This window comes from Umezawaea tangerina (genome assembly GCF_003002815.1).
Classification (GTDB): Bacteria; Actinomycetota; Actinomycetes; order Mycobacteriales; family Pseudonocardiaceae; genus Umezawaea; species Umezawaea tangerina.
Window position 1 is genome coordinate 619,321 of the sequence record NZ_PVTF01000003.1, and the last position, 57,087, is coordinate 676,407.

Annotated in this window: 55 protein-coding genes (1 of these 55 only partly in view); 31 read left to right on the top strand and 24 right to left on the bottom strand. The window is 71.0% G+C overall.

Annotated features, from left to right (window positions below; all coding sequences use genetic code 11):
* Positions 1–341: 341 nt before the first annotated feature.
* Positions 342–1,262, top strand: coding sequence for a sigma-70 family RNA polymerase sigma factor (locus CLV43_RS13295; protein ID WP_106187394.1), 921 nt, complete (start codon positions 342–344; stop codon positions 1,260–1,262).
* Positions 1,259–1,792, top strand: a complete 534-nt coding sequence (locus CLV43_RS13300; protein WP_106187395.1) for a TIGR03086 family metal-binding protein — start codon at positions 1,259–1,261, stop codon at positions 1,790–1,792. The genes CLV43_RS13295 and CLV43_RS13300 overlap by 4 nt, the downstream gene beginning before the upstream one ends.
* A 32-nt stretch (positions 1,793–1,824) precedes the next feature.
* Here the strand turns inward: CLV43_RS13300 and rsgA are convergent, their stop codons facing one another.
* Both rsgA and aroA read right to left on the bottom strand, forming a co-directional pair.
* The gene (gene rsgA / locus CLV43_RS13305; protein WP_106187396.1) at positions 1,825–2,838 is read right to left on the bottom strand and encodes a ribosome small subunit-dependent GTPase A; all 1,014 of its coding nucleotides are present in this window, start codon (positions 2,836–2,838) and stop codon (positions 1,825–1,827) included.
* Between the two features lies 1 nt (position 2,839).
* Positions 2,840–4,105, bottom strand: coding sequence for a 3-phosphoshikimate 1-carboxyvinyltransferase (gene aroA, locus CLV43_RS13310; protein ID WP_106187397.1), 1,266 nt, complete (start codon positions 4,103–4,105; stop codon positions 2,840–2,842).
* An 86-nt stretch (positions 4,106–4,191) separates the two neighbouring features.
* On the opposite strand from aroA, the gene CLV43_RS13315 reads away from it, so the two are divergent.
* Both CLV43_RS13315 and CLV43_RS13320 read left to right on the top strand, forming a co-directional pair.
* Positions 4,192–4,956 carry an SOS response-associated peptidase gene (locus CLV43_RS13315; RefSeq protein ID WP_106187398.1) on the top strand — a complete coding sequence of 255 codons (765 nt, stop codon included), beginning with the start codon at positions 4,192–4,194 and terminating at the stop codon, positions 4,954–4,956.
* Positions 4,953–5,567, top strand: coding sequence for an alpha/beta hydrolase family protein (locus CLV43_RS13320; RefSeq protein ID WP_106187399.1), 615 nt, complete (start codon positions 4,953–4,955; stop codon positions 5,565–5,567). Before CLV43_RS13315 ends, CLV43_RS13320 begins: the two co-directional genes overlap by 4 nt.
* A 532-nt stretch (positions 5,568–6,099) precedes the next feature.
* On the opposite strand, the gene ybaK is transcribed toward CLV43_RS13320, so the two are convergent.
* The gene (ybaK, locus tag CLV43_RS13325) at positions 6,100–6,576 is read right to left on the bottom strand and encodes a Cys-tRNA(Pro) deacylase (protein ID WP_106187400.1); all 477 of its coding nucleotides are present in this window, start codon (positions 6,574–6,576) and stop codon (positions 6,100–6,102) included.
* Between the two features lie 55 nt (positions 6,577–6,631).
* On the opposite strand from ybaK, the gene CLV43_RS13330 reads away from it, so the two are divergent.
* Together CLV43_RS13330 and rsrA are read left to right on the top strand one after the other, a co-directional pair.
* Positions 6,632–7,402 (top strand): sigma-70 family RNA polymerase sigma factor, encoded by a 771-nt coding sequence (locus CLV43_RS13330; RefSeq protein WP_425445745.1) that lies wholly within the window; start codon positions 6,632–6,634, stop codon positions 7,400–7,402.
* Positions 7,399–7,704, top strand: a complete 306-nt coding sequence (gene rsrA, locus CLV43_RS13335) for a mycothiol system anti-sigma-R factor (RefSeq protein WP_106187402.1) — start codon at positions 7,399–7,401, stop codon at positions 7,702–7,704. The genes CLV43_RS13330 and rsrA overlap by 4 nt, the downstream gene beginning before the upstream one ends.
* Before the next feature lie 83 nt (positions 7,705–7,787).
* Here rsrA and CLV43_RS50445 read toward each other — a convergent pair whose 3' ends face one another.
* Complete coding sequence (locus CLV43_RS50445; protein WP_096498094.1) at positions 7,788–7,862, bottom strand: 50S ribosomal protein bL37; 75 nt, start codon at positions 7,860–7,862, stop codon at positions 7,788–7,790.
* 96 nt (positions 7,863–7,958) lie between these two features.
* Here CLV43_RS50445 and CLV43_RS13345 point away from each other — a divergent pair, with 96 nt between their 5' ends.
* A complete protein-coding gene (locus CLV43_RS13345) occupies positions 7,959–9,437 on the top strand; it encodes a sensor histidine kinase (protein ID WP_106187403.1) in 1,479 nt (492 codons plus the stop codon).
* 176 nt (positions 9,438–9,613) lie between these two features.
* Here the strand turns inward: CLV43_RS13345 and CLV43_RS13350 are convergent, their stop codons facing one another.
* Positions 9,614–9,868 carry a WhiB family transcriptional regulator gene (locus tag CLV43_RS13350; protein WP_015104912.1) on the bottom strand — a complete coding sequence of 85 codons (255 nt, stop codon included), beginning with the start codon at positions 9,866–9,868 and terminating at the stop codon, positions 9,614–9,616.
* Positions 9,869–10,093: 225 nt separating this feature from the next.
* A complete protein-coding gene (locus CLV43_RS13355) occupies positions 10,094–11,050 on the bottom strand; it encodes a diacylglycerol/lipid kinase family protein (RefSeq protein WP_106187404.1) in 957 nt (318 codons plus the stop codon).
* Between the two features lie 266 nt (positions 11,051–11,316).
* Here CLV43_RS13355 and CLV43_RS13360 point away from each other — a divergent pair, with 266 nt between their 5' ends.
* From CLV43_RS13360 to CLV43_RS13375, 4 genes are all read left to right on the top strand, one after another.
* Positions 11,317–11,718: a hypothetical protein gene (locus CLV43_RS13360; RefSeq protein WP_106187589.1), complete on the top strand. Its 402-nt coding sequence runs from the start codon at positions 11,317–11,319 to the stop codon at positions 11,716–11,718.
* A gap of 172 nt (positions 11,719–11,890) precedes the next feature.
* Entirely contained in the window at positions 11,891–12,634 is a 744-nt protein-coding gene (locus tag CLV43_RS13365; protein ID WP_106187405.1) for a S1 family peptidase, read from the top strand.
* 171 nt (positions 12,635–12,805) lie between these two features.
* Entirely contained in the window at positions 12,806–13,603 is a 798-nt protein-coding gene (locus tag CLV43_RS13370) for an SAM-dependent methyltransferase (protein WP_245886379.1), read from the top strand.
* Between the two features lie 68 nt (positions 13,604–13,671).
* On the top strand, positions 13,672–14,232 hold the full coding sequence (locus tag CLV43_RS13375) for a DUF4328 domain-containing protein (RefSeq protein ID WP_170155825.1): 561 nt from the start codon (positions 13,672–13,674) through the stop codon (positions 14,230–14,232).
* Between the two features lie 60 nt (positions 14,233–14,292).
* Here the strand turns inward: CLV43_RS13375 and CLV43_RS13380 are convergent, their stop codons facing one another.
* From CLV43_RS13380 to CLV43_RS13390, 3 genes are all read right to left on the bottom strand, one after another.
* A complete protein-coding gene (locus CLV43_RS13380; protein WP_211304342.1) occupies positions 14,293–14,676 on the bottom strand; it encodes a DUF5684 domain-containing protein in 384 nt (127 codons plus the stop codon).
* Positions 14,677–14,883: 207 nt separating this feature from the next.
* Entirely contained in the window at positions 14,884–15,369 is a 486-nt protein-coding gene (locus tag CLV43_RS13385) for a GNAT family N-acetyltransferase (protein WP_106187408.1), read from the bottom strand.
* Positions 15,369–15,980 carry a histidine phosphatase family protein gene (locus CLV43_RS13390; RefSeq protein ID WP_106187409.1) on the bottom strand — a complete coding sequence of 204 codons (612 nt, stop codon included), beginning with the start codon at positions 15,978–15,980 and terminating at the stop codon, positions 15,369–15,371. The genes CLV43_RS13385 and CLV43_RS13390 overlap by 1 nt, the downstream gene beginning before the upstream one ends.
* A gap of 138 nt (positions 15,981–16,118) precedes the next feature.
* Between CLV43_RS13390 and CLV43_RS47765 the strand changes: the two genes are divergently transcribed.
* Positions 16,119–16,259 (top strand): DUF6131 family protein, encoded by a 141-nt coding sequence (locus CLV43_RS47765; RefSeq protein ID WP_170155791.1) that lies wholly within the window; start codon positions 16,119–16,121, stop codon positions 16,257–16,259.
* Positions 16,260–16,702: 443 nt separating this feature from the next.
* On the opposite strand, the gene CLV43_RS13395 is transcribed toward CLV43_RS47765, so the two are convergent.
* Complete coding sequence (locus CLV43_RS13395) at positions 16,703–17,317, bottom strand: TetR/AcrR family transcriptional regulator (protein WP_245886384.1); 615 nt, start codon at positions 17,315–17,317, stop codon at positions 16,703–16,705.
* Positions 17,318–17,390: 73 nt separating this feature from the next.
* Here CLV43_RS13395 and CLV43_RS13400 point away from each other — a divergent pair, with 73 nt between their 5' ends.
* Positions 17,391–18,257 (top strand): phosphotransferase family protein, encoded by an 867-nt coding sequence (locus CLV43_RS13400; RefSeq protein ID WP_106187410.1) that lies wholly within the window; start codon positions 17,391–17,393, stop codon positions 18,255–18,257.
* A 536-nt stretch (positions 18,258–18,793) separates the two neighbouring features.
* Entirely contained in the window at positions 18,794–19,261 is a 468-nt protein-coding gene (locus CLV43_RS13405; RefSeq protein WP_106187411.1) for a hypothetical protein, read from the top strand.
* 269 nt (positions 19,262–19,530) lie between these two features.
* Here CLV43_RS13405 and sodN read toward each other — a convergent pair whose 3' ends face one another.
* A complete protein-coding gene (gene sodN, locus CLV43_RS13410) occupies positions 19,531–19,947 on the bottom strand; it encodes a superoxide dismutase, Ni (protein ID WP_106187412.1) in 417 nt (138 codons plus the stop codon).
* Between the two features lie 78 nt (positions 19,948–20,025).
* Here sodN and CLV43_RS13415 point away from each other — a divergent pair, with 78 nt between their 5' ends.
* Entirely contained in the window at positions 20,026–20,343 is a 318-nt protein-coding gene (locus CLV43_RS13415; protein WP_281262153.1) for a S24 family peptidase, read from the top strand.
* On the opposite strand, the gene CLV43_RS13420 is transcribed toward CLV43_RS13415, so the two are convergent.
* Positions 20,336–20,938, bottom strand: coding sequence for a dTDP-4-dehydrorhamnose 3,5-epimerase family protein (locus tag CLV43_RS13420; protein WP_106187413.1), 603 nt, complete (start codon positions 20,936–20,938; stop codon positions 20,336–20,338). The two genes, CLV43_RS13415 and CLV43_RS13420, sit on opposite strands and share 8 nt — an antisense overlap.
* 309 nt (positions 20,939–21,247) lie before the next feature.
* On the opposite strand from CLV43_RS13420, the gene CLV43_RS13425 reads away from it, so the two are divergent.
* Both CLV43_RS13425 and CLV43_RS13430 read left to right on the top strand, forming a co-directional pair.
* Positions 21,248–22,411: an NAD(P)-dependent malic enzyme gene (locus CLV43_RS13425; RefSeq protein ID WP_106187593.1), complete on the top strand. Its 1,164-nt coding sequence runs from the start codon at positions 21,248–21,250 to the stop codon at positions 22,409–22,411.
* Positions 22,412–22,662: 251 nt separating this feature from the next.
* Positions 22,663–25,839 carry a bifunctional diguanylate cyclase/phosphodiesterase gene (locus CLV43_RS13430; protein WP_146174755.1) on the top strand — a complete coding sequence of 1,059 codons (3,177 nt, stop codon included), beginning with the start codon at positions 22,663–22,665 and terminating at the stop codon, positions 25,837–25,839.
* Here the strand turns inward: CLV43_RS13430 and CLV43_RS13435 are convergent.
* Complete coding sequence (locus CLV43_RS13435) at positions 25,836–27,410, bottom strand: bis-aminopropyl spermidine synthase family protein (RefSeq protein WP_106187414.1); 1,575 nt, start codon at positions 27,408–27,410, stop codon at positions 25,836–25,838. The genes CLV43_RS13430 and CLV43_RS13435 overlap by 4 nt on opposite strands.
* Before the next feature lie 303 nt (positions 27,411–27,713).
* Here CLV43_RS13435 and CLV43_RS13440 point away from each other — a divergent pair, with 303 nt between their 5' ends.
* The 4 genes from CLV43_RS13440 to CLV43_RS13455 are packed head-to-tail and all read left to right on the top strand — an operon-like array spanning position 27,714 to position 31,099.
* On the top strand, positions 27,714–28,799 hold the full coding sequence (locus CLV43_RS13440; protein ID WP_106187415.1) for an ABC transporter ATP-binding protein: 1,086 nt from the start codon (positions 27,714–27,716) through the stop codon (positions 28,797–28,799).
* 4 nt (positions 28,800–28,803) lie between these two features.
* Positions 28,804–29,469 (top strand): ABC transporter permease, encoded by a 666-nt coding sequence (locus CLV43_RS13445; protein ID WP_106187416.1) that lies wholly within the window; start codon positions 28,804–28,806, stop codon positions 29,467–29,469.
* Positions 29,469–30,215, top strand: a complete 747-nt coding sequence (locus tag CLV43_RS13450; RefSeq protein ID WP_425445752.1) for an ABC transporter permease — start codon at positions 29,469–29,471, stop codon at positions 30,213–30,215. Before CLV43_RS13445 ends, CLV43_RS13450 begins: the two co-directional genes overlap by 1 nt.
* On the top strand, positions 30,212–31,099 hold the full coding sequence (locus CLV43_RS13455; protein WP_106187418.1) for an ABC transporter substrate-binding protein: 888 nt from the start codon (positions 30,212–30,214) through the stop codon (positions 31,097–31,099). Before CLV43_RS13450 ends, CLV43_RS13455 begins: the two co-directional genes overlap by 4 nt.
* 49 nt (positions 31,100–31,148) lie before the next feature.
* Here the strand turns inward: CLV43_RS13455 and CLV43_RS13460 are convergent, their stop codons facing one another.
* The 5 genes from CLV43_RS13460 to CLV43_RS50045 form a co-directional block, all read right to left on the bottom strand.
* A complete protein-coding gene (locus CLV43_RS13460) occupies positions 31,149–31,931 on the bottom strand; it encodes an IclR family transcriptional regulator (RefSeq protein ID WP_106187419.1) in 783 nt (260 codons plus the stop codon).
* Between the two features lie 373 nt (positions 31,932–32,304).
* Complete coding sequence (locus CLV43_RS13465; protein ID WP_106187595.1) at positions 32,305–33,219, bottom strand: NAD-dependent epimerase/dehydratase family protein; 915 nt, start codon at positions 33,217–33,219, stop codon at positions 32,305–32,307.
* 36 nt (positions 33,220–33,255) lie between these two features.
* Positions 33,256–35,682 (bottom strand): DUF4132 domain-containing protein, encoded by a 2,427-nt coding sequence (locus CLV43_RS13470; RefSeq protein ID WP_106187420.1) that lies wholly within the window; start codon positions 35,680–35,682, stop codon positions 33,256–33,258.
* Complete coding sequence (locus CLV43_RS13475) at positions 35,682–36,068, bottom strand: hypothetical protein (protein ID WP_106187421.1); 387 nt, start codon at positions 36,066–36,068, stop codon at positions 35,682–35,684. The genes CLV43_RS13470 and CLV43_RS13475 overlap by 1 nt, the downstream gene beginning before the upstream one ends.
* A 71-nt stretch (positions 36,069–36,139) precedes the next feature.
* Positions 36,140–36,268: a hypothetical protein gene (locus CLV43_RS50045; RefSeq protein ID WP_281262154.1), complete on the bottom strand. Its 129-nt coding sequence runs from the start codon at positions 36,266–36,268 to the stop codon at positions 36,140–36,142.
* 420 nt (positions 36,269–36,688) lie between these two features.
* Between CLV43_RS50045 and hutH the strand changes: the two genes are divergently transcribed.
* The 9 genes from hutH (at position 36,689) to hutI (ending at position 45,534) form a co-directional block, all read left to right on the top strand.
* Positions 36,689–38,197, top strand: coding sequence for a histidine ammonia-lyase (gene hutH, locus CLV43_RS13485; RefSeq protein WP_425445746.1), 1,509 nt, complete (start codon positions 36,689–36,691; stop codon positions 38,195–38,197).
* 5 nt (positions 38,198–38,202) lie between these two features.
* Complete coding sequence (gene hutU, locus CLV43_RS13490; protein ID WP_425445753.1) at positions 38,203–39,843, top strand: urocanate hydratase; 1,641 nt, start codon at positions 38,203–38,205, stop codon at positions 39,841–39,843.
* Positions 39,836–41,014 carry an allantoate amidohydrolase gene (locus CLV43_RS13495; protein WP_106187424.1) on the top strand — a complete coding sequence of 393 codons (1,179 nt, stop codon included), beginning with the start codon at positions 39,836–39,838 and terminating at the stop codon, positions 41,012–41,014. The genes hutU and CLV43_RS13495 overlap by 8 nt, the downstream gene beginning before the upstream one ends.
* Positions 41,011–42,243 carry a formimidoylglutamate deiminase gene (locus CLV43_RS13500; RefSeq protein WP_106187425.1) on the top strand — a complete coding sequence of 411 codons (1,233 nt, stop codon included), beginning with the start codon at positions 41,011–41,013 and terminating at the stop codon, positions 42,241–42,243. Before CLV43_RS13495 ends, CLV43_RS13500 begins: the two co-directional genes overlap by 4 nt.
* 43 nt (positions 42,244–42,286) lie before the next feature.
* Positions 42,287–43,111: a Scr1 family TA system antitoxin-like transcriptional regulator gene (locus CLV43_RS13505; RefSeq protein ID WP_281262155.1), complete on the top strand. Its 825-nt coding sequence runs from the start codon at positions 42,287–42,289 to the stop codon at positions 43,109–43,111.
* A gap of 12 nt (positions 43,112–43,123) precedes the next feature.
* Complete coding sequence (locus CLV43_RS13510; protein ID WP_106187427.1) at positions 43,124–43,285, top strand: DUF397 domain-containing protein; 162 nt, start codon at positions 43,124–43,126, stop codon at positions 43,283–43,285.
* A gap of 93 nt (positions 43,286–43,378) precedes the next feature.
* The gene (locus tag CLV43_RS13515; RefSeq protein WP_146174756.1) at positions 43,379–43,975 is read left to right on the top strand and encodes a DddA-like double-stranded DNA deaminase toxin; all 597 of its coding nucleotides are present in this window, start codon (positions 43,379–43,381) and stop codon (positions 43,973–43,975) included.
* Complete coding sequence (locus CLV43_RS13520) at positions 43,963–44,379, top strand: Imm1 family immunity protein (protein ID WP_170155827.1); 417 nt, start codon at positions 43,963–43,965, stop codon at positions 44,377–44,379. The genes CLV43_RS13515 and CLV43_RS13520 overlap by 13 nt, the downstream gene beginning before the upstream one ends.
* 12 nt (positions 44,380–44,391) lie before the next feature.
* A complete protein-coding gene (hutI, locus tag CLV43_RS13525) occupies positions 44,392–45,534 on the top strand; it encodes an imidazolonepropionase (RefSeq protein WP_106187430.1) in 1,143 nt (380 codons plus the stop codon).
* A 184-nt stretch (positions 45,535–45,718) separates the two neighbouring features.
* On the opposite strand, the gene CLV43_RS13530 is transcribed toward hutI, so the two are convergent.
* The 3 genes from CLV43_RS13530 to CLV43_RS13540 are packed head-to-tail and all read right to left on the bottom strand — an operon-like array spanning position 45,719 to position 49,187.
* A complete protein-coding gene (locus tag CLV43_RS13530) occupies positions 45,719–46,951 on the bottom strand; it encodes an MFS transporter (RefSeq protein ID WP_245886387.1) in 1,233 nt (410 codons plus the stop codon).
* Positions 46,948–48,171 (bottom strand): cytochrome P450, encoded by a 1,224-nt coding sequence (locus CLV43_RS13535; protein ID WP_106187431.1) that lies wholly within the window; start codon positions 48,169–48,171, stop codon positions 46,948–46,950. The genes CLV43_RS13530 and CLV43_RS13535 overlap by 4 nt, the downstream gene beginning before the upstream one ends.
* Positions 48,168–49,187, bottom strand: coding sequence for a hypothetical protein (locus CLV43_RS13540; protein WP_106187432.1), 1,020 nt, complete (start codon positions 49,185–49,187; stop codon positions 48,168–48,170). Before CLV43_RS13540 ends, CLV43_RS13535 begins: the two co-directional genes overlap by 4 nt.
* Positions 49,188–49,688: 501 nt before the next feature.
* On the opposite strand from CLV43_RS13540, the gene CLV43_RS13545 reads away from it, so the two are divergent.
* Positions 49,689–50,681: an aldo/keto reductase gene (locus tag CLV43_RS13545; protein WP_106187598.1), complete on the top strand. Its 993-nt coding sequence runs from the start codon at positions 49,689–49,691 to the stop codon at positions 50,679–50,681.
* A gap of 35 nt (positions 50,682–50,716) precedes the next feature.
* On the opposite strand, the gene CLV43_RS47770 is transcribed toward CLV43_RS13545, so the two are convergent.
* The 3 genes from CLV43_RS47770 to CLV43_RS13555 all read right to left on the bottom strand — a co-directional run.
* Complete coding sequence (locus CLV43_RS47770) at positions 50,717–50,893, bottom strand: DUF6104 family protein (RefSeq protein ID WP_170155828.1); 177 nt, start codon at positions 50,891–50,893, stop codon at positions 50,717–50,719.
* A gap of 70 nt (positions 50,894–50,963) precedes the next feature.
* Positions 50,964–54,668, bottom strand: a complete 3,705-nt coding sequence (locus CLV43_RS13550; protein ID WP_106187433.1) for a multifunctional oxoglutarate decarboxylase/oxoglutarate dehydrogenase thiamine pyrophosphate-binding subunit/dihydrolipoyllysine-residue succinyltransferase subunit — start codon at positions 54,666–54,668, stop codon at positions 50,964–50,966.
* Positions 54,669–55,106: 438 nt separating this feature from the next.
* Positions 55,107–57,087: the 3' portion of an ABC transporter ATP-binding protein gene (locus CLV43_RS13555; RefSeq protein WP_170155829.1), read on the bottom strand. 1,790 nt of this gene lie beyond the right edge of the window; only the last 1,981 of its 3,771 coding nucleotides appear in the window; its start codon lies beyond the right edge, outside the window — the gene reads right to left on this strand; the stop codon is at positions 55,107–55,109.

Below are 57,087 nucleotides of genomic sequence, written 5' to 3' on the forward strand. Positions count from 1 at the left end.
TCGTTTTGCGTCATGGCTTCAAGGGATTGCCGACCTCGTCCCGACCTCGCGATGCGTCCGGTCACGCGCCGATGGCACACGCGCACGGGTTTATCGGACCCGCCTTGTCGGCGTTCGGGGGTCCGAATCCCTGGAGTGAAGAGTTGGGCACATACGAGAACATCGCGGGACAAGGCGCAGACATTACGCCAGCCGAGTGACCGCGGCCCGGCGAACCCGCCAAGTTCGCGGCTGTGTCGCCCCAACAGGCGAACCTGGCCCGCTGGCACCACCCTCTCCGCCCCCCACCGATGAGTTTCGCCTCCCGCGACGGTCCACATCCAGAACAGGGAGGTGTGGGGATGGCGGACGACTTCATCCGGCTCTCGGACCCGTTCCGGCGGGAGCTGTTGGCGCACTGCTACCGGATGCTGGGCTCGGTGCACGACGCCGAGGACCTGGTGCAGGAGACGTACCTGAGGGCGTGGAAGGCGTACGACCGGTTCGAGGGGCGGTCGTCGTTGCGGACGTGGCTGTACCGGATCGCGACCAGCGCGTGCCTGACCGCGATCGAGAAGCGCACCCGCAGGCCGTTGCCGACGGGGCTGGGGTCCGACTGCGACCCGGCCGACGACCTGGTCGACGGCGGCGAGGTGCCCTGGTTGGAGCCGGTGCCGGACGAGGCGGTGGGGGCGGACCCGGCGTCGATCGTGACGGAGCGGGAGACGATCCGGCTGGCGCTGGTGGCCGCGTTGCAGTACCTGCCGCCGCGGCAGCGGGCCGTGCTGATCCTGCGCGACGTCCTGAGGTGGAGCGCCAAGGAGGTCGCCGAGCTGCTGGACACCTCGACCCCGGCGGTCAACAGCATCCTGCAACGAGCCCGCGCCCAGCTCACGGAGGTCACCGAGGACGCCGTGGTCGAGCCGTCGGACCACGACCAGCGCGAGCTGCTCGACCGGTACGCGACGGCGTTCGAGGCGAAGGACATCCCGGCGATCGTGGGCCTGTTCACCGCCGACGTGGTGTGGGAGATGCCGCCGTTCAAGTCCTGGTACCGCGGCCCCGACGCCGTCGCCACCCACCTCGCGATCCGCTGCCCCGGCGACATCCGCGTGGTCCCCACCCGCGCCAACGGCCAACCCGCCTTCGGCCTCTACATCGGGGGCGAGCCGTTCAACCTCCAGGTGCTCACGATCGGGGAGAAGGGCATCTCGCACGTCGTCAACTTCCTGGACACCACGCTGTTCGACGTGTTCGGCCTGCCGGCCTCGGTCGCGCCGTGAGCCACGTCGGCCTGCTCGAACGGGCCGTCACCTACACCCTGGGCTGCCTGCGGGCCGTCACCCCGGAGGCCCTGTCCCACCCGACCCCGTGCCACGATTGGGACCTGCGCGCCCTGCTGTGGCACCTGGTCGACTCCCTGACCGCGCTGCACGAGGCCGCGGCCGACGGGCACGTCCCGCTCGACAGCGACCTCGCCACCCACGACGACCCGGTCACCGCGGCCCGCGACCGGGCCCGCGACCTCCTCGGCGCCTGGACCGCCCAGGACGGCCGCGCGGTGTCCATCGGCGGCTGCCCGGTGACCACGGACATCGTGGCGCGCGCCGGGGCGTTGGAGGTCGCCGTGCACGGGTGGGACGTCGCCCGCGCGTGCCACGACACCCGGCCGATCCCCCGAGCCCTAGCCGACGAGCTCTACCCCGCGGCACTGCTGCTGGTCAGCGCCGCCGACCGCCCGGCCCGCTTCGCCCCACCGCTCACCCCGAAGACCCCGGACGACCGGCTGCTGGCCTACCTCGGCCGCGGCTAGGGCGTGCACCGAAGTCCCGTTCGACGCACGCCCTAGTCGGGGTGCTCCTCCAGCCCGGCCCGCGACGACAGCAGCCGCCGCAGCGAGTCCAACCGCCCCGCCGTGGCGGCGCCGGTCGTCACCAGCTCGTCCAGCATGCAGTCCGGGTCCTCGGGCGCCCCCAGGTGCCCGCAGCCCGACGGGCACTCCTCGGCCATCTCCCGCATGTCCGGGAACGCCGCCACGATGTCGTCCGGCGTGATGTGCGCCAGCCCGAACGACCGGATGCCCGGCGTGTCCACGGCCCACCCGCCCTCGGGCAGCGGCAGGGCGACGGTCTGCGTGGACGTGTGCCGCCCCTTGCCGACCCCGCTCACCACTCCCACCGCCCGGTTCGCCCCCGGCACGAGCTGGTTGATCAGCGTGGACTTGCCGACGCCGGAGTGCCCGATCAGCGCCGACACCTTCGTCGCCAGCCGCTCCCGCAGCGCCTTCGGGTCCTCGTCGGACCGCGTCACGACCACCACGAGGTCCAGCTCGGCGTACGCGGCGAGCAGCTCGTCCGGACTTGCCAGGTCCGCTTTCGTCAGGCACAGCACGGGAGTCAGCCCCCCCGCGTAGGACGCGACCAGGCAGCGGTCGATGAAACCGGTGCGCGGCAACGGGTCCGCGAGCGCCGTGACGATGACCAGCTGCTCGGCGTTGGCGACCACCACCCGTTCGAACGGGTCCGTGTCGTCGGCGGTGCGGCGCAGCACGGACGCGCGGTCGGCGACCTTCACGATGCGCGCCAACGTGTCCGGCTGCCCGGACGCGTCGCCGACCAGCCCGACGCGGTCGCCCACGACGACCGGCGTGCGCCCCAGCTCCCGCGCCCGCATGGCGGTCACCAGCCGCTTCGGGTCGTCGTCCAGCGCGCACGTCCACCGGCCGCGGTCGACGCCGACGACCATCGCGGGCACGGCGTCCGCGTGCTCGGGACGGCGCTTGCTGCGCGGCCGGGTCCCCTTCCCCGGCCGCACCCGCACGTCGGACTCGTCGAGCTTGTGCCAGTCGCCACGGCTCACGTCAGCTGACCTCGAGCATCGTTGCCCACATTCCTGGGAAGTCGGGGATCGTCTTGGTGGTGCAGCCGATGTCGTCGACCTCGACGCCCGGCACGACCAGGCCGATGATCGCACCCGCGGTCGCCATCCGGTGGTCGGCGTAGGCCCGCCACGGGCCGCCGCGCAGCGGCTTGGGGTCGATCACGAGACCGTCCTCGGTCTCCTCCGCCGCCCCGCCGAGACCGTTGATCTCGGCGACGAGCGCCGCGAGCCGGTCCGTCTCGTGGCCGCGGATGTGCGCGACGCCGCGGATGTGCGTCGGGCCGTCGGCCAGCGTCGCCAGCGCGGCGACGGTCGGGGTCAGCTCGCTCTCGTCGTGCAGGTCGATGTCCAGGCCCGCCAGGCGGTCCGGTCCGCGGACGGTCAGGCCGCGCTCGTCCAGCGACACCTCGCACCCCATCCTGGCCAGGATCTCGCCGACCGCGTCACCGGCCTGCGTCGTCTTCGTCGGCCACCCCGGCACGGTCACCTCGCCACCGGTCACGGCCGCCGCCGCGAGGAACACGGTGGCGTTGGACAGGTCCGGCTCCACGTGCCACTCGCGGCCGCGCACCGGGCCCGGCGCCACCCGCCAGGTGTCCGGCTCGGAGTCGTCCACCTCCACGCCCGCCTCGCGCAGCACCTCGACGGTCATCGCGATGTGGGGGAGCGAGGGGACGGGCTTGCCGTCGTGCAGCACCCGCACGCCGTGCTCGTAGCGCGCGCCGGACAGCAGCAGCCCGGAGACGAACTGCGACGAGCCCGAGGCGTCGATCGTGACGTCGCCGCCGCGCAGCCCGCCGGTGCCGTTGAGCGTGAACGGCAGCCCGTCGCCGGTGATGTCCGCGCCCAGCGCGCGCAGCGCCTGGAGCACCGTGCCCATGGGGCGGGTGCGGGCGTGCGGGTCGCCGTCGAACCGGATCTCGCCGCTCGCCAGCGCCGCGGCGGGCGGCAGGAACCGCATCACCGTCCCCGCGAGACCGCAGTCCACGTCCGCCGGTCCGCGCAGCTCACCGGGGCTGACCAGCCAGCTCCCGGCCGGGCCGTCGACGACGTCGACGCCGAGCGCCCGCAGCGCGTCGACCATCAGCGTGCTGTCCCGGCTGCGCAGCGGGGCGTGCAGGACCGACGGGCCGTCGGCCAGCGCCGCGAGCAGCAGCAGGCGGTTGGTGATCGACTTGGAGCCGGGCACGGGTACCGTCGAGCGCACGGGGCCGTTGGCGGTGGGAGCGGACCACTGCTGAGTCATGGGTCGAATGATTCCGCATGAGGTGGTGGACGGGTCGCACCGGTGCTGACGACGTGCGACTATGGCCACCCCGGAGGTGATCTGGAGTGTGCGGTAGGTACGCCTCCACCAAGGACCCGGCGCTGCTGGCGGCGGAGTTCGACGCGGTGGACGCCACCGAGGGCGACGCGCCCGTCCCGGACTACAACATCGCGCCCACGAAGTCGGTGCTCGCGGTCGTCGAACGGCACCCGCGCGACGAGGAGGGCACGCCCGACCCGACCGTGACCGAGCGCAGCGTCCGCGTCATGAAGTGGGGCCTCGTCCCGCACTGGGCCAAGGACCTGTCCGGCGCCGCGAAGATGATCAACGCCCGGTCCGAGAGCGTGCTGGAGAAGCCGTCCTACCGCGACTCCGCCGCCAAGCGCCGCTGCATCATCCCGGCCGACGGCTGGTACGAGTGGCAGCCGGGCGAGGGCCGCAAGCAGCCGTTCTTCATCAACCCCAACGACGGCACCAGCCTCGCCATGGCGGGCATCTGGTCGGTGTGGTGGCAGAACGACGAGGAGCTGGGCCGCAAACCGGTCATCACCTGCGCCGTCCTCACCACCGACGCCATCGGCGAGATGGCCACCGTCCACCACCGCATGCCGCTGGTGCTGCCCCGCGACCGCTGGTCGGCCTGGCTGGACCCCGACTCGTCCGACCCGTCGGCACTGCTCGCGCCGTCGCGGGAGGTCGTGGACGGGCTGGAGCTGCGCCCGGTGTCGATGGCGGTGAACAGCGTGAAGAACAACAGCCCCGAGCTGATGGACCCGATCCCGCTGACCACGGCCGAGATGCCCGAACCCACCCTGTTCGAGCTGTCATGACCAGCACCCTCGTCGACACACCGCACGGGCCCGCACGGGCCGAGCTGCACTGCGCCGCCGAGGGAAGAGCCGCCCTGCTGCTCGGCCACGGCGCCGGCGGCGGCATCGGCGCCCCCGACCTCGTCGCCGCCACCCGCGCGGCCGTCGAGGCGGGCGTCCACGTCGCCCTGGTCGAACAGCCCTACCGCGTCGCGGGCCGCCGCGCCCCCGCCCCCGCGCAGCAGCTGGACACCGCCTGGCTGGCCGTCGCCGAGGACCTGGGCGTGCGGTGGTTCGACGGGCTGCCACTGGTGTTCGGCGGCCGCTCCTCCGGCGCACGGGTCGCCTGCCGAACCTCCTCCGACGGCCAGGCCGTCGCCGTCCTCTGCCTCGCCTTCCCGGTCCACCCACCCGGCAAGCCGGAGAAGACCAGACAACCCGAACTGGCCGCCGTGGAAGTACCGACCCTCATCGTCCAAGGCCGCGCCGACCCGTTCGGCAGACCCGAGTCGGCCCACCACCGGGAGGTCGTCCTGCTCAAGGGCGACCACTCCCTCAAGGCCGACGTCGAAGGCCTGCACCGCACCGTCACCGACTGGCTCTCCCGCATCCTCCGCCCCCTCGAAGTCTGAGTACGACCGCCGGAGTCCTGGCACGACCGCCAGCGCCGGAAAAGCCCCGCCACCTGCGCCGATCCGGACCTACCAGAATTGTCGGACCCCCTGCGTACTGTTCTGTTCGGGAGGTTCTCACGACAGGGCGACCCCTGCGAAGCACGCTTTCCGAGCGCCGAGCGCCGAGCGCCGAGCGCCGCAGTGGCCTGGGTCCTTCGGTGCAGCGGCACTGGCCCACGGGAGCTGGCGATGCCGACCGGGACATGCGCCAAACGGCTCGCCGCACCCGCCCAAGCAACTGCGCTGGCTCCTGAGCACCGCACCGCACCGCGCTGCACCGCACCTGACCGGGCCGCGCAGCGCTGGACCTGTCCGCGCCGGACCAGACCGCACGTCATGCCCGCCCCGCGCCGAGTCCCTGCACCCAACCTCACCCCAGCGGCCCCAGGCACACACACCTCACCGCAGGCTCCGCAGGGGTAACCCGACCGTGAGGCCCCCCGAACCGAACACTACCCACGGGGTCCGACAATTCCGGGGTTCGTGCAGCTCAAGCCGAGATCGGTGCCACCACGGCCCCGGTCAGCCGCACCAGGTCAGCGGGTGCGATCTCCACCTCCAGCCCTCGCCGCCCCGCGCTGCAGAACACCGTGTCGAACTCCGCGGCGGAAGCGTCGATCACCACCGGCAGCCGTTTCTTCTGGCCGAGTGGCGAGATTCCGCCGGCGACGTACCCGGTGGCCCGCTCGGCGGCCGCGACCTCGGCCATCTTCGCCTTCTTGCCCTTCAACGCCGCCGCGAGCGCCTTCAGGTCCAGCTGCCCCGTGACCGGGACCACACCGACGGCGAGGCTGCCGTCGAGGTCGACCACGAGGGTCTTGAACACCCGGCCGGGCACGAGTCCGAGTGCGGTGGCGGCCTCCGTCCCGTACGACTCGTGGCGCGGGTCGTGGTCGTAGGAGTGCAGCTTGTGGGCCACGCGCTGCTTGTCCAGCAGGGCAGTGGCGGGGGTCCCGCGTCCGGCCATGGGGCGAACGATATCGGGGGGAATGTGCGGCGCGGGCACCGCGTTTGGACCGTACGTGGTTACTGAGGTGATGGAGCAGCAGCTCAACAGGCGGCCGGTGGGCGGCCTGGCGGACGGCGTCCGCGTATTCTGGGACGCGTCCCAGCCAGCAGTAGCCGTCGCGCCATCACCTGGTCGGCGGGAGAGGAGCGCGGTGCCCGCCACCCGTTCGCAGGCCAACCCGACGGATGAGACACCCGCGGACCGCGCCGCTCGGTTCGAGCGCGACGCGATGCCGTTGCTGGACCAGCTGTACGCGGCTGCGCTCCGGATGACGCGCAACCCGGCCGACGCCGAGGACCTGGTCCAGGAGACCTACCTCAAGGCGTACGCCGCCTTCGCCTCGTTCTCGCAGGGCACGAACCTGAAGGCGTGGCTGTACCGCATCCTGACCAACACCTACATCAACGGCTACCGCAAGAAGCAGCGCCAGCCGCTCCAGCAGCCGACCGACGAGATCACCGACTGGCAGCTGGCGAAGGCTGAGAGCCACACGTCGCGCGGTCTGCGGTCGGCTGAGGTCGAGGCGATGGACCTGCTGCCGGACAACGACGTGAAGGAAGCGCTGCAGCGGCTCCCCGAGGAGTTCCGCATCGCTGTGTACCTGGCCGACGTAGAGGGCTTCGCGTACAAGGAGATCGCCGAGATCATGGGCACCCCGATCGGCACCGTGATGTCCCGGCTGCACCGGGGCCGCCGACAGCTGCGCGACCAGCTGTCCGACGTCGCGCGCGAGCGCGGCTTCCTCCGCAACGGCCAGCCCGAAGAAGAGGTGGCGGGGCGATGAACTGCGGCGAACCCCACGACACGGACTGCTCCGAGGTCCTGTCCGAGGTGTGGCTCTTCCTGGACAAGGAGTGCGACGGGAAGCGCAAGGAGCTGCTCCAGCAGCACCTCGAGGAGTGCCACCCGTGCCTGGAGCAGTACGGCATCGAGGAGCACCTCAAGGCGCTGCTGGCCCGCAAGTGCGGCGGTGAGCACGCCCCCGAGCACCTCAAGGAGCGGCTGCGCGCCCGCATCCAGGAGACGCTGATCCAGCACGGCTCGGTCGAGGTGCGCACCACCACGGTGCAGATCGTCGAGGAGTAGCCCCAGCACCCGACGAAGGTCTTCCCACAGCGGAAGGGCCCCGGAGAGCACGTGCTCTCCGGGGCCCTTCCGCGTTGCCCTGATCAGGCGTTGGGGCGCTTCCCGTGGTTAGCGCCACCCTTCTTGCGATCGCGGCGCTTGCGGGCACGCTTCGACATGGGTGTCTCCTTGAGCATTGGTCATCAGGCTTCGCCCCAGTGTGACATGGTGGTGAGTGACGACTGCCGGCGGTCTGAACCGTGGTTGTATGACGCGTGTCCACACTCACCGACCTGCTCGCCGAGCACACCAGGCTGTCCGGTGCGGCCGTCGACCACCTCCAGCTGGTGGTCGCCGAGTGGCAGCTGCTGTCCGACCTGTCGTTCGCGGACTTCCTGCTCTGGGTGCCCCTCGACGACGCCGCGTTCATGTGCGTCGCCCAGGCCCGGCCCACGACGGCGCCGACCGCGCACCCCGAGGACGTGGTCGGCAGCTCCGTCCAGGTCGAGGAGCACCCGCAGCTGCGCCGGGCGATCATCGAGTCGCGCATCTGCCGCGAGGAGGACCCGCTGTGGCACCTCGGCGTGCCGGTCCGCCGCGAGACCATCCCGGTCCGCCTCGGCAAGCAGGTCATCGCCGTGATCAGCCGCAACACGAACCTCGCCGTGCCCCGCGTGCCCAGCCCGCTGGAGATCTCCTACCTCGGCAGCGCGGCCGACCTGTGCCAGATGATCGCCGACGGCACGTTCCCCACCACCGAGCCGTCGCCGGACGTGCACACCAGCCCGCGCGTCGGCGACGGGTTCATCCGCCTCGACGCGGCCGGTGCCGTGGTGTTCGCCAGCCCCAACGCCCTGTCGGCCTACCACCGCATGGGCCACGCCTCGGACCTGGTCGGCGTGCACCTGGCGCCGTTGACCCGCTCGCTCATCGACGACCCGTTCGACGCGACCGAGATCGCGCAGCGCTTCCGGGCGGCCGTGGACGGCAACCCGAGCATGCGGATGGAGGCCGAGTCCCGCCGCGGTGCGTCCGTGCTGTTCCGCGCCCTGCCGCTGCGGCCGCGCGGCAACCCGGCGGGCGCGCTGGTGCTGTGCCGGGACGTGACGGAGGTCCGCAGGCGCGACCGGGCGCTGATGTCGAAGGACGCCACGATCCGCGAGATCCACCACCGGGTGAAGAACAACCTGCAGACCGTGGCCGCCCTGCTGCGCCTCCAGTCCCGCCGGACGAGCAACGAGGAGGCGCGCGAGGCGCTGGCCGAGTCGGTGCGCCGGGTGACCTCCATCGCACTCGTGCACGAGACGCTGTCGATGTCGGTCGACGAGCGGGTGGACCTCGACGACGTCATCGACCGGGTGATCCCGATGATGTCCGACGTGGCCACCACGGAGACCCAGGTGTCGGTCCGCAGGGAGGGTCCGTTCGGGGTCGTGGCGGCCGAGCTGGCGACCCCGTTGGTGATGGTGCTGACCGAGCTCGTGCAGAACGCCTTCGAGCACGCGTACGCCCCTGGCCAGCGCGGGGAGGTCGTCGTGCACGCCGAGCGGTCGGCCCGCTGGCTCGACGTGGTGATCGCCGACGACGGCCGGGGACTGCCGCCCGGCTTCTCCCTGGAGCGCACCGAGCGGCTCGGTCTGCAGATCGTCCGGACGCTCGTGGAATCCGAACTGAGGGGGTCCTTGAGCTTGCGGAGACGGCCCCGAGGCGGTACTGAGGCGGTCCTGCGCGTGCCGCTCCGCGGGCGGCGTTAAACTACCCCGGTGCACACGTGGTGACCCGCCTCAGCGGCGCCTCGTGGTCATGCGGGAGGGTGTGCAAACAGTAGAAGACGTAGAGCCCGACACCTGGCACGGTGTCGGGCTCTACGTTCGAAATCCAGCGCTTGCGCTTTTGTCCTTGTTGCGGGGCTAACAGCCGGTCTTGCGACTCAGGCGTTGCTCCGGGCCCGCGTGCGGGCGTTGCGCCGCTTGAGTGCGCGGCGTTCGTCTTCGCTCATCCCGCCCCACACGCCGGCGTCCTGGCCGCTCTCGAGTGCCCACGCGAGGCAGTCGGAGACGACGGGGCAGCGGCGGCAGACGGTCTTCGCCTCGGCGATCTGCAGGAGCGCAGGACCGCTGTTCCCTACGGGGAAGAACAGCTCGGGGTCCTCGTCGCGGCAGATTGCGCGGTGGCGCCAGTCCATTGGAAATACTCCTCAGCTAGGCGCGCTCGAAGGCACGCCGATCGTCAGCGGTCGTTTTGGGGTGCTTGTGAATGCTTTCACGAACGGCGGGGATGTCAAGGGGTTAGCACTAACCCGGTGAGTGAACTCACCCGAAAGATCGACAGCGTTCACCAGCGGTTTCACTCTCCGAAGTTCGCATCCGATCGAACATCGCAGGTGGATCGCAAGATCATCACGCGCTGGTCACACCGCTACGGTGAGCGCCTCTCGCACGGACGTGAACTCGACTTCGGTGCAGTCACCGAGCAGGTCGCCGTCCACCTGGAGGTTGACCGGTTCCCTGCTCGTCACCCGAACATATTCAACGTCGTCGCGCCGCAGGAGGTTCCCGCCTTTGGGATTCCCCTCCCGCACGAGCAGGTGGCCGACGTACCGGAGCACCGTCGGCAGCCCGAGGTCGTGCAGCGCGAACAGCCCGAGGTCGTTGTCGAACGACGTGCTCGGGTTCAGCCGGATCGCCTTGCCGCCCAGGTAGGTCCACGGGTCGGTGTTCGACACGAACGCCATCCGCATGCCGGTCATGAGCTCCTCGCCGGGGATCTGCACCGTCAGCGAGGGCGGGCGCCTGCGTTGACCGACGTAGCTGGCCAGCGCGGTGCGCGCGTACAGGTAAGGGCTGGCCTCGCGCCCCTTGGCGCGCTGGCTCTCGACGTTCGCCACCACGTCGGCGTCCCAGCCGACCCCGGCGTTGAACGTGAACCAGCGGTCGTTGTCGGCCGTAGTGGAGGAAGGAGGGCCGCTGGAGGCGACCTTGCCGAGCCCGACCCGTCGGCTCGTCCCGTGCTCGATGGCCTGCAGGAGGCGGTAGGTGGCTTCGACCGGGTCGCGCGGCAACCCCAGCGCGCCCGCGAACACGTTGGCCGACCCGCCGGGCACGACCCCGAGCATGGGCAGGTCCGGCGACCGACCGGCGCGCAGCATCCCGTTGACGACCTCGTTCACGGTGCCGTCGCCACCGTGCGCGACGACCATGCCGTACCCGTCGGCGACGGCCTGCGCCGCCACGTCGCCCGCGTGGCCGCGGTACTCCGTCTCGACCACGTCCAGCTTGACGGCGCTCGCCAACGCGTGGGCCAGCACGTCACGGCCTCCGGCCGTGGTCGCTGTCGCCTGTGGGTTGACCACCAGAAGTGCGCGCACCCCTGAAGAGTAGGACAGCGCGTGACCAGGCGCGGCCCGCGTGTCCCTCGTCCGAGGAGGTCTGAGCGCACGGAAGTGGTCCAAATCTCCTTTCCGCCGCGTAGTAGCCCCGCCTACGACAAGTGCACCCCAGCAGACCGCCGGCTCGCCGAAGACCCCTTGATCTTCGCGCCTCCGGACGCCGGATGGGAGGTCCGACCGGGTGGCCTACGATCCGTGACGACCACAGTCCGTTATGCAGCGTTGTGAGGGGCCCGCACGTGGCCATGAAGACCCACGTCCCACCAGCCGCGCGCCTGGCAGGCGCGCTGACCGCGCTGCAGGGACTGGCGGGCATCGCCTTCGCCGTGGCACTGGTCTTCCGCGCCTTCGGCGGCGCCGAGTCCACCGGCAAGGTCCTGGGCGAGGCGGGCTACTTCACCGTGCTGTGCGCGGGCGTGCTCGCCGCCGGTGTCGGGCTCGTGCTCGGCAGGCGCTGGGCGCGCACGCCGTCGATCGTCGTGCAGCTCCTGCTGCTCGGGGTCGCCTGGTACATGTACGGGCCGTCCGGGCAGCAGCTCGTCGGGTCGCTGATCGGGCTGTACTGCGTCGTCGTCATCGTCCTGCTGTTCACGAACCCGGTGCGCGAGTGGACGCTCGGGCTGGGCGAACCGGATGCCGAGGAATAGGCCCTTCGCCCCATTTCGCCGCGCGTTCGCCCGATAAGGGCGATTGGCGCGTTTGGTAACCCTTCGAACGTCTGGTTCGCCGCCAACCAACGGCGGGTGTGGTGGGTCACTAGAAAGCGTGACGCTGAGAGTGGTGAATTCACCACTCCCTGCGTTCGTTAGGTGACCATCAATGCGATTCAAGCGCACCCTGTCCGCGCTGATCGGCGCGGCTACCGCCCTGGTGGCGTTCGCCTCCCTGGCGCCCGCCGCCTCGGCCGAGCCGGTCGACAACGGCGTGACCCCGTTCATCATCGGCGGCGGCAACGCCTCCAACGCCCCCTGGGCGGCCCGCCTCTTCGTCAACGGCCGCGAGAACTGCTCGGCCAGCATCATCGCGCCCACCTGGATCCTGACCGCGCAGCACTGCGTGGCCGGTGCGGGCACGTACACGTTCCGGGTCGGCAGCCTCGACCAGTCCTCCGGCGGCACCCTGGTCAACGCCGTCAGCATCACCCAGCACCCGTCGGTCGACCTGGCCCTGGTGAAGATCGACCGGTCGGTCTCCACCACCTACGCGCCGCTGGGCACCACCACGGCCGTGCGCAACGGCCAGACCGTGCAGCTCTACGGCTGGGGCGCCACCTGCACCGACCAGCCCGAGATCAACTGCCAGTCGCGGCTGCTGAAGGTCGCCGACACCACGGTGACCAACGTCAACGGGCGCGACTACCGCGGCGGCATCGCCGTGTCGGTGCGCCGGGTGAACGGCATCGCGGCCGGTGGTGACTCCGGCGGCCCGATGTTCGCCACGAGCCCGGTCGACGGCCGCTACTACCAGGTCGGCGTCGCCTCGACCAGCGACCGCGCGAACGTGTCCAACTACACGAACGTGACCCGCTACCGGCCCTGGATCCAGTCCCTGGCTGGCGTCTAGCCCGTTCCCGGCCGAGGGGACTCCCCTCGGCCGGGTTTGGCCGGAAGGCCGTCACCAGTAATAATCACCCTACGTGTTCACTTTTGGCGGATGGACACGAACGGAGTAGCCGGATACCGTGCGAACACGAGTTCGCGCTGCTCCGGGACTTTCCAGGGTGAGGTGTGTGCGGTGCAAGAACGCCCGATGTGGGTGTCGACCAACGGCCATGCCGAACGCCCGAACGTGGCCCGGCTCTTCGACTTCTACCTCGGTGGCGCGCACAACTTCGCCGTCGACCGCGAGTTCGCCGCCCTGTCCGTCAAGTCGTTCCCGGTGGACGAGGCCGCCCGCACCTCCCGCTCGTTCCTCCAGCGCGCGGTGCGGCACTGCGTCGCGCGGGGCATCACCCAGTTCCTCGACCTCGGTTCGGGCATCCCGACCGCGGGCAACGTCCACGAGGTCGCCGAACGGCTCCTCCCGTCGCCCCGCGTCGTCTACGTCGACAACGACCCGGTCACCGTCGCGCACGGCCGCACCATGCTGAAGGGCCACCGCTCGGTGGCGATCGTGGGCGCCGACGTCCGCGACCCCGACGCTGTGCTGGCCGCGCCGGAGACCGTGCGCCTGCTCGACCTCGACGAACCCGTCGCCCTGCTGATGGTCGGCATCCTCCCGTACCTGTCGGCCGAGGACCGGCCCGCCGACCTGGTCGCGAAGTACCGGGAGGCCATCGCGCCCGGCAGCCACCTGGTCGTCTCGCACCTCACCGCCGACCGCGAGCCCGCGCTCGTGGACGGCCTCGCCGAGATGGTCCGGCTCACCGGCACGTCCCTGACACCGCGCGACGCGGCCGAGGTCGCCGGGCTGTTCACCGGGTTCGACCTGGTCGATCCGGGTCTGGTCATGGCGGGCCAGTGGCACGCCGACACCGAGGACACCGGTCGCGCCTCCGCCCTGGCCTACGGCGCCGTGGGCATCAAGCACTGATCGGACTATTGGCCACTGCTCCTGGCGGACCTACGATCGCGCTGGTCGGCGCATCCGGGGAGGGCGGCTTGGACGCAGCGATTCCGCTGAGGGTGCACGTCGTGTCCACCCAGGCCGGGCTGCTGTCGGTGCTCCTCGGCCTCCAGGCCGCCGTGCAGGTCGTCTCGATCGCCGTGCCGGTGCTGCGCTTCTTCGTGGCCCTGCTGTTCCTGTGCACCGTGCCGGTGCTGCTCGTGTGGCTGCACCGCGTCCGGCTCAACGCCGAGGTGCCCGGCCGCGTCCACCGCTGGGGTCCCGGCTGGGTCGTCGGGATGTGGTTCGTGCCGGTGCTGAACCTGTGGGCGCCCTACCGGGCGGTCGCGGACATCGCGGCGGCCGGTGTGCCGCGGGCGCGGCGCGAGGAGGTGACCAGGCAGGTGCTCGCGTGGTGGCTCTCGTGGCTGGTGGGTCTGGTCACCACCGCCATGGCGACGCGCGTGTGGCTGTTCGGCCACCACGTCTGGGCGCCGCTGCTGCCCGCGTGGGTCGGCGCCGTGTTCTTCGCGTTGGCGAGCGCGCTGCTCATCGCGGTGGTGCGGCGGCTGTCCGCCCTGCACCCGGTCGACGAACGGCTCGTCGGGTACTCGTAGCCGGGCCGGGAGCGGGCGCCCCGCACGTGTTGCCCCCACGTGCGGGACGCCTTCCGGTGATCAGGCGCGCGCGGCGGCCGGGCCGTGGTAGTTCGCGTTGCCGAAGGCGAGCATGAGGTAGCCGATGATGCTGAACATCCACAGGCCGAAGAACCCGAAGACGCCGCTCTTGCCGAACGACTTCGCCAGGTCGATCGCCACGACGATCGAGATGATGATGTTCACGATCGGGATGATGTACAGGATCAGCCACCAGCCGGGACGGCCCGCGACCTTCAGCATCGTGTAGATGTTGTAGAACGGGATGATCGCCGCCCAACCGGGCTTGCCCGCCTTGGTGAAGATCTTCCACAGCGCCACGATGGCGAGGATGCCGAAGAGGCCGCCGACGATCGTCGGGAAGACGAAGGCCGAGCTGTCGACGCTGGTGTTGTCGTAGTTCACGAAAGTCCTTCCACCCTACGGCCGCGGGTCCGCGTGCGACTGCCGCACGCGATCGGGGTCCCGCCGCCGGAAGTCCGGGACGCTGCCAGAACGTCCCGGACTTCGCCGGGGAAACATGCTTTCGTGAGGATTTCGAGACATACGAGGGTCACCGGTCATCCGATGTTCACCCCACCGTGGTGTTCCGGTCCGGTGTGGACGGACCGGTCAGTCCTGCGCGCCGAGCTCGGCGAGGGCCCGGTCGTCGAGCCGGAACACCGTCCACCCGTCCATCGGCCGCGCGCCGAGCGACTTGTAGAACCCGATCGCGGGCTCGTTCCAGTCGAGCACGGACCACTCGAGGCGCCCGTACCCGTTCGCGACGCACTCGCGCGCGAGCGTCACCAGCAGCGCCTTGCCCAGACCGGACCCGCGCTGCGTCGGCCGCACGTAGAGGTCCTCCAGGTAGACGCCGTGCGTGCCGCGCCAGGTGGAGAAGTTGAGGAACCACAACGCCACCCCGACGACCTCACCGTCCACTTCGGCCACGTGGCCGAACAGCTTCGGTTCGGGGCGGAACAGCACGTCGTGCAGCTGCTCCCCGGTCAGGTGGCAGTCCTGCGGCGCCCGTTCGTACTCGGCCAGCTCGTGCACCAGCGCCACCATCGCGGGCACGTCGGTCTCGCGCGCCCGCCGGATCCGCTCGTCGCCCATCAGTCCCAGTCCCACGGCGGCACGTTGAGGTGGCGCACCTGCGCGTCCCCGCGCTCGTCGCCCAGCACCGACGTCCCCGCCGGGTCGAGTCCGAAGTGGACCCCGTCGCGCGGCCCCATGCCCAGCCAGGTCGCGATCAGCACGCGGCTGAAGTGCCCGTGGCCCACCAGCACCACGTCACCACCCAGCAGTGCCGTCCGCACCCGCGCCACCACGGACGCCGCGCGCTTGCCGATGTCGTCCGCCGACTCGCCGTTCGGGATCTCGTGCGTCCACACGGTCCAGCCCTCGGCGGTCTCCCGGATCTCCGGCGTGGTCTTGCCCTCGTAGTCGCCGTAGTCCCACTCGGCCAGGTCCTCGGTGATCTCGTCCACCGCCAGCCCGGCCAGCTCCGCGGTCCGCAGGGCCCGCTGCCGCGGACTCGTCAGCACCAGCGCCGGCGGCACCGACGTGCCGCGCAGCCTCGCCAGCACCGCCCCCGCCCGCCTGGCCTGCTGCTCGCCCTTGGCGGTCAGCGGAACATCGGTGCGGCCGGTGTGCTGCCCGCTCTCGGACCACGCGGTCTGCCCGTGGCGCAGCAGGTAGACGGAGTAGCGCCCGTTTGTACTCACCCCGTCGAGCGTAGTGGGCTCGGCATGACCTGCACCTATGGGAAAACCCACTGTGATGTCACTCGTTCGTGTTTGGCCCGTGGAGCGCTGGGTATCCACCTCTCGAGACACATGGAGGTTGTGATGATCGTTCTTGGTTTGATCCTGCTGGTGGTCGGCTGGTTGGCCGGGATTTCGATCCTGACGACCATCGGCGTAATCCTGCTGGTGATCGGCGCCATCCTCGCCGTGCTCGGCGCGGTCGGCCGTCCGGTCGGCGGCCGGAGCCACTTCTTCTAGAGCCCACCACACAAGCTTGCGAGGGGCGCCTCCCACCTGGGAGGCGCCCCTCGCGGGCGTCCACCCAAAAGTCGAAATTCCCGCGAAACGCGGATGCTCATCCAACGCGGAAGTGACACGGACCGCCAATGAGCGAAGCCCGCCAGCGCCCATCCGGCGCGGAGCGCCTGGGGCCTTGTCCGCCGCGCAGCAAGGATGCTCTGTCCGCAGCGCAGCAAGGATGCTTTGTCCAACGGCGAAGCCGAGGATGCCTTGTCGGGCGGAGCCCGATGCCCTGTCGAGCGCAGCTCGATGCTGGCGAAGCCAGATCCCCTCCCGCCCCCGATAAACAGCGCCCTCCTGCCCTGCCCTAGTTTGTCAAGACAGCTCTATCGTCTTGACAAACTAGGGCAGGGCATTGAGACAATCGCGCGCCGGGGGCCGGGCTTCGCGCAGTGGTCCCCTCACTCCAACGGCCCCCTCAACTGCCCCGCCACGTACCTCCGCAGGCTCCCCACCAGATCCACCCGCCCCCGGTCCGACAACCACTGCACCTGCAACCCGTCCATCAACGCCACCAGCGTCAACGCCGCGTACTCCGGATCAACCCCCTCCCGAAGCCGTCCCTCCGCCGCCAACGCCCGGAACGACTCCGCCGCGTACTCCCGCGCCATCCGGTAGTGCTGTTCGAAGTACTCGTGCGCCGGGTGGTCCGCCGCCACCGCTTCCGCCGCCAGCCGCGAGTACAGCTCCACGATCCCGGGGTGCCGCACGTTGTAGGCCGCCAACCCGATCAGCCTGAGCAGCGCTTCGAGTCCCGGCGGCCCGGTCAGGTGCTCCCGTTCGCCGTCTTCGGCGTCCCGCCGTTCCAGCACCGCCGCGAGCAGCGCTTCCTTGCTCGGGAAGTAGTACAGCAACCCGGCGTGCGTGATCCCGACCCGCCGCGCGATCTCCCGCAGCGACGACCCGTGGTACCCGGCTTCGGCGTACATCGCCACCGCCGCCCCGAGGATGTCCTCCCGCCGGATGCGCCCTTTCGAATACCCGCCGGTCGTCGGACTGCGTTCAGCGGCTCGCACGCCGCCCATCATGCCGCAGCGCACGTCAAGCAGGGGTTGCTTGGTACGTTGGCCGCGGGGAACGGGGGCGGGGATGCACGAGTCGGAGTCGGTCCGCGCGATGGCCGCGGCCACGCACGTCGCCACCTCACTGGGTCTGCCGGTCGACGACGTGGTCGTCCTCCACGACTCCAACAAGCTCACCGCCCGCCTGCTGCCCTGCGACGTCGTGGCCAGGGTGGCCCCCGCGGCGCACCGGGTGGCCCAGTTCGAGATCGACGTCGTCCGGCGGCTGGCCGGAAGCCCGGTCGTCCCCGTCGAGCCGCGGGTCGAGGCGCGCGTGCACGCGCACGACGGCTTCGAGATCACCTTCTGGACCTACCGCGAACCCGTGCCACCCCACGAGGTCCCACCGGCCGACTACGCCTCGGCCCTCGAACGGCTGCACGCCGGCATGCGGGGGCTCGACATCCCCGTGTCGCACTTCACCGACCGCGTCGAGCACGCCCGCCGCCTGGTCGCCGACCACTCCCTGACCCCGGCCCTCACCGGCGCCGACCGGACGCTCCTCGCCGACGCGCTGCGGGACCTCGGCCAGGCGATCGTCGCGCGCGGCGCCGCCGAGCAGGTCCTGCACGGCGAACCCCACCCCGGCAACCTGCTCGCCACCAGCGACGGCCCGCTCTTCGTCGACTTCGAGACCTGCTGCCGCGGCCCCGTCGAGTTCGACCTCGCCCACGCCCCCGATGAGGTCGCCCAGCACTACCCCGACCTCGACCAAGCCCTCCTCCGCACCTGCCGCCTCCTCGTCCTGACGATCATCACCACCTGGCGCTGGGACCGCGACGACCAGCTACCGAACGGCCGCGCACGCGGCCTGCAAGGCCTCGCAGACCTCCGCACCGCACTCACCGACCCGACCGTCCTACCTGCTGTCACACGGCCCCCGCAGCCCGCTTAGCGAGTCCGCCCGGACCACTCGCAAGCGCGGTCCACGGATACCAGGACTGGGCCGAACTACCACCGGACCGCGAGCACGCCGTCCACAGTGGACCTCCCCGAGCCGTCGAACGACACCCGCAGACGCGGAACGGCGCCGACCTGCGGAAGATCATCCGCTGGCCAGTGCCGTTCCCGGTGCCATACCGCCACGCAGCCCACAGCGGCCAGATCGCCTCACAGCGAGACTGCGTTACGACGTTCGGGACACTCAGCCAACCGCAACTTGCCCGGCGCGATCTACGACGAACCCGGTTGCCGCGACGAGTGGCGGCCGCGGTAACGCCTGCACAGGCTGTCGCGACAGGGCCGTTAGCCATCGACCGACGGAGCCGCCCCGTGTCGCACAGATCGTTCCTTGCCGCCTGCGTCCTGGTGGGCCTGACAGCATGTGGGGCCGGAGCCCGGCAAGCCGCATCCACCCCGTCGGCGACAACCGCCACGACCACGACAACCGCCACGACCACGACCACCACACCAACCACGGTCGCGCCAGACATGTCTTTCGATGCGTCGGCGAACGACGTGCTCACCGCCCTGAACGTGCAGTTGCCGATCCTTCACGACGGAGCGCAACCCCTCCCGACGAGCGTCCAGCCGGGAGGCGTGTTCGGCGGCCGCGTGTCGCCTGATGTCGAGATCTACGTTCTCCCGCAGACCAGTGCCCTCAGCAAGGTTCGAGCCGTCACCGTCCACGTGACCGGGTCCGGTGGCGCGTTCCAGACCCCGGCTCGTCTGCTCAGCGGTGTTGGAACCTCGCTCTACGGGCTTTCGGCTGATGTCGCGGACGGATTCCGTACGGACGCGTTGCCGAAGCTCTCGTCGATCACGCGGACGCGCACCACGCTGACGGTCAAGAACTTCTACGAGCTGACCGTGGTGGTCCGCGACTCTTCCTCGCTCGCGTTCGTGTTCACGCCGATCGGTGTGACATCGCAGGCCGCGTACGAGTCGCTGGGCAAATAGCGGTCGAACCGCCGCTTCGTGAGCGCTGGCCCGCGGCGCACCTTGACCATGTCGACCAGGTCGCTCTTGCTGCTGTCGGGCGCTTGCTTCACCTGGCCGTCAAGGCCGGTAGCGCGTTGCGCCTGGAGACCGGGCGGCGCTGCTGCAATCGTCCGAATAGGACGGACTTGGGCCATCTGGGGGCCGTCGGACACTGTCCGAAGACGCAAAACGACGCTGACCAACGGATGTTGTTTCCGCTGGTCAGCGTCGTTTCTAGCATCCTGGACTCAGGCTGCCTTCGTCTCCCAGAAGATCTTGTCGATCTGGGCGATCAGGTCGAGCAGTTCCTGTCCCTTGGCCGGGTCCATGGAACCCTTAGTGCCGCTGGCACCGGCTGCCTTGGTGGCGCGGTTGAACAGGTCGTGCAGCTCCGCGTACTTCTCGAAGTGCGGCGGCTTGAAGTAGTCCGTCCACAGCACCCACAGGTGGTGCTTGACGAGCTCGCTGCGCTGCTCCTTGATCAGGACGGCGCGTTCCCGGAACTCCGGGTCCTCGTTCGCCTGGTACTTCTCCTGGATGGCCTTGACGGACTCCGCTTCGATCCTGGCCTGGGCCGGGTCGTACACACCGCACGGAAGGTCGCAGTGAGCGGTGGCCTCCAGCAGTGGGCGGCGGAGTTCGCGGATGCGCGACAGCAGTCGCATCTTGCCTCCCTGACAGTGAATGCTCCGACGTGGAGGACCCTACTCCGGACACGATCGTGCGGCAGGTGGAGGTGATCGTTGGCACCGCGTGACGGGAACCCGTTGCCGCTGCTCCGGGTGCGCGGTCCGTCGATGGTCCCGGCGGTCCGGGACGGCGACGTGGTCGTGGTGAGGTACGGGGCCGTCCCGAAGGCGGGGGACGTGGTGCTGGTCCGGTGGGCGGCGCGGCCGGGTCAGCTGTCGGTCAAGCGCGCCCGTGAGCAGCGCGGAAGTGGCTTGTGGCAAGTACTTGGCGACAACCAGTTCGGGTCGACCGACTCGCGGACGCTGGGGCCCGCGGAGGTGCTGGGGGTGGTGCGGTGGCGGCTGTGGCCCAGGCCCGGACGGCTCAGGTAGCGCGGAGCCGCTCGTAGTGGGCGAGGCACTCGTCGTAGTCCGGCAGGATGCCCGCGGCGAGCGCCTCGGACAGGCCGGGGGCGGTGCGGTCCTTGGCGGACAGGACCGGGGTGAGGTCGGCGGGCCAGGGGATCGCGAGCTCGGGGCACAGCGGGTCGAGGCCGCGTTCGGCGGTGGGGTTGTAGGCCTCCGAGCACAGGTAGGCCATCGTCGTGTCGTCCTCGAGCGCGATGACCGCGTGCCCGATGCCCTCGGCCAGGTACACCGCGTTCAACGCGGTCGAGTCGAGCCGCACGACGTCGTGCTGCCCGAACGTGGGCGAGCCGACGCGCAGGTCGACGATCACGTCGAGCAGGGAGCCGCGCGGGCAGTAGACGTACTTGGCCTGGCCGGGCGGCACGTCGGCGAAGTGGACGCCGCGCAGGGTGCCGCGCCGGGAGGTGCTGTGGTTGGTCTGCGCGAGGCGCAGCGGGTGGCCGACCGCCTCGACGAACGCGGCCTCCTGGAACGGGGAGGCGAACACGCCGCGGTCGTCCGGGAACGCCTTTGGGGTGAATTCCCAACTCCCGGAAATCTTCGTCTCGCTGACTCGCATGCCCCCTATCGTAAAGCGCGAGGTGATCTTGACCGATTCTGCCTGCGGAAACAGACCAGGTGGTCTTGTAAACCGGACGGACGTCTTGGTAAACCCCCTCTGACCTGCGACGGAAGTGTGACGCGCGCCGCAGACACAATTGCCGAACACTGTCATGCTTGCCCGACCGCTTCACCCGGTCGACGCGCGAAACGCACTCGGCCGCACTATTCAGGCCCCGTGGATCGAGCGTGACAACGCTGGTCGCGGTGCGCCCCCAGGCCCGCACCGCAGGAGGACCACGCCGTGACCGCTTTGAACGACCAGCCCATGACCGATACCCAGCCGACCGACGAGGAGATCTTCGAGGCGCACGTCGGCGGCAAGCTCAGCCTCGGCGTGACGGCGTCGCTGGCGGACCCGCGCGCCCTGTCCATCGCCTACACCCCCGGCGTGGCCAAGGTCAGCAGCGCGATCGCCGAGGACCCCTCGCTGGCCGCGAAGTACACGTGGGCGCACCGCCTGGTCGCCGTGGTCAGCGACGGCACGGCCGTCCTCGGGCTCGGCGACATCGGCCCGTCGGCGTCGCTGCCGGTGATGGAGGGCAAGGCCGCGCTGTTCAAGACGTTCGGCGGCCTCGACTCCATCCCGCTGGTGCTGAACACGACCGACGTCGACGAGATCGTCGAGACGCTGGTCCGGCTGCGGCCGTCGTTCGGCGCGGTGAACCTGGAGGACATCTCGGCCCCGCGCTGCTTCGAGCTGGAGGCCAAGGTCATCGAGGCGCTGGACTGCCCGGTCATGCACGACGACCAGCACGGCACCGCCGTGGTGGCGCTGGCCGCGCTGCGCGGCGCGAACACCGTGCTGGGCAAGAACATCGCGAACCAGCGGGTCGTCGTCTCCGGTGCGGGCGCCGCGGGCATCGCGTGCGCGAAGATCCTGCTGGCCGCGGGCATCGGCGAGGTCACGCTGGTCGACTCGCGCGGCATCGTGCACGCCGGTCGCGAGGGCCTGAACCCCGTCAAGGAGGGCATGGCCGGGCTCACCAACGGCAGCGGCCTGCGCGGCGGCATCGCCGAGGCGCTGCGGGGTGCCGACGTCTTCCTGGGCGTCTCGTCGTCGCAGGTCGGCGAGGACCTGATCGCGAGCATGGCGTCCGACTCGATCGTGTTCGCCCTGTCCAACCCGCACCCCGAGGTGCACCCGGACGTCGCCAACCGGCACGCCGCGATCGTCGCCACGGGGCGCAGCGACTTCCCGAACCAGATCAACAACGTCCTCGCGTTCCCCGGCATCTTCCGCGGCGCGCTGGACGCGGGCGCGCGCCGGATCACCGAGGGCATGAAGCTCGCGGCGGCGGACGCCATCGCCGCCGTGGCCTCGGACGACCTGGCCGCGGACCGCATCGTGCCGAGCGCCCTCGACCCGCGGGTCGGTCCTGAAGTCGCGGCCGCCGTCGCCGCCGCGGCGAAGGCCGACGGCGTAGCCTGATCAGGCAGGAAACAGGACGAATCAGGCCTGGGTCTCGTCGTTCGACGCTTTCGGGGAAAACGAATCCACTTTCGTGGTGGGTCGTTACCTCGTCAGGGGGTGGGCGATGACGCTCCGAAGCGCTACCGTCCCTCTCCTCGGGTGAATGTCCGAGGAGAGGGACGCGTTTTGCCGCAAATCGGGTGCAGCCAGGTCCGCCGGACTGATCACCCCTGCGCCGCGACAGGCGTCGACGCGGGAAGGGTGGGGCCGTGCCCAAGCGGGACGGGAACGCTTCGGTGGCGCTGGAACCTGCCCTGCGACCGGCCGTCACACTGGACGGCGTGACGCTCCCCGACGCCCCCTCGCTGCTCTGCGACACCAAGGGTGTCGTGATGAAGGCGAACGCCGCCGCGGTCGAGCTCGCGCAGGCCGAGTCATCGGACGACCTGGTCGGCCGCAGCCTCAGCGAACTGCTCCTCGGTGACCAGTCCGACCTGCGCCTGCGTAGGTCCTCCGGCACCCCCTTACCCGTGCGCGTCGTGCGCAGCCCAGTACCCGGCACCGGCCTGCAGGCCGTGCTGCTGGTGGACGTGTCGGACCTGTCGGCCGTGGCGGACGAGCTGCGCGACGAGCAGCGCAGGCTGCGCACGGTGCAGCGGGTCGCGGAGATCGGCTCCTGGGAGTACGACCCGAGCACCGGGGTCACCGTCTGGTCGGACTCGCACTACGAGCTGCTCGGCCTCGCGCCCGGCTCGGTGGTGCCCGGCGCGCAGGCCGTGCTGGACGTCGTGCACCCGGACGACTACGAGATGGTCGCCAGCTACTGGACCAACCGGGAGCTGTCGGGCGACTCCATAGACATCGAGTACCGGGTCGTCCGGCCCGACGGGGAGCTGCGGCACATCCGCGGTGTGGCCGAGGCGAAGCTGGGCGCGGACGGCAGCGCGCAGCTGATCACCGGGTACATCCGCGACATCACCGCGCAGTGGCGGGCCGACCAGGAGCTGGCCCTCGAACGCGGCAGGCTGCTGGAGGCGCAGCGGATCGCCCGGATCGGCAGCTGGGCGTTCGAGCTGAACACCAAGTCGATGCACCGCAGCGAGGTCCTCGTCGAGATGTACGACGAGATCGAGTACGAGCCCGGCGCGAAGCTGCTCGACGGCGTCCACCCGGACGACATGTTCCTGCTGGACGAGATGCGCGACCAGCTGCTCAGCGCGGTCGACGAGACGACCGTCGAGGTCGAGGTCCGCAGCAAGCACAACGACAAGGTGTTCATCTGCCGCGCGCGCCCGGAGTTCGGGCCCGGCGGGAAGAGCATCGAACGCCTCCAGGGCACGGTGCAGGACGTCACCGAGGCCCGGCGGCTGGAGCGCCAGCTCAACGAGGACCGGCGCAGGCTCGTCGACGCCCAGCGCGCCGCCCGGCTCGGCGTGTGGGAGTGGGACCTCGGGTCCGACGACGTGGTGTGGTCGGAGATGCTGTCCGACCTGCTCGGCGTCCCCTACGACGAGCAGATCAGCTACCAGACGTTCCTGGACCTCGTGCACGTCGAGGACCGCCCGTGGGTGGACGAGCTGTGGCGGCAGCTGGTCACCGACCAGACGCCCGTGCAGTGCGAGCACCGGATGGTGCGGCGCGACGGCAAGGTCCGGGTGTTCCGCTCCTACGGCGTGCTCGTCGACGACGGCGCGGGCCTGCGCGCTGTCGGCACCGCGCAGGACATCACCGAGCAGCGGGCCGCCGAGACGCGGATGAAGCGGTCCAGCCAGCGCTTCGCCGACCTGGTGTCGCTGACCCCGGTCGGCATCGGCCTGTTCGACGAGGGCGAGCGGCTGGTCGACGCGAACGACGCCCTGTGCGACCTGCTCGGCATGGAGCTGGAGGAGCTGCGCGGGATGACCGCGGAGCAGCTGACGCACCCGGACGACAACCAGTCGCGGCTGCGGTCGGTCGACAAGATGACGGCGCTGGGCGCGGACCGCACGCACAAGATCCCGCAGCGCATCCTGATCCGCCCGGACGGCGAGCGGGTGTACTGCGAGCTGCACATCGCGCTTTCCGTGCAGGACGACGGCCGCCGGTTCTGGCTGATCGTGTTCCAGGACATCACCGAACGCCGCCGCACCGCCGAGGCGCTGCGCCACCAGGCCACCCACGACGAGCTGACCGGCCTGCCCAACCGCGCGCTGGTGAAGGAGATCCTCGGCGAGCTGCTGGACGGCCCCGACCGCGCCAAGGTCGGCGTGCTGTTCTGCGACATCGACAACTTCAAGCGGGTCAACGACTCCCTTGGCCACGACGCGGGCGACGAGCTGCTGGTGGCGCTCGCCCGGAGACTCGAGGACGGCCTGCCCGAGGGCTGCACGGCGGCCAGGCTCTCCGGCGACGAGTACGTGATCATCTGCGAGGACCTGGAGGTCGCGGGCGGCGTCGACGTGCTGGCCACCAAGGTCGCCGGCCTGCTCAAGACCGCCGTCCCCGTGCACGGGCAGCTGGTCCGGGTGTCCGCGTCGATCGGCGCGTCCATCCCGAACGGCACCCGCACGACCGGCGCGGATCTGCTGCGCTTCGCGGACGCGGCGATGTTCGAGGCCAAGAGGCGCGGCGCGGGCCGGGTGTCGCTGGCCAGCGCCGCGCTCATCGCGTCGGCCGACCGCCAGGTCCACCTGGAGGGCCAGCTGCGCGAGGCGCTGGCCAACGACGGCCTCCAGCTGCACTACCAGCCGGTCGTCGGCGTCGACGGCACGGTGCTGACCGCCGAGGCGCTGGTCCGCTGGCCGCACCCCGACCGCGGCCTGCTGCCGCCGGACGTGTTCCTGCCGGTCGCCGAGCAGGGCGACCTCATGCGCGACCTCGACCGCTGGGTGCTGCGCACCGCCCTGCGCGAGGCGTCGGGCTGGCCGTCGCCCAACGGCAAGCCGGTCTCGATCGCGGTGAACCTGTCCGGCCTGGTGCCGGGCGACTCCGAGTTCGTCGACATCGTGGCCGACACGATCGCCGAGGCCGGGATCCCGTGGAACCGGGTCGTGCTGGAGCTGGTCGAGACGGCACTGGTCGACCTGCCCTCACGGGTGCGGCAGTCGATGGACGAGCTGGTGCAGCGCGGTGTGCAGTTCGCCGTGGACGACTTCGGCACCGGCTACTCGTCGCTCGCGCGGCTCAAGGACCTGCCCGCGCAGATCATCAAGGTCGACCGCCGGTTCGTCTCCGGCGTGGGCAACGACTCGTCCGACTTCGCCGTCGCACGGGCCGTCGTCGACATGGCGCGGGCCATGGGCCGCAAGTGCGTCGCCGAGGGCGTCGAGACCGCGACCCAGTTCCACGTGCTGCGCGGCGTCGGCGTGGACGCCTACCAGGGCTGGCTGTTCTCCCGCCCGGTCCCGGCCAAGGAGTTCCGCGCCATCCTCGCCCTCGGCCCGCTGCACATCCCGCGCGCGGGCTAGTCGACCGAGCCCTCCACCAGCGGCAGCAGCGCGGCGATCCGGTGCCGCGGCAGGTCGACCAGCCGCAGGTCCAGGTCCGGGTGGTCGCCGACGGCCGCGTCGATGCGCTCCCGCGCCTCCCGCTTGGTCAGCTCACCGCGCGAGGCGGTGACCAGGGCTTCGCGCCACACGTTGCCGAGCTTCCCGTGGGCCCGCAGCAGCACCTCGCGGACGACCAGCTTGCCGGGTGGCAGCTCACCGGCCGGCACCTGCTCCGCGACGACGACGGTGTGCTTGTTGTCGGGGGTGCCGCGGAGGAACTTGAGCCGGAACCGGCTGTCCACCAACGAGGTCAGCTCCCGCTGCCCCTTCTCGCTGGACACGTTGGGGTGGTTGTTCGGCACCAGCGCCGCCAGCCGGGCTGGGACGCTCGCGAGGAGGGTGCGCAGCAGCCACGGGCCGGGGTCGCCGGTCAGGTCCACGGCCAGCGACGCGGCCCCCTTGCCGATCGGCTCGTACCAACCGGGTTTGCGGGGCTTCGGCGGCGGTGAGGACTCCGGGCGCGGGGCCAGGTCGGACAGCACCTCCAGCGCGTCCCGGCTCGGCCCGGACGACTCCAGCGACTGCGGGCCGTGGGTGTAGATGCCGGTCTTGCCGTGCGAGCCGCCGCCCTTGCGGGAGGTCGGACGGCACACGTACAGGTCCGCCGCGCTGCCGATCGCCTGGGCGCCGTCGAACCGGTTGAACGCGGGCAGGATCGCCTCGAACACCAGCCCGAGCCGCTGCAGCTCCTGCTGCACCTTCAGCCCGAGCGCGGGCGTCCGGTCGCTGAACCCGTAGGCCAGCAGCACCCGGCCGCGGGCGGGGTCGGCGAGGCAGTCGACCGCCCGGCCCGCGAACAGGCCCATGCCCTCCGGGGTGTAGGGCGGGTCGCTGAACACGAGGTCGGCGGACTCCAGCACCGACGGCGGCAGGCCGAAGCGGAAGTCGGCGTGCAGGCAGCGGATGCTCCAGCCGCGTTCGGCGGCCAGGGTGTCGATGAACTCCAGCAGCCGGTCGTCCAGGTCGACCACGGTCACCTCGACGTCCGGGTTGACCGCGCACACGGCCAGCGACGTGAGGTCGTGGTCGCCCAGGCAGAGCAGCTTGCGCCCGGTGAGGTCGTAGGTCGAGTCGAGCCACAGCGACCGCTTCAGCGCCGTGTCGGCGGTGGCCTGCACGTGGTCCAGCGCGGCCAGCGGCGGCGGGACGTTCGCGATGTCGGCGAGGATCGAGCGCAGCTGGTCGGTGTGCCGCGACACCAACGCGTTCACCGGATCGGTGAGCCCCTCGTCCACGCCGAACGCCTCGGCGTACGCCGCCGCCCGGTAGGGGGCGATCCGGTACCGCTCGCCCTGGGTCTCCAGGTCCTCCTCGGCCGCCGCCAGCAGCTCCTGCACGGTGCGCCGGGGCACTGCGGGAAGCCGCACCAGCTCGGCGAGTGTGTGCCAGTCCTGACCCAGCAGCGTCAGCACGGGCCGCAGCTTGCGCGCGTGCACCCCCCGTTCGGCCAGGAGGGCTCGTACGCGGTCGATCGGCTCGTTGGTGCCCACAAGGGGAGGAGAGTAGTGACCGGTCACAGCTGCTCTTCGCCCGCCTCGCCGGCTCCGCCCGCGAGGCCGCGTCGGTAGGTCGGCCCCGGTTTTCCGATGCCGGCGACGCTGTCCCCGGCGTCGGAAAACCGGGGCCGAACTGCCGACTCCCCGGCGGCCTCGCCCGGAGTCTCCGGAGGAGCGACCATCCACACAGTGGAACGACCTGCCGATGTCAACCGTTCGGGCTAGGGTCGTTTCTCCTGAACTTCGCTTTCTGTGAGAGCGGCCGACTGGCGGCCGTCCCTACCGGAGGGATCCCGTGTGATCGAGTTCCGAGCCGTGACCAAGCGGTTCGACGACGGGACGATCGCCGTGAACAACCTGGACCTCGTGGTCGAGGCGGGCACGATCACCGTCTTCGTCGGACCGTCCGGTTGCGGGAAGACCACGTCGTTGCGGATGGTCAACAGGATGATCGACCCGTCGTCGGGCACGATCCTGGTGGACGGCAAGGACATCCTGTCCGTCGACCCGCCGATGTTGCGCCGGGGGATCGGGTACGTGATCCAGCAGGCCGGGTTGTTCCCGCACCGGACGGTGCTGGACAACGTGGCGACGGTGCCGCTGTTGTCGGGCTGGAGCCGGAGCAAGGCCCGTGGGCGGGCCGCTGAGCTGCTGGAACTGGTCGGGCTGCCCGCCGAGCTCGGCAAGCGGTATCCGGTGCAGCTCTCCGGTGGCCAGCAGCAGCGGGTGGGGGTGGCGCGGGCGCTCGCCGCGGACCCGCCGGTGCTGCTGATGGACGAGCCGTTCAGCGCGGTCGACCCGGTCGTCCGGGAAGGACTCCAGGACGAGCTGCTGCGCCTCCAAGCCGAGCTGGACAAGACGATCGTGTTCGTCACGCACGACATCGACGAGGCCGTGCGGATCGGCGAGAAGGTCGCGGTGTTCCGCGAAGGCGGCATCCTGGCCCAGTACGACCGGCCCGCCGAGCTGCTCGCGCGTCCCGCGGACGACTTCGTCGCTCACTTCGTCGGCAAGGACCGCGGCTACCGCAGCCTGTCCTTTGTGGATGCCTCCGGCGTCGAGGTCGGCGCGGTGCCGCTGGTGCAGGTCAGCGAGGCCGTCGAGCCGTCGGGGGAGTGGCGGCTGGCCGTGGACGACCGCAGGCACCCGCGCGGCTGGCTCGCGCCGGGGACCACTGTGGACGGACCGCTGGTCGAGGACGTGCTGAAGCCCGGCGGGTCGCTGTTCGAGGTGGGGCAGTCGATCCGCGGCGCGCTGGACGCGGCGCTGTCCTCGCCGTCCGGGCTCGGGGTGGCCGTCGACGCCGAGGGCGCGGTGGTGGGAGCGGTGACCGCGACCCAGGTGCTCGCGGTGATCGAGGGCCTGCGCGAGAGCAGGGGCTGACCTCGTGGGAGACCTCGTCAAGTACCTCGGCGACGCGGGCACCCGCGGGCTGATCCTGGACATGCTGCTGGAGCACATCTACCTGTCGCTGCTGCCCCTGGTGATCTCCGTCGTGCTGGCCGTCGCGCTCGGCTGGGTGTGCCACCGGTTCGGCTGGTTCCGCGGCGCGCTGCTCGGCGCGGCCAACATCGTCTACACGGTGCCGTCGCTGGCGCTGTTCGCGATCATCCCGGCGGTGATCGGCACCCAGGTGCTGGACATCAACAACGTGGTCATCGCCCTCACCGTCTACACCACGGCGCTGCTGACCCGCCCGGTCAGCGACGCCCTGGACGCGGTGCCGGTGCAGATCACGGCGGCCGCGACGGCGATGGGCTTCCGGCCGCTGCGCCGGTTCCTGACCGTGGAGCTGCCGCTGGCGGTGCCGGTGCTGTTCGCCGGGCTGCGGGTCGGGTCGGTCAGCAACATCAGCCTGGTCAGCGTCGGCGCCCTGATCGGCACCGGCGGGCTGGGCGTGCTGTTCACCGACGGGTTCCGCAGCCGCTACCTCGCGCCGATCATCGTCGGCATCGTGCTGACCCTGCTGCTCGCGCTGGTGGTGGACGGCCTGCTGGTCGCGCTGCGCCAGTGGCTGACGCCGTGGAACCACATCCGGGGGGTGAAGTCGTGATCTTCGCCGACGCGTTCGCCTGGCTGTTCGACCCGGTCAACTGGAGCGGTGCCAAGGGGATCCCGCTGCGCACCGGCGTGCACCTGCTGTACTGCCTCGGCGCCGTGCTCGGCGCGAGCGCGATCGCGGTGCCGCTGGGCCTGTTCGTCGGGCACACCGGCCGCGGCGGCACGTTCCTGGTGGGCGGCAGCAACGCGTTGCGCGCGCTGCCGACGCTCGGCCTGGTCACGTTCCTGTACCTGATCGCGGGAGGTGGAACAGGCCCGGTGCTGATCGCGTTGGTCGTGCTGGCCATCCCGCCGATCCTGGCGGGGACCTACGCGGGCATCCAGGACGTCGACCGCGGCGTCGTGGACGCGGCCAAGGGCATGGGCATGACCGGCGGGCAGGTGCTGTGGCAGGTCGAGCTGCCCAACGCGCTGCCGCTGCTCATCGGCGGGCTGCGCAACGCGACCCTCCAGGTCGTGGCGACCGCGTCGGTCGCCGCGTACGTGGGGATCGAGACGCTCGGCCGTCCGCTGCTCGACGGCCTGCGGGTGCTGGACTACGGCCAGTTCGTCGGCGGCGCGGTGCTGATCGCACTGCTCGCCGTCGTGCTCGACCTGGTGCTGGCGGGCGCGCAGAAGGCCATCGTCCCGCGTGGACTGCGGCTGGTCGGTCAACCGACCGGTCCGAAGAAGGGCAAACGCTCGCAGAAGCTGGTGGCACTCGCCGCTCAGCCTGATTCAGGAGGAAGCACGGCATGAAGCGCTCCTTGGCCGTGGTCGTCGCGGCGGCCGCACTGCTGGTGTCGGCCTGCGGTTCGGCGGAAGACCTCAGCGGCAGCAACCAGCAGGCCGCGTCGGGTGAGGTCGTGGTCGGCTCGGCCGACTTCACCGAGAACAAGATCCTCGCGGAGATCTACGCGGGCGCGTTGAAGAACGCGGGCGCGAAGGTCACCGTCAAGTCCGGCATCGGCGCCCGCGAGCTCGTGGTGAAGGCGTTGCAGGACAAGTCGTTGGGCGTCGTGCCGGAGTACACCGGCAACCTGCTCAACTACTTCGACAAGACCAACGCCACCACGACGTCCGAGGACGTCTACACCGCCCTCAAGTCCAAGACCCCGTCCGGTCTGTCGGTGCTGGAGAAGTCCGCCGCCGAGGACAAGGACGTGCTCGTCGTCACGAAGGCGACCGCCGACTCCGGCGTCAAGTCCGTGGCCGACCTCGCGTCCAAGCCGGACTTCGTCCTCGGCGCGGCGGGCGAGTGGGCCCAGCGCTGGCAGGCGAAGATCAAGGAGGTCTACGGGGTGACCTTCAAGGAGATCAAGACCACCGACGCCGGCGGCCCGGTCACCGTCGACGCCCTCAAGGGCGGCACCGCCCAGGTCGTCAACCTCTACACGACCTCGTCCGACATCAAGGCGAACGACTTCGTCGAGCTGTCCGACCCGAAGAACCTGTACCCGGCGCAGAACATCGTGCCGCTGTTCCGCTCGGACGCGCTGGACGACAAGGGCAAGGCGGCGCTGAACAAGGTGTCCTCCGCGCTCACCACCGAGAAGCTGGCCGAGCTGGTCAAGCGGGTGGACGTCGACAAGGAGACGATCGCGAACGTCGCGGCCGACTTCCTGTCCACCGAGAAGATCTGACGCACCACCGGTTCGACGAGGGGCCGTCCCGGTTCGCCGGGGCGGCCCCTCATCTCGTGGCGCGCCCGCCGATCCGCCCGGTCAGCCCGTCCGCCGCGGCCCTGATGTCCTCGGCCAGGTCCGGCCACTTCTCGCCGCACTCGACCTCGCACACGTGCCGGAACGTCACCGTGATCGCCGCGATGGGCCGCTCGCCGTGGTCGAACACCGGCGCCGCCACCGACGCGAACCCCGCCGTCACGTACCCGTCCTCGACCGACCACCCCCGCCGCTTCTCGGTCCCCAGCAGCGCCCGCAGCGCGGGCAGGCTGTGCGGCCCCCGCCCGGTCCGGTCGACGAAGCTCCCCGCCGACGGGAACAACGCCCTGACCTGCGCCGCGGGCAGCCGCGCCAACATCGCCCGACCGGACGCGGTCAGGTGCGCGGGCAGGCGGACACCGACGTCGGACACGATCGACTGCGGCTGCCGGGGCTGCTCGCGCACCAGGTAAAGGGCCTCGGGTCCGTGCAGGACCCCCAGGTGCGCGGGCTGGTCGACCTTGTCGACGAGCCTGCGCAACAACGGCCTGGCGAGGCGTTCGAGCGGGTCGTGGCGGAGGTAGGCGGACCCCAGCTCGAAAGCGGCCACGCCGAGGCCGTAGCGGCGCTCCTCGGGGAAGTGGGTGGCGAAACCGGCCTCGGCGAGCTCGGCCAGGAGGTGGTAGGTGGTGGAGCGGGGGATGGCCAGTTCGCGGGCCACGGCGGTGGCGGAGACGGGGCCGGGTTTGCCCGCGAGGAACTGGAGGACGGCCAGGCCGCGGCGGAGGGCGGGGACGTCGCTGCTGGTGCCCATGGTTGAAGGCTAGGTGTTGGGTGGGGTTGGGTGTTCGAACTGCTGTGTGTGTCGGTGAGCTGGTCCCTCAAAACCGGGTATCGCTACAGCCGTCTCCGGGGGTGTCGCTACCACGGACTCCGGGTGCGGTCGGCTTGACTTGGGGCCCCTTTTTTGGGCTTCGTCGGGCGAAAAAGGGCAGGTGGTAGAGCCTGCCCGCCGACCAATTTTAAGCCCAAAAACCCCAAGTCAAGCCGACCGCACTAGCGGACGAGCACCGCTCGCTTCCAGCGTCGTTGGGTAGGGCGGCTTGGCTTGTCGCTTCCAGCGTTGTTGGGCCGTTGGCTTTGGCGCCGTCGTTGTTGGGCAGATCGGTGGTTCGGTTGGCGTGTGTTCAGGGGGATGGGGGGAATGTTTCGTGGATCGTGGTCTCGATCGAGCGTGGGGTCTCGATGTCCAGGAACAGGTTTTGGAGCATGAGGTCTGCGAGTTTCGAGGGCACCAGGCCTGATTGCTTTCCCTGGAGGCTGTGCGCGAGGCCGGTGATTTTCAGGGCTGTGCGGACCACGCCGGTCGGTAGTTTTCGGACTGGGCGGGGGTGGCCTGTGGCTGTGGCGATTCGGCTGATCATGGTGGCCCAGGTCATGTTCTCCTCGACGACCGGGATGTCCGCGCCGGACGCGTCCTCCAGTGCTTGGACCGCGGTCTCGGCTACTCGGCGGGCTGTTGTGGTGGCGCTGCCGCCGGTCGGGGCGAGTAGGGGTGATCGTGAGCGGACCCATTTGTCGAGGGGGCCGGACCAGTTGGGGAGGCGGTTGGCGGCGCGGCCGAAGACGAACGGTAGTTCCAGGACCGCTACGGGGAGGTTGGGGCCCGCGGCTTCGCGGCCGGCGCGGGCTTGTTCGACGCGGCTGCGGATGTAGGGGTGGGTGACCGCCAGGTCCCAGTCGGGGTGGAGGCGGTTGAAGTGGGTGTAGTACGAGCCCAGCACGACGGCGCGGGTGGCGCCGGCGGTGCGGGCGGCGGTGAGCAGGCGGACCACCGGGCGCACGTTGCCCTGGTGGAAGAGCGGGTAGACGGGTTTCCGGGGGATGTCGCGGTCGTCGGCCCCGGCCGCGAACACGACGCCGTCGTGGCCCGCGACGAGGTCGCGCCAGTCGGCCTCGGTGGCCGTGACTGCGTCCACGGCGTGGTCGACGCCGGCGCGCGCGGTCCTGGCGACCGCGGTCGCGGAGTGCTCCCGTTCGCGCAGCACCTCGACGATGTGCTGCCCCACCAACCCGCTAGCGCCCACCACCAGGATCCTCATGGGCATGATCATGCCGGACTGCGCGCCCGCGGGGGCTCAGAGCTGGCTCAGGATCGTGGGGTCGGTGATCTTCGTGTCGTCGGCCAGCAGCATCGCCTTGCTCAGGATCACCGTCAGCGTCCGGTCGCCGTCGAACGGCAGGTAGGACTCCGTGCCGGGGCCCGCTTTCGGGACGATGCAGAGGTAGCGGTTGTCCGGGGCGATCATGATGTTGCCGGAGCCGAGGTGGATCCGGTAGGTGTGGCGGGTCCCCTTCACCTGGAGGAACCGGTCCTCGACGGTGCACCGGCCGCCGATCGCCAGTCGGGGCAGCAGGCGGGTGAGCAGGTCGCGGCGGGTGCGGGCGGTCTCGGTCAGCTCGCCGAAGCCGTAGGACTGCCAGTACGTCGCGAACCGGCCGCCCGGACCGCCGTCCTGCCACGTCGGGTCGTTGCCGACGCTGGCGACGCCGACGAACAGGTCGACGTCGCGCAGCACCTCGCTGAGCACCAGGTCCGGGACCTCGGTCAACGGCAGCGGCTCGGCCTGGCGACCGCGCACCGGCGCGTACCCGCCGCCGGAGGCGTGGGCGTGGTTGGGGGCGGCGTCGACCGGGTAGAAGCGGACCTGGTCGGTGCGCAGCCGCAGGTAGCTGCCGGACGGGGCGGTGTCGACGCCGTACTCGTGGCCGTCGCCCTCGATCCAGTACTCGGCGCGCAACCCCCACAGCGGCAGGTCGCGGACGGCGGGCTCGTAGGTGTCGTCCACGGCCAAGCGGAGCTTGTTGCGCCAGCCGCGGACCGCGGCGAGCGAGTGGAACTGGTGCTGGCGCAGGACGTGCGCGGCGAAGCGGTTGGAGTAGGTGCCGGTGTCGCGTTCCGCGTCGGTCAGCAGGTACACCTCGCGGTGCGCCTGCTTGAACGGCTGGGTGATCCCGTGCTCCTCCAACCGGTCGCGCCACGCCAGGACCTCCGCGGTCGGGTGGCCGATCGGGTGCCACAGCGCGACTTCGCCACCGGTGACGGGTTCGCCCGCGAGGTCGCGCAGCTCCCCGTCGGTGAACGCGCACGCCACGCCGTCGACCGTCCACAGCAGACGCCGGGCGATGGTGCCGACCAGCGGGTGGTCGAGGTACCGCTCGCGCCACACGGTGAACGGCCACCGCCGTTGGGCCAGGAACTGCCGGTCGAGCCGTTCGACCTGCGCGGTCAGCATCTTGTCGACGTCCTTGACCGTCGCCTTGAGCGCCTTCAGCTCCTCGGCGTGGTCGCGCTTCACCGACGCGGGCGGGCTCTTCACGGGTTTGCCGGCGGCCGAGCGCCAGCCGAGCACGGCCGTGCTGCCCACGACGGCGACCTCTGCGGTGGCCTCGCCGAGCACGACGGTCGACCGGCCGACCCCGGTCAGCCCGTAGGAGGGCACGGCCAGCTCCTCGATCTCCTCGCGGCGCAGCCCCAGCTCGGCGGCCTTGGCCTCCAGGGCCGCGTCGACGAGCTTGAGCGTGCCCTTGTACGTCAGCCGGGTCGCGAGCCGCGCCAGCTCGGCGAGCACGGCCTCGCCGCTGAGCCTGGCCAGCACCCCGACGGCCGCGTTGGCGACCTTCGGGTTGCGCGGGCCGAGCCCGTCGACCTTCCGCAGCGACGTCTCCACCAGCGCGCCCAGCACGCGGGCCGACCTCGGGTCCGCGGGCAGCAGCGCCAGGAACCACGTGAGGCCGCGCACCGCGTTGGCGTTGAACGGGTCGTAGGCGTTGGTGACGTCGTAGTCGTACCTGTTGCGCTCCAACGGGATCGTGCGCGGCCTGCCCACCAGTTCGAGCCACGCCAGCATCGTCCCGCGCACGGCCTCCTCGCCGATCTCGGCCACGAGCGCCCGCGCGGGCTCCTCCCACTTGGCGTTCGGCTTCGCCGTCGTGGCCGCGGTCGCGAGCGCCAGCAGCCGCCGCCACGGTTCCGGCAGCGAGTCGAGGTCGGCCAGCGCCCGGTCGGCCCACAGCTCGCCGACGTTGAGCACCGGCTCGGTGAGCCGCTTGGCGAACGCCGCCGTCTCGGGCACCTGGTAGGTCTCCAGCGCCAGCCGCCGCAGCAGCGCCACGACCGGCGCCTCCAGCGCGCGGCCCGCGGCGAGCTCCGCCTCGGCCAGCAGCCTGGCGTCCGGCCCCCAGGCGCCGTAGTGCCGGGCCAGCTCGTCCAAGGCGGCCCGCCGTTCGGCGACCAGCACGTCGTCGGCCACCGCGCCCGTCGGCACGACCGCCACCACCGGCAGGATCGGCCCGCCCTTCTCCGGCGCCGCCCGGTACCGCGCGGCCAGCCCGTGCAGGACGTGCGCGCCCTTCGCCGCCGGCAGCGCCCGAAGCCGCTCCAGCACGTCGCCCCAGATCGGGTTCACCAGCCCGTGCCCGGCCTTGTGGGCCGCCAGCACCGCGTCGGCCAGCGCGTCCGGGTCCTCGACGGCGCCCTTGGCCTGGTTCGCGTACCCGGACATCAGCCACCCACCAGCGCGACGAGCTTCAGGAACGTGACCTCGGTGCCGAGCGGCAGCTCGACCACCTCGTCGAGACCGGTCACCTGCCGCTCGCCGACCAGCACCACGAAACCGTTGCGCCCGAACGCCTCCAGCGCCGCCGCGGTCTGCGCCTCCGGGTCGATCCGCTGCCGCACGCGGAACCCGTTCAGCTCGACCTCCGCGTCCGTCGGCCGCACGAGCCCCCGGAACACCCCGCCGTCGCGCGCGTTGAACTCCGCGACCTCCTGGAAGACCCGCCGCCGGATCACCTCCCGCAGCGGCAACCGCTCCTCGACCACGTCGAGCACCCACTGCTCGGTCGCCTTCCCGGATGTCGTCTCGTCCACGACCGTCACCGTTGCCATGGGCACAGGGTAGGGAAGGGCACCGACAGGATCGGCTCGACAAATCCGGCGGCGCTGGACCGGCCCGCCGCCTACGTGAAGAAGATGATCACGAACGAGTACCTCTCGTGGCGACGGCGGCCGTCGTCGGTGTGCTGGTGGTCGCCGCAGGCGTCTTCACGGTGCAGCGCCAGCACCTGACCGAGCCCGCGACGCCCCACCGCTCCCGCTCCGCTACTCGCCGCACTGGCTGCCCGAGGGGTTCTCCGAGCAGTCCCGCGCCTACACCCGCGACGGCGTCGTGAACCGGACCTGGATGCCCGCTCCCGCGGCCGCTACTCGGCGGACGCGGGCCGGGAGTCGGTGCCGTACACCTGGACCCCGGACCCGGCGCAGGGCGTCACTGTCCAGCTCGTACCCGGCCGCTGGCTCGTCGTCCGACCGGCGGGCACACCGGGAAGCGCGCGATCCCCACGGCCGACCTGGTCGACATCGCCAACACCGCGCAGGTCGACCTCCACCCGGACGTGTCCTGGCTCGGCAACCGCTGACCCCGGCGGCACCCGGCACTGTCTGGGATACCAGACGGAGTCGGGTGGTCCGGGGTCGTGGAAAACGGTTCGGCGGGTTGTGATGGGGGCATGGTGCAACCCGTGCAGCTGGGTCCGAAGCCGCTGACCCGCGAGGACGTGCAGGCCGTCGCACGAGACGGCGTGCCGGTGGAGATCCCGGAGGCCACCAGGGAGCTGGTGACCGCGGCGAGGGAGCACGTCGAGCGGCTGGCCACCGCCGAGACGCCGACCTACGGCATCTCGACGGGGTTCGGGGCGCTCGCGGTGCGGCACATCCCGCCGGACCGGCGGACCGCGTTGCAGCGGTCGCTGATCCGGTCGCACGCGGCGGGCGCGGGGCCGGAGGTGGAGCGGGAGGTCGTGCGGGCGCTCCAGCTGCTGCGGTTGCGCACGCTCTCGTCCGGCCACACGGGGGTGCGGCCGACGACGGTGGACGCGATGGCGGCGATGCTGAACGCGGGCATCACGCCGGTGGTGCACGAGTACGGCTCGCTGGGCTGCTCGGGCGACCTGGCGCCGCTGGCGGCGTCCGCGCTGGCGCTGATGGGCGAGGGGCGGGTCCGCGACGCCGACGGTCTCCTGGTGGACGCCGGGGTGGCGCTGCGCAAGGCGGGCATCGAGCCCGTCGTGCTGGCGGAGAAGGAAGGCCTCGCGCTGATCAACGGCACGGACGGCATGCTCGGCATGCTGGTGCTGGCGACCAGCGACCTGCGCGCCCTGCTGGACCTGGCCGACCTGACCGCCGCGATGAGCGTCGAGGCGCTGCTGGGCACGGACCGGGTGTTCGCGGCGGACCTGCACGCGCTGCGCCCGCATCCGGGCCAGGGCGCGTCGGCCGCGCGGATGGCGGCGCTGCTGGAGGGCTCCGAGATCATGGCGAGCCACCGCGGCCCGGACTGCACCCGCGTCCAGGACGCCTACTCGCTGCGCTGCTCGCCGCAGGTGCACGGCGCCGCGCGCGACACCGTCGCCTACGCCGAGACGGTCGCCGACCGCGAGCTGGCGTCGGTGATCGACAACCCGGTCGTGCTGGCCGACGGCCGGGTCGAGTCGAACGGCAACTTCCACGGCGCCCCGGTCGCCTACGTGCTGGACTTCCTGGCCATCCCGGTCGCGGACGTCGCCAGCATCGCCGAGCGCCGCACCGACCGGATGCTCGACGTGAACCGGTCGCACGGCCTGCCGCCGTTCCTCGCCGACGACCCCGGCGTCGACTCCGGCCACATGATCGCCCAGTACACGCAGGCCGCGATCGTGTCCGAGCTGAAGCGCCTGGCCGTGCCCGCGTCCGTCGACTCGATCCCGAGCTCGGCCATGCAGGAGGACCACGTGTCCATGGGCTGGTCCGCGGCCCGCAAGCTGCGCAAGGCCGTGGACGGGCTGACCACCGTGCTGGCCGTCGAGCTCCTGACCGCCGCCCGCGCGCTCGACCTGCGCGCGCCGCTCAAGCCCGCGCCCGCCACCGCGGCGGCCGTGGCGAAGCTCCGCGAGACCGTCCAGGGCCCCGGCCCGGACCGCCACCTCGCCCCCGAAATCGCGGCCGCCGAGGCCCTGATCCGAAGTGGAGCCCTCCGTTGACCGAGATTCGGGCCAAGCGCGGCCCAGAACTGACTGCCAAGAGCTGGTCCACCGAGGCCGCCCTCCGGATGTTCCACAACAACCTCGACCCCGACGTCGCCGAGCGCCCCGAGGACCTGGTGGTCTACGGCGGCACCGGCAAGGCCGCCCGCGACTGGCCGAGCTTCCACGCCATCACCCGCGAGCTGGAGAACCTGGCCGACGACGAGACGCTGCTGGTCCAGTCCGGTCGCCCGGTCGGCGTCATGCGCACCCACGAGTGGGCGCCGCGGGTGCTGATCGCGAACTCCAACCTGGTGCCGGACTGGGCCAACTGGCCGGAGTTCCGCAGGCTGGAGGCCGCGGGCCTGACCATGTACGGCCAGATGACCGCCGGGTCGTGGATCTACATCGGCACCCAGGGCATCCTCCAGGGCACCTACGAGACGTTCGGCGCCGTGGCGGACAAGCGCTTCGGCGGCACCCTGCGCGGCACCCTCACGGTGACCGCGGGTCTCGGTGGGATGGGCGGCGCGCAGCCGTTGGCCGTCACGATGAACGAGGGCGTCGCGCTCTGCGTCGACGTCGACCCGCACCGCGTCCAGCGCAGGCTGGAGACCCGGTACCTGGACGAGGTCGCCGACGACCTCGACGACGCCGTCGCACGGGTGCTCGCCGCGAAGTCCGAGGGTCGCGCGCTGTCCGTCGGCGTCGTCGGCAACGCGGCCGAGGTGCTGCCGGAGCTGTTGCGCCGCGACGTGGACGTCGACATCGTCACCGACCAGACCTCCGCGCACGACCCGCTGGCGTACCTGCCCGCGGGGGTGGCGCTGGAGGACTGGCAGGACTACGCGGCCACCAAGCCGGAGGAGTTCACCGACCGGGCCCGCACGTCGATGGCCGCGCACGTCGGGGCCATGGTCGGGTTCCTCGACCGCGGCGCCGAGGTGTTCGACTACGGCAACTCCATCCGCGGCGAGGCCAAGACCGGCGGCTGCGAGCGGGCGTTCGACTTCCCCGGTTTCGTCCCCGCCTACATCCGCCCGCTGTTCTGCGAGGGCAAGGGCCCGTTCCGCTGGGCCGCGCTGTCCGGCGACCCGGCCGACATCGCCAAGACCGACAAGGCGATCCTGGAGCTGTTCCCGGACAACGAGAAGCTGGCCCGCTGGATCAAGATGGCCGGTGAGCGCGTGGAGTTCCAGGGCCTGCCCGCCCGGATCTGCTGGCTGGGCTACGGCGAACGCCACCTCGCCGGCCTGAAGTTCAACGAGATGGTCGCCAGTGGCGAGCTGTCGGCGCCGATCGTCATCGGCCGCGACCACCTCGACTGCGGCTCGGTGGCCTCGCCGTACCGGGAGACCGAGGCGATGGCCGACGGCTCCGACGCCATCGCGGACTGGCCGCTGCTCAACGCCATGGTCAACACCGCGTCCGGCGCCACCTGGGTGTCCATCCACCACGGCGGCGGTGTCGGCATCGGCCGGTCGATCCACGCGGGCCAGGTCACCGTCGCGGACGGGACGGCGTTGGCGGCGAGGAAGATCGAGCGCGTGCTGACCAACGACCCCGGCATGGGTGTGCTCCGGCACGTCGACGCCGGGTACGACCGGGCCGCCGAGGTCGCCGACGAGCGGGGCGTGCGCATCCCCATGTCCGCCGGTGAGTGACCTGCTCGCCGACATCGCAGATGTCGGCCGGGACGCCAAGCGTGGCGGCTACTCCCGCCACGGGTTCGCGCCCGCGGAACTGGAGCTGCGCCAGTGGTTCACCGCCGAGGCGGGCAAGCGCGGACTCGACGTGCGGGCCGACCGCAACGGCAACCTCTGGGCGTGGTGGGGCAAGCCGGGGCGGAACGCGGTCGTGACGGGGAGCCACCTGGACTCCGTGCCGGGTGGTGGCGCCTTCGACGGGCCGCTGGGCGTCGTGTCGGCGTTGCAGGCCGTGGACGTGCTGCGGGCCAAGGGGTTCGTCCCCACCCGGCCGTTCGCGGTCGTCGTGTTCGTGGAGGAGGAAGGCGGCCGGTTCGGCGTGGCCTGCCTGGGCTCCCGGCTGATGACCGGCGCCATCTCCCCGCAGGCGGCGGCGAAGCTGACCGACCCGGACGGCGTGACGTTCGGCGAGGCCGCCCACAAGGCGGGCTTCGACCCGTTGCGGATGGGCCGCGACGAGCGGGCCCTGTCGATGATCGGCGACTTCGTCGAGCTGCACGTGGAACAGGGCCGCGGGCTCGACGTCCCCGTCGGTGTCGCGTCCTCGATCCTGGCGCACGGCCGGTGGCGGTTCAGCTTCACCGGCGAGGGCAACCACGCCGGCGCGACGCTGATCGAGGACCGCCGCGACCCGATGCTCCCGGCGTCGCGGATGGTCCTCGCCGCCCGCCGCGCCGCGACCGGGGGCGCACGGGCCACGGTCGGCCGGTTGATCCCCAATCCCGGTGGCACCAACGTGATCGCCTCGTCGGTCGACGTCTGGCTGGACGCGCGCGCCGCCGAGGACGAGCGGACCCGCGAGGTCGTCGCCGAGATCACGGCGGCTGCTTCGCGGGCCGCGGAGGACGAAGGCTGCTCGCTCAAGGTCACCGAGGAGTCGTACGGCGACACCGTGCACTTCGACCCGGACCTGCGCGACTCCCTCGCCGCCGTGCTGGGGGGCGTTCCCGCGCTCCCCACGGGTGCGGGTCACGACGCAGGCATCCTCGCGGCCCACACCAGGACCGCGATGCTGTTCGTCCGCAACCCCACCGGTGTCAGCCACGCGCCGGAGGAGTTCGCCTCGTCCGACGACTGCGCGGCCGGTGTCGTGGCGCTGGCGACGACCGTGGAGCACCTGGCGACGTGACGAGCTACTGGTGCGAGCAGGCCTGGCTGCCGGAGGGCGTCGTCCCCGGTGTGCTGATCGACGTCGCGGACGGCCTCGTGGTCCACCTGTCCACAGCGGACGGTCCGGGTGACGCCGTCCGACTGCCCGGTGTGGTGCTGCCGGGGTTCGCCAACGCCCACTCGCACGCGTTCCACCGGGCGCTGCGCGGTCGGACGCACGACGACGGCGGCACGTTCTGGACGTGGCGCGAGGCCATGTACGCGGTCGCGGCCGAGCTGACGCCCGAGAGCTACCTGGAGCTGGCCACGTCGGTGTACCGCGAGATGGCGGTCACCGGCGTGACGGCCGTGGGGGAGTTCCACTACCTGCACGACCGGTCCAACGAGATGGGCGAGGCCCTTCGCCAGGCCGCGGCGAACGCGGGCATCCGGCTGACGCTCCTGGACACCTGCTACCTGGCCGGTGGTATCGACATCCCGGTGCAGGGCGTCCAGCGCAGGTTCAGCGACGGCACCGCCGAGGCCTGGGCCGCCAGGGTCGAGGAGCTGCGCCCCGACCCGATGACCAGGATCGGCGCCGCCATCCACTCCGTCCGCGCCGTGCCCCGCGCCCAGCTCGCCGAGGTCGCCGCCGCCTTCCCCGACAACCCCCTGCACGTCCACCTCTCCGAGCAGCCCGCCGAGAACGAGGCCTGCCTCAACGCCTACGGCCTGACGCCCACCGAGCTGCTGCACGAGGCGGGCGCGTTGACCGCGCGCACCACCGCCGTGCACGCCACGCACCTGTCCACAAAGGACATCAAGCTGCTCGGCGCCGCCCGCACCGGCGCGTGCTTCTGCCCCACCACGGAAGCCGACCTGGCCGACGGCATCGGCCCGGCCCGCGACCTGGCCGACGCCGGAAGCCCTCTCTCGCTGGGCAGCGACCAGCACGCCGTCATCGACCCGCTGCTGGAGTCGCGCGCGCTGGAGCACGGCGAACGCCTCCGCACCGGCAAACGCGGCCGCTTCTCCCCGCGGGAACTCCTGGCTGCGCTGACGAACCACACCTCCATCGGCTGGCCGGAAGCGGGGAGGATCGGCGTCGGTGCCCCCGCGGACTTCGTCGCCATCAGGCTGGACTCCGTGCGCACAGCCGGTTCGAGGCCCGAACAGGTGGTCTTGACGGCCACGGCCTCGGACGTGGCAACGGTTGTCGTGGCGGGCAAGGTCATCGCCCAAGATGGTGTTCATTTCTCGAACGGGTGATGGGATTCCCGCCTCCGGAATTCCCGAAGGTCATCATGACCCCATGCAACGGCCACCGTTTCGCCGCCGGAAGTTGGGACGCCGCCTCCGCCAGATGCGGGAGCAGGCAGGGATGACCATCGAGGAGGCAGCGCTCGCCCTCGACAAGAAGCGCACCTCGATGTACCGGATCGAGGCGGGCGAGTCGCGGGTCGACGTGCACCTGGCCCGCTCGATGATGGACATCTACGACGTCTACCTGCCCAAACTCCTGGATGAGGTGCGCGATGCGCTGGAACCGGGCTGGTGGGCCAAGTACGGGTTGGCCGGGCTCGGATACGCCGACCTGGAGAGCGAGGCTGCCGCAGTGCGGGAGGTGACCCTTTCCTATGTGCCGGGGCTGCTCCAGACTCCGGCTTACATGCAGGTGGTGTTCGAGGCCGACCAATTGCGGCGGACCAAGTCCGAACTCGCCAAGCAGATGGAGATCCGCCAGATCCGCCAGGGCCGCCTGACCGATGAGGAGCGCCCACTGCACCTGACCGGGCTGATCGATGAATCGGCCCTGCTCAGGCTTGCGCCGTCCTCGGCTCTCATGGCCGAGCAGTTGGAGCACTTGGTCATCATGTCCGAGTTGCCTTCGGTCAGCCTTCGGGTGCTGCCTGCCGACCTCGGCATCCATGGAGGCCTGACCGGAGCCTTCACCCTGCTTGAGTTCACCGACCCCGAAGATCCGGACATGCTGTACATCGAATACCCGACCGGCTCGGCGCATTTCGAGGAGAAGGCCGATGTCCAGCGGGCTAGGGTGCTGTTTGAACACTTGTGCACCAAGGCGATGAGCCATGACGAGTCGGTGGCGCTGGTCGAACGGATGCTTACCGGGTGAGAGGGGTTTGCGGTGGAGTGGCGCAAGAGCAGCTACAGCGGTGGTGGCAATGAAGGCAACTGCGTCGAGGTCGCCTTCACCGGACCGGCGGTCGCCGTCCGCGACTCCAAGAACACCGGGGTGCGGCTGGCGATTCCGGCCGACCGGTGGAGGGCGTTCGTGGCCGCGCTGTAAGCGGCCGTGCTGGGGGAGGTGGTAGCGCGAATCCAGGCGGCGTTGGCCAAGTCAGCCGCCGCTATCGCAGCATTGGGTCGTGCGGCGGACCACTTGGACGACGCCCACGCCGGGATCGCGGCGACGCCGGCCGGTTCGGGCGACTCCGAAGGGGCGGAACTCGTTGCCGCTTTCGAGGGGATCCGACCAAGGGGCACCGACCTCCAGGCGTTGCTGGGCAACGCCGACGACACGGCGCGTCGCTACCTCGACGGTGTCATCGCCGATGCGGTGCCGGTGGACCGGTTGCGTGCGGACCTGCCACCGGATGTCCCCGCGATGAGGCGCGGGGCAGGCACCTCGCGCCCGAAGACCCACGGTCGCTGGGTGGGGCCGAGCGGGCGGTCGGAAGTGATCGTGAGCGGCAAGGACGAGCTGTACGACCAAGCCGTCGAGGTGTTCCGGGGAATGAAGTCGCGGCACATTCTCCAGCGGGTATCGGACGTCGAGATGAAGCTCGCGGCGCACATGCGCAAGAACGGGATCCGCTCCGCGACCGTGGTCATCAACAACCAGCCGTGCGGGGGTCCCATGGGGTGCGACGAGCTGGTGCCGGTCGTTCTGCCACCGGGCTATCGTCTTGTCGTGCACGGGACCAACGGGTTCTTTCGGGTGTACGAGGGAGGCGGGAAGTCGTCTTGGGTTCCCTGAACGCTTACTACGCCCGCGACCACGCTGCCGAGCCCGTCACGCTGTCGACCAGCGCTGACGTGGCGGCCTTCGTGGAGCGGCTGCGTGCGCGGTCATTGGAGACCGGGCCGCTCCTGGCGCAGGTGTACCTGACCGACGACGTGCACGCGCAGGAGCTGTCGGCCGGTGTCGACGGTGATCGCGGAGTGCTGCGCTACGCGGGCCGTGAGTGGTTCGAGGGCGTTTACAGCCTCGGTGACGAAGCCGGTTCAGATGAGGCGCTCGTCTACTACTACATGGACAACGACACGGAGTTCCCGCCCAACTCGCAGGTGTCCGTCGACGTCGTCCGGCGCGCTGTCGAGGAGTACCTGCGCACGAACGGTGAAAGGCCCACCGGTGTTCGTTGGCAAGCCGACCGCTGATCTGGAGACGTTGTGACGAGCACCCTGATCACCGGTATCGGTGAGCTGACCACGAACGACCCCGAGGTGTCCGGTACGGCGCTGGTGGTGGAGGGCGACCGCGTCGTGTGGGTCGGGGACGGGGAGCCGGCGGCGGACAGCCGTGTCGACGTGCAGGGGCGGGCGGTGTTGCCGGGGTGGGTGGACAGCCACACGCACCTGGTGTTCGCGGGTGACCGGACGGCCGAGTTCGGTGCGCGGATGGCGGGGAAGCCGTACACGGCGGGTGGGATCGCGGTGACGGTCGGGGCGACCCGTGCGGCGAGCGACGACGAGCTGGCCGCGAACCTGAAGCGGCACATCGCGGAGGCGCTCAGCCAGGGGACGACCTGCGTCGAGACCAAGACCGGGTACGGGCTCAACGTCGCCGATGAGGTGCGGTCGGCGAAGCTGGCGGCAGAGCACGTCGACGAGGTGACGTTCCTGGGGGCGCACCTGGTGCCCGCCGGGAGCGATCCCGACGAGTACGTGGACCTGGTGTGCGGCGAGATGCTGGACGCCGTCGCCCCGCACGTGCGGTGGGCGGACGTGTTCTGCGAGAAGGGCGCGTTCGACGAGGACCAGTCGCGGGCGGTCCTGCGGGCGGCCGCGGCGAAGGGGCTCGGGCTGCGGGTGCACGGCAACCAGCTCGGCGAGGGCCCCGGTGTCCGGTTGGCCGTGGAGCTGGGAGCGGCGAGCGTCGACCACTGCACGTACCTGTCCGCTGACGACATCGACGCGCTGGCGGGCTCCGACACCGTCGCCACGCTGCTGCCCGCGTGCGACCTGTCGACCCGCCAACCACTCCCGGACGTCCGCCGCCTGCTCGACGCGGGCGCGACCGTCGCGCTGGCGAGCAACTGCAACCCCGGCTCGTCCTACACGTCCTCGATGGCGTTCTGCGTGGCCATCGCCGTCCTCCAGATGCGGATGAGCGTGGAGGAGGCCGTGCGGGCCGCGACCCTGGGTGGTGCGCGGGCACTGCGCCGGGACGACGTCGGCGTGCTGCGGCCCGGCGCACGTGCTGACCTGCACGTGCTGGACGCGCCGTCGACCACTCACCTCGCCTACCGGCCCGGTGTCCCGCTCACGCACGCGGTGTGGCGAGCAGGGGTCGAGGTGCACCCGAGCACGTAGGGTTCGTCCTCGTGGCGGAGGACTTCGGGAACGCGCTCACGCGTGCGATCGAGCCAGCTGCTGGAGGAGATCCTCGCGGTCGACGACCTGCTGGGCAGTTCCGGTGTCGATGACGTAGGTGGTCGCGTTCGACGCCGTGTTGTCGTATTCGAACCCAATACTGTCAATTCTGTGGAAACCCCGTTCAAGGGGTGGGTACGTCTTCGAGCGTCCGCAACGGCGACAGCAGCAGCCACAGCACCGCGAGCGAGAGGCCGGTGCTGCCGACCCACAGGCCGGTGCGGGCGTCCGCGGCCTCCGCGACCAGCCCCGCCAGGACGCCGCCGAGCGGCATCGTGCCCCACACGACGACCCGGTTGGAGGCGTTCATCCGGCCCAGCAGCCGGTCGGGGCACACCGCCTGGCGGAAGGTCACCTGCGCGATGTTGTAGACGGTGGACCCGAAGCCGACGACGAACCAGCCCACCACGAACAGGCCGATCCGCCAGTCGGGCCGGGTCATCGGCAGCAGCAGCGCGAACGGCTGGGTCAGCAGCAGCGACAGCCACGACGACCGCGCCCGCCCGACCGCGGACACCACCGCCCGACCCGTGACGGCGCCCAGGAAACCGCCGACGCCGGAGGCCGCCAGCACCAGGCCCGTCGCGCCCGTGGACAGGCTGAGCTCCCGGTTCAGGAAGAGGACGTTGAGGGTGACCAGGAAGGTGAGGAACAGGTTGGCGGTGGCCGTGCAGCAGGCGATGGCGCGCAACGTCGGCACGCCGAAGACGAGCCGCAGTCCCTCGCCGATCTCGCCGAGCAGGTGGCGGGTCCCCGGCTGTTGCGGCGTCGGCTCGACGGAGGTGATCCGGTTGAGCTGCGACGCCGACACGACGAACCCGATGCTGGTGGCCAGCATGGTGTTCGCCGCCCCCAGCACGGCGACCGCCCAGCCGCCGAGCGCGGGACCGGCGGTCGTGGCGACGGACTGGCTCGTCTGGAGCTTCGCGTTGCCCTCCAACAACTGGTCCCGGCCGACCAGCACGGGCAGGTAGGCCAGGTGCGCCACGTCGAAGAACACCGTCGCCACGCCCACGGCCAGCGTGACCACGAGCAGCTGCGCCAGGGTGAGCACGCCCGCCCAGCCCGCGACCGCGATCGTGGCCAGCAGCGCCGCCCGGCACAGGTCCATCGAGATCATCAGCCCGCGCTTGCGCATCCGGTCCACCCACGCGCCCGCGGGCAGCCCGATCAGCAGCAGGCCGACCGTCTGGGCGGCGTTGAGCAGACCGACCTCGAACGGGCTCGCGGCCAGCACGCCGACCGCCAGCAGCGGTGCGGCGACCCCGCCGATCCTCGTGCCGAACTGGCTGACGGCGTTGCCCGCCCACAACATCCGGAAGTCGGAGTGCTCCTTGAGCGACCCCGTGGTGGTCACCACGTGACGGGGAGCGCCCGCGGCCCGCGGACGGTCAGGCCGAGCTTCCAGGGCACCTCGTCGAGCGGGACGGCCAGTCGCAGACCAGGGATCCTGCTCACGACCGCGGCCAGCGCGACCCGCAGCTCGACCCTGGCGAGCACCGCGCCGAGGCACAGGTGGGCGCCGTGGCCGAACGCCAGGTGGCCCGTCGCCCTGCGGTCGAAGTCGATGCGGTCGGGGTCGGCGAAGGCGTTCGGGTCGTGGTTGGCCGACGGCAGCGACGCGAAGACGGCCTCACCCCGGCGGATCAGCACCCCGGCGATCTCCACGTCCTCGGTGGCGACGCGGGGAGCGCTCACGCCGAGCCCGGACATGGCGTAGCGCAGCATCTCCTCGACTGCGTTGGGCACCAGCTCGGGCTGGGCCCGGAGCCTCGCCATCAGGGACGGGTCCTCGGTCAGCAGCACGGTGAAGTTGGCGATGGCGTTGGCGACGTTCTCGTAGCCCGCGCCGAGCAGCGTGCCGCACAGCGTGACCAGCTCCAGCTCGCTGAGCCGGTCGTCCACGTCCCGCGCGTGCACGAGCTCGCTGAGCAGGTCGTCGCCGGGGTCGGCGCGGCGTTCGGCGATCACGTCGGCGAGGTAGTCCGACAGCTCGTCGACCGCGTCCTGGACCTGGTCCCTGGTGTAGGCCGTGGAGGACAGCAGCCTGCTCGCCAGCCCGGTGAAGTGGTCCCGGTTCCCCTGCGGCACACCGAGGAGCTCCCAGATCACGGTGATCGGCAACGGCAGTGCGAACGCCTCCAGCAGCTCGGCGGGCGGCCCGGTCTCCAGCATCGCGGTCAGCAGGTCGTCGGTGAGCCGGTCGATCCGGGGGCGCAGCCGTTCGATCCGGCGGACGGAGAACGCGGGGGCGACGAGCCTGCGGAGCCTGGCGTGCCCGGCACCGTCCATCATGGACAGCGCCGACCCGCCCGCGGGTTCGACGGTCAGCCGTGGGACCGCGGGACCCGCCGCGGCCGCCCGGCTGAACCGGCGGTCGGTGAGCAGCGCCCGGTTGTCGGCGTATCTGGTGAGCAGCCAGGCGTCCCCGCCGTGGGGGAGCCGGATCCGGGACACCGGCTCGTTCTCGCGCAGCTCGGCGAAGACGGGGTCGATCGCGAGTCCGACGGGGGCCGAGAAGGGGAACGTCCTCGGTCCGGTGACGGCCGTCGTCGCGACCTCCAGGGGCTCGGTCATCCCGCGCGCACCAGCCGGACCCGGTCGACGGCTGCCCGGTGCAGGTCCTCCGGGATGTCCGGGTCGTCCACCAGCAGGCAGGTGCCGATCGGGGTCGTCATCAGGTGCGTGCCCTCGAACCCGTGCAGCTCCAGCGAGTCCGACGCGACGTCGTCGAGCGGGAAGCCGAAGCGCAGCCGGGGGATCCCGGTGGGCTCCTTGCGCCGCCGCTTCTCCTGCGCCGCCACGGGGACGAGGGCGGACGCCACGTCGTCCCACACGTCCGGGAGGTCGACCCACCGGGTGGTCCTGCGGTGCAGCGCCAGCAGCTCCGGCGCGAGGTTCAGCGCGCGGGCGGTGTCCGCGACCAGGTCGGGCAGGTCCTCCCTCGCGGCCAGCGCCTCGGCGAGGACCACCAGGTCCAGCATGTCCTTGCGCCGGAACTTGCGCTGGAACCGCTCCTCGGCGACCGCGAACAGCGAGCGGACGTCGTCGTCGGCCGGGAGCCCCGCGCGCACCGGGACGTCGGACATGTTGCCGCAGAAGGCGCACGTGGCGATGTCCGCGCCCATCGGCTTGTCCAGCTCGGGTTCCTCGGCGGGCCACTTCACCGCCACCACCACGTGCAGCTCGCCGCCGGTCTCCAGGACGTTGACGCCCTGCGGCACGGCGTCGAACCGCTCCCGCAGGTCCAGCACGCAGGCCCAGAGCGACTCCTGGTCCGGGGCGACCACGTCGGTGTCGCCCGAGTTGCGCAGCAGGCCCGCGGGCATCCGCCGCGCGATGCGGGCCCCCTTGATCACCTCGACGCCGTGCGCCGCGGCCAGCGCCTCCCCGGTCGCGTGCAGCGCGTCCACCCGGCGCCGGACCCGGTCGAGGTACCCGGCCGCCCGATCGGTGACGGGCTCACCCCTGGCGACCACCGAGGACAGCCACGTCGGCAGGATCCCGGCCCGGTTGGCCATGTCCGCGACCCGCCAGCGCGGATAGCCGGGCGGAACCCCGAGAAGGCTTTCCACCACGGTGAGTTCGGCCATTCGGCTGCTCCTCGGGGCTGTGCGGGTTAATCGGTGGTGGGTGAACCAGTTCGGCATCGTTCCCCTTTCCCCGATCGCTGTCAACGTCGCCCATTTGATTTCTTTATCGTTGTTGACGCTCGCCCGAAGTCGAGTCTACGATTCCGCTTCGCCCTCTCGGAGAGGGTTTATTCGTAGCGGAACCGGAGGGTAATCATGCGCCATCTCGCGACTGCCGAATTTCGGGTGAAGAAGGCCGGCACGAAGTAAGTGCTGGTCAGGCGGTTGACCTGGATGACCGGTCGTCCCGGTCAGCCGCCATCAGCGGCCAATTGCCGCTGGCGTGATTCACCCGGATGTGCCAATTGCCTACTTCGGTGAGCCCGATCGCGGTGTTCGACCGCGGCATTCCTTTGTGGAGCGAATACCGCGGGTGGCCGGTCGAATTCGAGAACTGCCACGCGCAGCGTGCTGGAGCAGCTCCACGTGGCACGGCCGCGTTTCACGGTGCAGGCTTGGGGCATGGAGTACACGCAACTCGGTCGTTCCGGTCTCTCCGTGTCCCGCCTGTGCCTCGGCACGATGAACTTCGGTCCGGAGACGACCGAACCCGACAGCTACACGATCATGGACCGCGCCCACGAGCACGGCATCAACTTCTTCGACACCGCCAACGTCTACGGCTGGAAGGCGGGGGAGGGCGTCACCGAGCAGATCATCGGCCGCTGGTTCGCCACCGGCGGCGGCCGCCGCGAGAAGACCGTGATCGCCACCAAGCTCTACGGCAGCATGGGCGACTGGCCGAACGACAACCTGCTGTCCGCGCTCAACATCCGGCGCGCCGCCGACGAGTCGTTGCGCCGCCTCAAGACCGACTACATCGACCTCTACCAGATGCACCACGTCGACCGCGCGACCCCGTGGGACGAGATCTGGGAGGCGTTCTCCGTCCTGCGCCAGCAGGGCAAGGTGCTCTACTTCGGCTCCTCCAACTTCGCGGGCTGGCACCTCGCCCAAGCCCAGGAAGCCGCGCGCGCCAGGCACTTCCTCGGACTGGTCAGCGAGCAGTCCATCTACAACCTGCTCAACCGCTGGGTCGAGCTGGAGGTCCTGCCCGCCGCCCAGCACTACGGCATCGGCGTCATCCCGTGGTCCCCGCTCGGCGGCGGCCTGCTCGGCGGTGTGCTGCGCAAGCAGCGCGAGGGCGGCGGCTCCCGCGGCAACTCCGACCGAGCCAAGGGGAACCTCGCCAAGCACCAGGACGCCATCGAGGCCTACGAGAAGCTCTGCGCCGACCTCGGCGAGGACCCGGCCAACGTCGGCCTCGCGTGGCTGCTGCACCAGGACGGCGTGACCGCCCCGATCATCGGGCCGCGCACCGCGGAGCAGCTGGACGGCTCACTGCGGGCCGCCGAGCTGAAGCTCGACGACGAGGTCCTGACCAAGCTCGACGAGCTGTTCCCGGCACCGGGCCCGAACGGCTCCAAGCCCGCCCCGGAGGCCTACGCCTGGTAAGTGGGAACGGGGCCCCGGACTTCCGGGGCCCCGCCTCACTCCTCGTCCTCGTCGTCACGCGCCAGGAACGTCGCCAGGCGTTCGATCGGGGTCTCGAAGTCGGGGTTCAGGTCGACGAACGCGCGCAGGCGGTCGGCCAGCCAGGCGAAGCTGACCTCCTCGTCGCCCCGGCGGGTTTCCAGTTCCTCGATGCCGCGGTCGGTGAAGTACATCGGAGTCCTCCGTGAACGGCCGAGCCGCCGGAACCCACGTGCTCGGTTCCGGCGGCTCGGGGCGTGAAACCTAGTCGAACGCCTTCTTGATGATCTCGCGCTGCTCGACCTCGTGCACCTTGCTCGACCCCGCCGACGGCGCGGCCATCGGACGGCGGCTGACCCTGGTGGCGCGGAAGCGCTCGGGCAGCAGGTCAGGCAGTGCCAGGCCGTAGAACGGCCACGCACCCTGGTTGGCGGGCTCCTCCTGGGTCCAGCGGACCTCGGTGGCGTTGGGGTACTGCTCCAGCGCCTCGGTGAGCTTGCGCGCGGGCACCGGGTACAGCTGCTCGACCCGGACGACGGCGGTGTCCTTGACCTCGCGCTTCTCCTGCTCGGCCGCGAGCTCGTAGTAGATCTTGCCGCTGCACAGCACGACCTTGGTGACCTTCGACGGGTCCGGCTTCGTCGGGTCGGGGATGACCGACTGGAAGCGCTCCTCGGTGAAGTCCTCGACCGGGCTGGTCGCGGCCTTCAGGCGCAGCATCGACTTGGGCGTGAACACCACCAGCGGCCGGTTCACGCCGTCGAGGGCGTGGCGGCGCAGCAGGTGGAAGTAGTTCGCGGGCGTCGACGGCACGGCGATCGTCATCGACCCCTCCGCGCACAGCTGGAGGAACCGCTCGATGCGACCCGACGTGTGGTCGGGGCCCTGGCCCTCGTGGCCGTGCGGCAGCAGCAGCACGACGTCGGAACGCTGCCCCCACTTGGCCTCGCCGGACGAGATGAACTCGTCGATGACCGGCTGGGCGCCGTTCACGAAGTCGCCGAACTGCGCCTCCCACAGCACCAGCGCGTCGCTGTTGGCGACCGAGTAGCCGTACTCGAAGCCGAGCGCGGCGAACTCCGACAGCACCGAGTCGTAGACCATGAACTTGCCCTGGTCGTCGGACAGGTTCTGCAGCGGCGTGTACTCCGCGCCGGTCTTGCGGTCGACCAGCACCGCGTGGCGCTGCACGAACGTGCCGCGCCGCGAGTCCTGACCGGCCAGGCGGACCAGACGGCCCTCCAGGGTCAGCGAGCCGAACGCCAGCAGCTCCGCGAACGCCCAGTCGATGCCGCCCTCGCGGGCCATCTTCGACCGGCGCTCCAGGACCGGCTTGACGCGCGCGTGCGGCGTGAAGCCCTCCGGGAGGTTGACGTGCGCGTCGGCGATCTTCTCCAGCACCTCGATGCTCACCCCGGTGGGGAGCTTCGCGGGCACCTGCTGCTCGGACTCGACCGACGGGCTGGCCTTGGCCGGGTGCTTCTCCAGCTCGCGGACCTCGTTGAAGACGTGCTCCAGCTGGCTGGAGAAGTCCTGCAACGCCTTCTCGGCCTCCTCGACGGAGATGTCGCCGCGGCCGATCAGCGACTCGGTGTAGGTCTTGCGCACCGAGCGCTTGGTGTCGATCACGTCGTACATGGCGGGCTGCGTCATCGAGGGGTCGTCGCCCTCGTTGTGGCCGCGGCGCCGGTAGCAGACCATGTCGATCACGACGTCCTTGTTGAACGCCTGCCGGTAGTCCACCGCCAGCTTCGCGACCCAGTAGCACGCCTCCGGGTCGTCGCCGTTCACGTGGAACACCGGGGCGCCGATCATCTTCGCCACGTCGGTCGAGTACTTCGACGACCGCGAGTTCTCCGGCGCCGTGGTGAAGCCGACCTGGTTGTTCACGACCACGTGCACCGTGCCGCCGGTGCGGTAACCGCGCACCAGCGCCAGGTTCAGCGTCTCGGCGACCACGCCCTGACCCGCGAACGCGGCGTCGCCGTGCATCGCGACCGGCAGCACGGAGAACCCGTCGCCGCCCTTGTCGAGGATGTCCTGCTTCGCCCGCACAATGCCTTCGAGCACCGGGTCGACCGCTTCGAGGTGCGACGGGTTCGCCGTCAGCGACACCTTCGTCTCGCCGTCGCCGAACATCCGGAAGTACTTGCCCTCGGCACCGAGGTGGTACTTCACGTCACCGGAGCCGTGCGCCTGGCCGGGGTCGAGGTTGCCCTCGAACTCGCGGAAGATCTGCGAGATCGGCTTGCCCACGATGTTCGCCAGCACGTTCAGGCGGCCGCGGTGCGGCATGCCGATGACGACCTCGTCCAGCTCGTGCTCGGCTGCCTTGTCCAGCACCGCGTCCAGCAGCGGGATGACCGTCTCGCCGCCCTCCAGCGAGAACCGCTTCTGGCCGACGTACTTGGTCTGCAGGAACGTCTCGAACGCCTCGGCCGCGTTCAGCTTCGACAGGATGTACTTCTGCACGGTGGCCGGCGGCTTCTCGTGCGGGACCTCGACGCGCTCCTGGATCCAGTTGCGCTCCTCCGGCTCCAGGATGTGCATGTACTCCACGCCGACGGTGCGGCAGTAGGAGTTGCGCAGCACGCCCAGGATGTCGCGGAGCTTCATCCGCTCCTTGCCCGCGAACCCGCCGACCGGGAACTCCCGCTCCAGGTCCCACAGCGTCAGGCCGTGCGACAGGACGTCGAGGTCCTTGTGGCTGCGCTGGCGGTAGTTCAGCGGGTCCGTGTCCGCCATCAGGTGGCCGCGGGTGCGGAACGCGTCGATCAGCTCGATCACGCGGGCGGTCTTGTCGACCGAGCCCTCGGGGATGTCGGCGACCCAGCGGATCGGCTCGTAGGGCAGCCGCAGCGACGTGAACACGTCGTCGTAGAAGCCGTCCTCGCCCAGCAGCAGCTGGTGGATCCGGCGCAGGAACTCGCCCGACTCGGCGCCCTGGATGATCCGGTGGTCGTAGGTGGAGGTCAGCGTGATGACCTTGCTGACGCCCATGTCCGTCAGGGCCTGCTCGCTGCTGCCCTGGAAGTGCGCCGGGTACTCCATCGCGCCGACGCCGACGATCGTGCCCTGGCCCGCGGTGAGGCGGGGGACCGAGTGGTTCGTGCCGATCGTGCCGGGGTTGGTCAGCGAGATGGTCGTGCCCGAGAAGTCCTCCGACCCGAGGCCGCCGGTGCGGGCCTTGCGGATCAGGTCCTCGTAGGCCTGCCAGAACTGCGTGAACGTCATGTCCTCGCAGCCCTTGATGGAGGCCACCACGAGGGTGCGCGCGCCGTCCTTGCCGGGCAGGTCGATCGCCAGGCCGAAGTTGACGTGCTCGGGGGTCACCACGAACGGCTTGCCGTCGACCGACGCGTAGTGCCGGTTCATGTTCGGGTACGCCTGCAGCGCCCGCACGACCGCGTAGCCGATCAGGTGCGTGAAGGAGACCTTCCCGCCCCGCGTCCGCTTCAGGTGGTTGTTGATCACGATGCGGTTGTCGGCCAGCAGCTTCGCGGGCACGGCGCGCACGCTCGTCGCGGTCGGAACGGTGAGCGAGAGCTCCATGTTCTTCGCGATGGCGGCCGAGGCACCCCGGAGCTGCTTCTGCTCCTCGCCCTCGGCGGGCTTCACCGGCGCCGCCTTCGCGGCCTGCTGCGGCGCGGGCTTGCTCGCGCTCGGCGGCGTCGCCTTGGCAGCGGCGGGCGCGGGCGCCTTGGCGGCGGGTGCGGCCTGCTGGGGAGCGGGCTTCGTGGCCGTCGCAGCCTGACCGTTGGTGGTGTCGGCCGCACGGGTGGTGGTCGAGCCGGCCGCGGGGGCCGCGACGCTCCCGTTGCCGGATGCCCGCTGCGTCGGCTTGTAGTCGGCGAAGAAATCGTGCCACGCCGGGTCTACGGACGACGGGTCGGCGAGGAACTGCTCGTACATCTCCTCGACCAGCCACTCATTGGGGCCGAACTGTGACGCAGGACTACTGCTGGACACGGCTGCCGCTCGCCTCTATCCATCTCGCTCTTGGTGTCGACATAACTCCCTGCCAGGTTAGTCCCCCGCGTATGCCACTTCATACGGAGGATGCGCCTGCCAACGAGTGCTCCATCACAGGATCGGTCACGACCCCGCTCGTGTTGCACCCACTTGAGCATTGCTTGATGTGATCTCGCCGTCGACCTGGACCAACCCCGTTCCGGAGCCCCTCCTCGCGGCTCGACGAGGGCGCCGGAGGTTCCAGGATGTGAACCTCCGACTCCCACTTGGCGGACCGCCGCCGGGGTGACGGCAGCCCTTCCCGTAGCCCGGTGTCACCGGGCATTCCCCTCCGGGTGTACCCCGAAAGGGGGGCGGTTCACGCCCGCACCGCGAACGTGACCACGGGTCCATGCTGACTGCTCCCGCCCTCCCGCGGGGGACGGATCCCGATTCTCAGGCCGCCTCCTCGGCGGGCAGGCCGAAGCGCCACAACCTGGCATACGTGCCGCCCGCCTCCAGGAGTTCACCGTGCGTGCCCTGTTCCACGATCCGACCGCCCGCCAGCACCACGATCCGGTCGGCTCGCGCCGCCGTCGCGAGCCGGTGCGCGACGACGAACGTGGTCCGCCTGCCCGCCAGGTGGTCGCTCGCGGCCAGCACCGCCGTCTCCGTCGCCGGGTCGAGCGCCGCCGTGGCCTCGTCGAGGAGCAGCAGGTCGGGGGCCACCAGCTCGGCCCGCGCCAGCGCCACCAGCTGGCGCTGCCCGGACGACAGGCCCTGGCCGCGCTCGCCCACCTGCTGGTGGAACGCCGACGGCAGCGCCGCCACGACCGGCAGCGCCCCCACCGCGCGGACCGCCCGCTCCACCTCGGCGTCGGTGGCGTCCGGCCGCCCGTACCGGACGTTGTCCGCGACGTCGCCGCCGAACAGGTGCGCCTCCTGCGGCACGACGCCCAACCGCTGCCGGAACTCCGGCAGGTCGTAGGACCGCACGTCCACCCCGTCCACCAGCACCGTGCCCTCGGTGGCGTCGTAGAACCGGGCGACCAGCTTGACCAGCGTCGACTTGCCCGCACCGGTCGCACCCACCAGCGCGACCGTCTCACCCGCCGCCACGTGCAGGGACACCCGGTCCAACGCGGGCTCGTCGGTGCCCTGGTAGCGGAACGTCACGTCCCGCAGCTCCACCTCGCCGCGCAGCGCCACCACGTGCACCGGCTCCTCGGCGGGCGGCACCGTGCTCCGGGTCGCCAGCAGCTCACCGATCCGCTTCAGCCCCACCCTGGCCTGCTGGTACCCGTCGAACACCCCGGACAGCTGCATCACCGGCGCGAAGAACAACCCCAGGTACAGCAGGAACGCCAGCAGCACACCCGGCGTCAGCGTGCCCGCCGCCACCCGGTACGCGCCGACCGCCAGCACGGCCGCCTGCGCGACCCCCGACAGCATCGACACGAACGGGAAGTACGTCGCGATGTACCTCTGCGCCCGCAGCCTGGACACCCGGTAGGCGTCGCTGCGCTCGGCGAACGCCTTCGCCGACCGGCCCTCGCGGGTGTAGGCCTGCGACACCCGCAGCCCGGACACGTTCTCCTGGAGGTCGGCGTTGACCACGCTGACCCGTTCGCGCGCCTCTGTGTACGCCCGCGACGACAGGCGCTGGAACAGCACGGTCGCGACCAGCAGCACCGGCAGCACGGTCAGCGCCACCAGCGCCAGCGCCGGGTCGGTCAGCACCAGCGCGACGGCGATGCCGCCCACCGTCAGCACGCTGATCACCGCCGTGGTCAGCCCCGTCTGCAGGAACGTGGACAGCGCGTCCACGTCCGTCGTCATCCGGGTCATGATCCGACCGGCCATCTCGCGCTCGTAGTAGTCCAGGCCGAGCCGTTGCAGGTGGGCGTAGCTGCGCACGCGCAGCACGTAGAGCAGCCGCTCGCCGACCCGCGAGGTCAGCACGGTGTTCCACGCGGTGCTGAACCAGTTGAGCCCGACCAGCAGCAACCCGACCCCGGCGGCCGCCCACAGCGCGGTGGTCGACCGGCCCAGCACCCCGTGGTCGATGCCGTACCGGACCAGCGTCGGCAGCCCGATCGCCAGCCCCGCGTCCACCACGATCAGCAGCCCCACCAGCGCCATCGCCCACCGGGCGGGCCGCAGCAGACCGCGCAACCGGAAACCGGGGTCGGGCGCGGTCGGGTCCTCACCGGACAGCCTGGGCACCTCCGACGCGGGCGGCAACGCCTTGACCTGCGCCAACAGCTCCGGTGTCGCGGGAAGACCACCGGCCAGCGCCGACGTCGAGGCACCCCGCCCGGACACCGTCACCGGCTTCACGGTCCGGTTCTCCGACGCCAGCCGCGACACGTCCTCCGGGTCGAACGACGGCCACAGCGCGGGCGTCGTCCCGTCCGGGCCCGGCTCCAGCACCGCG

Excerpts from the sequence above, each read along its gene's own strand:
- CLV43_RS13295 (WP_106187394.1), top strand. The coding sequence starts at position 342 with ATGGCGGACGACTTCATCCGGCTCTCGGACCCGTTCCGGCGGGAGCTG.
- aroA (WP_106187397.1), bottom strand. The coding sequence starts at position 4,105 with ATGACTCAGCAGTGGTCCGCTCCCACCGCCAACGGCCCCGTGCGCTCG.
- CLV43_RS13320 (WP_106187399.1), top strand. The coding sequence starts at position 4,953 with ATGACCAGCACCCTCGTCGACACACCGCACGGGCCCGCACGGGCCGAG.
- ybaK (WP_106187400.1), bottom strand. The coding sequence starts at position 6,576 with ATGGCCGGACGCGGGACCCCCGCCACTGCCCTGCTGGACAAGCAGCGC.
- rsrA (WP_106187402.1), top strand. The coding sequence starts at position 7,399 with ATGAACTGCGGCGAACCCCACGACACGGACTGCTCCGAGGTCCTGTCC.
- CLV43_RS13350 (WP_015104912.1), bottom strand. The coding sequence starts at position 9,868 with ATGGACTGGCGCCACCGCGCAATCTGCCGCGACGAGGACCCCGAGCTG.
- CLV43_RS13360 (WP_106187589.1), top strand. The coding sequence starts at position 11,317 with ATGAAGACCCACGTCCCACCAGCCGCGCGCCTGGCAGGCGCGCTGACC.
- CLV43_RS13365 (WP_106187405.1), top strand. The coding sequence starts at position 11,891 with ATGCGATTCAAGCGCACCCTGTCCGCGCTGATCGGCGCGGCTACCGCC.
- CLV43_RS13385 (WP_106187408.1), bottom strand. The coding sequence starts at position 15,369 with ATGGGCGACGAGCGGATCCGGCGGGCGCGCGAGACCGACGTGCCCGCG.
- CLV43_RS13400 (WP_106187410.1), top strand. The coding sequence starts at position 17,391 with ATGCACGAGTCGGAGTCGGTCCGCGCGATGGCCGCGGCCACGCACGTC.
- CLV43_RS13405 (WP_106187411.1), top strand. The coding sequence starts at position 18,794 with ATGTCTTTCGATGCGTCGGCGAACGACGTGCTCACCGCCCTGAACGTG.
- sodN (WP_106187412.1), bottom strand. The coding sequence starts at position 19,947 with ATGCGACTGCTGTCGCGCATCCGCGAACTCCGCCGCCCACTGCTGGAG.
- CLV43_RS13420 (WP_106187413.1), bottom strand. The coding sequence starts at position 20,938 with ATGCGAGTCAGCGAGACGAAGATTTCCGGGAGTTGGGAATTCACCCCA.
- CLV43_RS13425 (WP_106187593.1), top strand. The coding sequence starts at position 21,248 with ATGACCGATACCCAGCCGACCGACGAGGAGATCTTCGAGGCGCACGTC.
- CLV43_RS13455 (WP_106187418.1), top strand. The coding sequence starts at position 30,212 with ATGAAGCGCTCCTTGGCCGTGGTCGTCGCGGCGGCCGCACTGCTGGTG.
- CLV43_RS13460 (WP_106187419.1), bottom strand. The coding sequence starts at position 31,931 with ATGGGCACCAGCAGCGACGTCCCCGCCCTCCGCCGCGGCCTGGCCGTC.
- CLV43_RS13465 (WP_106187595.1), bottom strand. The coding sequence starts at position 33,219 with ATGAGGATCCTGGTGGTGGGCGCTAGCGGGTTGGTGGGGCAGCACATC.
- CLV43_RS13470 (WP_106187420.1), bottom strand. The coding sequence starts at position 35,682 with ATGTCCGGGTACGCGAACCAGGCCAAGGGCGCCGTCGAGGACCCGGAC.
- CLV43_RS13475 (WP_106187421.1), bottom strand. The coding sequence starts at position 36,068 with ATGGCAACGGTGACGGTCGTGGACGAGACGACATCCGGGAAGGCGACC.
- hutH (WP_425445746.1), top strand. The coding sequence starts at position 36,689 with ATGGTGCAACCCGTGCAGCTGGGTCCGAAGCCGCTGACCCGCGAGGAC.
- CLV43_RS13505 (WP_281262155.1), top strand. The coding sequence starts at position 42,287 with ATGCAACGGCCACCGTTTCGCCGCCGGAAGTTGGGACGCCGCCTCCGC.
- CLV43_RS13535 (WP_106187431.1), bottom strand. The coding sequence starts at position 48,171 with ATGACCGAGCCCCTGGAGGTCGCGACGACGGCCGTCACCGGACCGAGG.
- CLV43_RS13540 (WP_106187432.1), bottom strand. The coding sequence starts at position 49,187 with ATGGCCGAACTCACCGTGGTGGAAAGCCTTCTCGGGGTTCCGCCCGGC.
- CLV43_RS13545 (WP_106187598.1), top strand. The coding sequence starts at position 49,689 with ATGGAGTACACGCAACTCGGTCGTTCCGGTCTCTCCGTGTCCCGCCTG.
- CLV43_RS47770 (WP_170155828.1), bottom strand. The coding sequence starts at position 50,893 with ATGTACTTCACCGACCGCGGCATCGAGGAACTGGAAACCCGCCGGGGC.